Genomic DNA, 47,548 nt, shown 5'->3' on the forward strand with positions numbered 1-47,548 from the left:
CGGCGGGTCACTTTGGAAAAGCCCCAAAGTAACCAAAGGGCTCTTGCCCCACCACTCGGCACCTCGCCTAGGCTCGGTGTGCCCTCTCTCCGGCCAGCGTGGTTTAACGGGGCGCCTAGGATCAAAAGCAGATCAAGATCAAGAGCGGCTCGCTTCGCATCGTGGAGTGGTGTGGGTACCTATGCCAGTCAGTTAAGCGTACACCGCCCTCTGTAGGAGCGAGGGGGGCGCCTAGCTCTTGCTCGCGAAAAACGTCAACGATAACGCGTGCTTCCTGAATAAACGCGGTGCCTGTGAGTTTTTCGCGAGCAAGCTCGCTCCTACAATGGGTATTAGGGCAAGCCTCTCTGCCAACCTTGGGTTCTCAGTGCCCGGCCTCCAGCATGTTTTCCGGGCGTACCCACTGGTCGAACTCTGCGTCGGTGAGGTAGCCCAGTTCCAGCGCCGCTTCCCGCAGGGTCAGCCCTTCGGCATAGGCTTTCTTGGCGATCTGTGCGGATTTGTCATAGCCGATATGCGGGTTGAGGGCGGTCACCAGCATCAGCCCACGTTCCAGGTGTTCGGCCATCTGTTCGGCGTCAGGCTCCAGGCCGGCGATGCAGTGTTCCTGGAAGTTATTGCAGCCATCAGCCAGCAGGCGGATCGATTCCAGCAGGTTGTGGATGATCACCGGCTTGTACACGTTCAACTGCAAATGCCCTTGGCTTGCGGCGATGCCGATGGTCACGTCATTGCCGAGTACCTGGCAGGCCAGCATCGACAGGGCTTCGCACTGGGTCGGGTTGACCTTGCCGGGCATGATCGAACTGCCCGGCTCGTTGGCTGGCAATTTGACTTCTGCCAACCCCGCGCGCGGGCCGGAGCCGAGCAGGCGCAGGTCGTTGGCGAGCTTCATCAGGGCCACGGCGAGGGTTTTCAGTGCGCCGTGCAAGGTCACCAACGGCTCATGGCCGGAGAGGGCGGCGAATTTGTTCGGCGCGGTGACGAACGGCAGTCCCGACAGCGCGGCCAGTTCGGCGGCAATCGCTTCGCCAAAGCCATGGGGGGAGTTGAGCCCGGTGCCCACGGCGGTGCCGCCCTGGGCCAGCTCGCACACGGCGGGCAGGGCGCTGCGGATGGCGCGTTCGGCGTAGTCGAGTTGGGCGATGAACGCCGAGAGCTCCTGGCCGAAGGTGATCGGCGTGGCGTCCATCATGTGGGTGCGGCCGGTCTTGACCAGCTTCATGTGCCGCGCCGCCAGCTCCGCCAGGCCGCCGGACAGCACGGTGATGGCCGGCAACAGCTGCTCGTGCACGGCCTTGACGGTGGCAATGCTCATGGCGGTGGGGAAGCAGTCGTTGGAACTCTGGGAACGGTTGACGTGGTCGTTGGGGTGCACCGGGCTCTTGCCGCCGCGGTTGCCGCCGGCCAGTTCATTGGCGCGGCCGGCAATCACTTCGTTGGCGTTCATGTTGCTCTGGGTGCCGCTGCCGGTCTGCCAGACCACCAGGGGGAACTGGTCGTCGTGCTGGCCGTCGAGAATTTCGTCGGCGGCCTGTTCGATCAGACGGGCAATATCGGCCGGCAGGTCGCCGTTGCGGTCGTTGACCCGGGCGGCAGCCTTCTTGATCAACGCCAGGGCATGCAGCACCGCCAGCGGCATGCGCTGTTCGCCGATGGCAAAATTCACCAGCGAACGTTGGGTCTGGGCGCCCCAGTAAGCGTCATCCGGGACGTGGACTTCTCCCAGGCTGTCGGTTTCGATACGGCTCATCGGGCACACTCCTTCAGGTTCGTTTGCGCAGTTTAGGCTGTGATTGGCCAAGGGGGTTCCCTAAAAGACGTTTCATCGATCAAACCACACCCGACGCGGCCCGGGGTTGAGCCGCGAGGTTTTTTAGGCGCAGAATGGGCGCCCTTGGGGTCTTACCTCGCCAGCTAGAAAAGGAAACTCGATGACTCGTCTTCGTGCCATCTGTACCGCGGTTGCTCTGGTTTGCGCCAGCGGCCAGGTTTTTGCCGATACCGCCAGCCACAACGCCAGTGCCGAAGCCTTCCTTACCCTGGCCCACGCTGACAAGCTGGGTACCCCGGTGTACATGCAAGTGCAACAAATGTTCGCCCAGCGTTTCGAGCAGACCAAGGCGCCTGCCGCCAAACAGTCCGTACTCGACAGCTACCAGGCCAAGGCCAACGCTGCTCTGGACCAGGCCATCGGCTGGCCGAAGCTGAAACCGGACATGGTCAAGCTCTACACCACCAACTTCAGCGAATCGGAGCTCAAGGACCTGGTGGCGTTCTACCAGTCGCCTCTGGGCAAGAAAGTCCTGGAAAAAATGCCGCAGCTGACCCAGCAATCGGCCCAGATGACCCAGGCCAAGCTGGAAAGCGCAGTACCGGTGGTGAACAAGCTGTTGGAAGACATGACCAACGAGCTGGCGCCAAAAGCCGCCGCACCGGCCAAGAAGAAGTAAGCAGCAATGACTATGCAACAGCGTATCGAAACGGCGCTTGCCGCCCTGGCCCCGGATCACTTGAGTGTGCTGGACGAGAGCCACATGCACAGCCGTGGGTTGCAGACCCACTTCAAGGCCGTGCTGGTCAGCCAGCAGTTCGAGGGGCTTAATCGCGTCAAGCGCCACCAGAAGGTCTATGCCACCCTGGGTGACCTGATGAGCGAGTTTCATGCGCTGGCGCTGCATACCTACACGCCTGAGGAATGGGCGAAGGTCGACGCGGCACCGGCTTCGCCGACCTGCGCCGGCGGGCATTGAGCGCAGCCTCGACCCGCGCGAGCGGGTCGGGGCGATGCCAGTACCCGGACACACAAAACATCCTCCAGCACCACCTTGCTTCCCCCCGCATCCCTAGGCTTTCAGGACTACTTATTCAGCAATAAGGTCTTGAGGTCATGTCTTATTCCATCCATCGACACACACCGTCCCTGGCGGCCATCGACCCGCGCGGGTTGATCGTGCGCAACATTGATTACCACCGCGCCAGCGCGGAGGATCAAGCGCAGGTGCGCATTCATCGTCAGGTCTTTGGCAGTACGGGCCTGATGATTGAACAATGGGACCCCCGCCTGTTGCAGTTGTCGCGCTCAAAACCTGGCACTGCGCCCAATCAACGCACGGTTTACAGCCTTGGCGGGCACGCGTTGCGCACCGACAGCGTGGATGCCGGCCGGCGGCTGACGCTTATAGGGCAGGCCGGGCAGGTACTGGACGAATGGGATGGACGGGGCGCTCACCAGGCTCATCACTACGATCGATATCTGCGACCGGTTGCCGTCTTCGAGCAGGCGGCCAGTGACGGGCAAGCGCTGTGCGTCGAGCGTCTTGCCTATGCTTCATCGTCCAGTGAAGAGGCCTCACGCAACCGCTGTGGCCGGGTGGTTCGCCACGATGACGGCGGCGGTTCGCTGTTCCACGAGGCCTATGGGCTGCACGCGGAGGTCACGCAGCAGGCCCGACGTTTTCGACAGGCGGGCGCTGCGTTGGATTGGCCGCAGCCCGATGCACAGCGCGAGGCGCGCCTGGAGGCCGACAGGTTCCAGACCACCATTGGGTTCAATGCGCTGGGTGAGCGCCTGCATCACACGGACGCCAAGGGCAATCGCTTCGACTACACCTACGGCCTTGACGGCCAACCGGCGAGTATCTTTGTAACGCCCAGGGCCGGTGTGCGTACCCAGGTACTGGGCCAGCGCCGTTACAATGCGGCGGGTCAAGTGCTCAGCGAACGCGCCGGCAATGGCGTGGTGCGCGCCATGCAATACCGTGAGTTCGATGGTCGCCTGCGGCAAATGACGGCCCGTTTGCACGCAGGCGCAGTGCTGCAAGACCTGCACTATGAGTATGACAACGTGGGCAACGTCGTGGGCATCGACGACCTTGCCCAGCCGACGCAATGGTCCAGCAACACGCGCATCAGTTCGGCCAGCCTCTACGCGTACGACACGTTATCGCAACTGATCACGGCCACCGGCCGCGAAACCGCCGGCAACACGGGCGGCCCGGCGTTACCGGCAACGGTGGCGTTTGGCTCGACTGACGACAGCGTATGGCGTCGCTACACCCAGCGGTTGCGCTATGACGCTGCCGGCAATCTGCTCGAGTTGCAGCACGTGCCCAGCAGCGGCACAGGCTTCACGCGGCAGATGAGCGTGGCCGCGGGCAGCAATCATTTTCTGCCGCAGGCCGATGGCAAGACCGCACCGGGGTTGGGGCAAGGCTTTGACCGTAATGGCAACCTGCAAGTGTTGGCAGGCGAGCAGAAGATGGACTGGGATGTGCGCAATCAACTGGTGCGCCTGACGCAGGTGCGGCGCGAGGGGGGTAATGACGATCAAGAGCACTACGCCTACGATGCCGCGGGCCAGCGCATTCTCAAGCGTCGGGTCTCCCAGGCCCGTGGCGTGATGCATACCGCCGAGGTGCGCTACCTGCCGGGACTGGAAATCCGCCATGACAGCGCAACGGGTGAGCAACTGAATGTTCTCAACCTCGATGCCGGTACGACCACCGTCCGCGTTCTGCTGTGGGATCGCCACCCTTCGGGAGTGGGTCAGGCCACGCAGATCCGTTATGGCTTGTCGGACCACTTGGGCAGCAATTGCCTGGAACTGGGCGAGCAGGCGCAATTGCTCAGTCAGGAAAGTTATTACCCCTACGGCGGGACCGCGTGGCGGGCGGCGAGAAATGCCAGCGAGGCGAGCTACAGCTTCATCCGTTATTCGGGTAAGGAACGCGATGCCAGCGGGCTGTCCTACTACGGCTTCAGGTATTACGCAGCGTGGTTAGGCCGTTGGATCAGCCCTGACCCGATCGGCGATGCCGATGGCTTGAATCTGTACGCGATGGTCGGCGGTAACCCGGTCACCCACGTCGACGCGCAAGGGCTGGTCGGCGCATCGGCGTTGGACGCGCCCCAGGATAAACAAATACGCAGGCTCTCCTTCAGCCGCAGGCTCGCGACGATGGGGCGGATTATCCGCCCGAGGATACAGGCAGCGTCGTCGGCCGCGATTCGCGATGGTTTATCCACCTATATCGCCAATGTCATCGCGACGGGCGTTGATCTGGCGGTATTCGGCAACCTTGAGCCCACGCCGCAGCGCAATCAGATTGTGCGCTATACCGTCGCGTCGCTGGATGCCCTGACCACGATGCATATGAGCACCGGTGTCGTCGGTAACTGGACACGTCTTGCACCACAGATCGGGGTTATTTCGGCAGCTGTGGCGGGTGTTGGTTACGCCTATCACGCTGACACGCCGAGCGCTCAAGCCGGGGAACGCTGGGACCCCGTGGCGGTGCAGCGATTGAGCGGGCATATCCGCTCGCTCTCCAGGGAACTGGTGCAGCAGATCATGCGTGGGCATGGTACCGGCGCCTCCTGGGGCAGCACACCGCTGCGGGCCAGGGTCGGCCGTACCGCCGGCGCGACGGCGGCATACGCCGTTGCAACGATCGCCAACGCCGTCTACGGCGGGGAAGTGCCTGCGCTGATGCAACCCAATGTGTCACCCGCGATTGAAGCCTACGATGCAGCGATGGGAACGCTTACGCGCAGTGGTCATCCCACGACGGTCCACGATCACCATGGGCTGACCGTGCAGACACCGGACCCTGTTGGGTTGATGCACGGCGGGCTGAGCAGAATGTTCAATCAGGTATGGACGTATTGGGCCGCAACCGGGGTCGAGGCATTGGCCGTGGCGCTGACGGGCCTGCCCCAGGCCGCGCAAAGCCGCACCACGCGAACGATTGTGATGGTGGCGCGCGGCGTGATTGCATCATTGACCGAATGGCGCGGCTTCGTCGTGGCGTTTGCCCGGCGCGGGTACACACACCTGGCGTCGAACTGGCGCGCCGCCCCGCGATCCTGACGGGCGCGCCATCAGGCAGACGATCGTTCCCACGCTCCGCGTGGGAATGCCGCCCTGGACGCTCTGCGTCCGCTCTTGAAGTCGTGACGCAGAGCGTCACAGGCTGCGTTCCCACGCAGAGCGTAGGAACGATCAGCGATCAGTCAGTTCAGCTCTTCATAGGTGTCGTTTTCGTCCTCATTGACGGTGTACCAGGCCCAATAGGTGGTACGCCGCATGAACCCTCCTGCCGTCAGTGTCCGGGTCGGGCGTCCCAGGGGGTCGTACCATTGCCGGTCGCTGTGGCCCAGTTCGCGCATGGCATGGTCATTGACATAGGCGTGGCTGTTGGTGAAGTAGGCGCGGTAGACCCGTATGACCAAGCCCTTGTTGTTGTATTCGACACGTTCGCTGACGCGCCAGCGGGGGGCGGCCTGCACGTGGCGCAGCTGTTTCTTCACGGTGCCGGCGGCATCCGGCACGTCGTCGACCCACAGATCGCCCTTGGCGTCGACCGCGTGGGCCGGGCCCGGTTCGGTCTTTTGCCGGGTCTGCAACGAACGACCGAAGCCATCCCAGCAGGTCAGGGTCATGCGAATCTGGCGTTCGGCATCGCCGGGGTAACGGTCGGCTTGCAACATGAGCCCATGGACCGGCGTGCGGCTGGCCTTGTCGATCAACGCCTTGAGTTGTTTTTCGCTGTCGCCGAGGGTGTGACGAGCAGCACTCAAGCGCGCCCGTGCGCCCATGCGGATATGCCCGCCGGGGAGCAGGTAGGCCTTGCTGATCCACTCGGGCTTGACCAGGGCCAGGTCGATACTGCCCATCCAACTGAACGGGGCGTAGCAGTGCGCGCTGGCCATGTCTTGCAACACGCTGTGCGCCTGTTCGATGGCCGACCCGGGCGTGACATCATGGCGCGGGCGGTCGCTTTGCAGGTCGGCGAAGCCCACCCTGAGGTTCTGTTCATGGCCGTGGAAACTGCTGGCGAGCAACTGCCCGAAACCGTCATAACGCGCTTCTTGAACAGTGCCATTGGGGTCGACGATTTTTGTCGGCAGCAGCAATTGATAGTCGTATTCGGCGGTGGTCACACAGCCGTCGGGTGTTTTTACCAGCAGGGTCTGCAGTGAGTAGGGGTCATACTGGAGTGTCGTTTCGCCGTGAGCCTCGGTGGCCCGCAGCGCCCTCAACCGACAAAACCGGCTGGGCTTGTCATAGCGGGGAAAGTGGCGGCGTATCGACCACAGGCGATTTTGCGCGGGCGCCACCTCGCCGTCGAACAGGAAAAACATCGCCATGGTGTGATAGCCACTGTCGGTGAGCTTTTGCACCAGGTCCACCCTGGGTTGGTTGGGCATGCTCGGAATGTCGTTGTAGACGCTCAGGGCCTGGTCATCCAGCTCGGCGGTTTCCAGGTAGTCAGGCAATGCCTGGGCCGTGGCGACGCCGGGTTCCAGGGTTTTGCCGAAACCACCGGCCTGCCGGTAGTGCTGGCGCGACAAGCCGCTCAGCGTGCGCCCGGCTCCTGCCGCCAACGGCCCGTCGCGGGTGTCGATGAACACCTCATAGGCGATACGCGCTGGGTCCAGCCCACCAGGTGCCGGCGCCTTGCCGAGCACCAGGGCGTTATGTCGTTGGCGGTAGGGCAAGGCCAGACGCCACTGCTGTGTGTGGTCCAGATGAATCGGCTCTGCCAGGGTTTCGCTCAGGTAATAGGACTGTTGCGCGTCGTCATGGGTATCGCGCCACCAGCGCTGCTGGTGCTCATCCACCAGCACGGCGGGCGGCGGACTGGCGGCGGTGGTGCGGCGGGCGTAATGCAGGGTCACGCCATGCACCAGGCAACCATAGGCGTCCCAGCGCAGGTTGATCTGGTGCTGGCAGACCGGATCGTCCGCCACGCCTTCATATTGGTAGCTGATCGACTCCAGGGCCAATGGCAGCAATCGCGCGTAAGGCGTATGGGGGCTGGGCGGCGCCAGTTCACGCACCAGGTAGCGCTGGTGTTTGATGGAATAGGGCACCGCATCGTGCGCCCCGCCCGCCGCCATCACCTCGACCCGCAGCACCACGCCACTGAGTGCGCGGGCCGCCTCGCGTGCCAGCGTCGGCGCAGGATCGCCGACCACGTCGTCATGATGATCCAGCGGCCGTGCCTGGGCCGCGCCCCTGTAGCGGCTGACCAGCGTGCGGCCGAGGGGCTTGGCGTGCGGGTCGTGCGTGCTGCGGCCGAGGCAGGGCATGTCAAGGGATCGTCCGGTATGGAACCAGGTCTTGCTGAGCAAGGGTGCGCTGGAGCCCGGCGTGAGGGGGGCGTCCTTGGGGTTGTCGGTGTCGGTTTGCAGCAACAGCCCGAAGCCACGGAACTCGCGGTCCACACGGTCGTAATACGCCTGGCGGTAGCTCATGCGGCGGGTCAACTGGTTGCCGGTAATTTCATCGCGCTGGGTGTGTTGGCTGGCCAGCAGCAGCGCAAAGGGTAACTGGCTGATCGCGGGCTGACCCTGGGCCTGCAGCTCGCGTTTTTCGTCCAGCCACTCCTGGGCACTGCTGCGATATTTGATCGACGCCTGGGCGCCCATGTTGTTGTCGGTGCGTGTGAGCAGCCAGGGCTTGTGGTTGAAAAAGTCGTAGCGCCAATGAACCGGGGTCTGATGGACAGCCGTCAGGATCAGGCTCGGACAGCCCAGGCCGAGCACATCGACGACGCTGACCTGGCAGTGATCGTCGTACTGCACGCCCTTAGGCCACGGGACTTTGATCGCCTGTGTCTCGAAACCGTTGCCGCCTTTGTTGAGGAAGATGTTCAGGTGCGTGGCGCTCAGGTACAGCAAGTCTGCCGCGCCGCCGCCGTTGAGGTCGACGAGCAGTACATGCGCCGCGTTGAACGTCTGATACCGCAACGGCAATGTGGCCAATACAAACCCCTGGCCAAAACGGCCGCGCCCCAGGTTCGGCCAGCATTTGACTTCGTTGTGGCGGATTCGCACCAGATGCTGTTGACCCGTGGCGAGTACATCGCTGAACGCCACCACTTCGTTGGGCGAAGTGGAAATGACCGGCAAGCTATCGTCAGGCCTGTGCGCCACTTCGGTGGGAGGGGCGAAGCCGGCGGGTCGGCGATTTTCATACAGGCGCACGCTGCGCGGGCCGATCATCGCAAAGTCATGACGGCCTGCCCCCATCAGGTCGGCGAGCAGGCCCTGGGCGTGGAAGAACTCCGAGGGGAAGGCATCGAACGGCGTATAGGCTGACCAGTTGCGCTGTTCGTCCAGGCTGAAAAAACCATGCATTCCGGGACCCGCCACCAACCAGTCCAGACGCCCATCGCCATCCACATCGGCCAGCGCCTGGTGCACGGGCCGGGTGCTGTCGGCGACCGGCACGCGGGTCAACTCCAGCGCCGCGCCGTAGCTCACCTCGTCGCCGGTGCGTGGCTGCTGCGGTCTCAGCGGCTCATGGTAATACCAGCTTTTGTCTACGTGGTACAACACACCGGGCAGGCCTTCGCCATACAGGTCCACCAGTTGATAACGCACGCCGTCATGCAGCCTGGGCAATGCACTGAATGCCTGGTAGCGGCTCGGATCGACCTTGAGCTGGCTCGTCTGGTAAAAGCACTCCAGCGGCGGGCGGCTCACGCAATTGCCCGCGCTGTCGTAGGCCTGCTCATGGACCGCGCTCAGCAGGCTGACATGGCTGGAGGTGCGGTATTCCAGGAGCAGGCGCTTGACCAGCACCGGGTCGGCGCCCATTCGCGCTTCTTTGGGGAAGTGGTGAAACATCAGGATCTGGCTGCAACGGCGCAGGGTGCGTAACTCGAAGCCGTAGGCAAAATCCGAGCAAGGGTCTTGCCGTGCCGGCCAGTCGCGGATTTTGCGATACGTCGGCCGTTGATCCAGTTCAAGGGCACGTTCGCCGTAATCGAACAGCAATTGAAAGTGCCAGCCCCTGTCCGGTTTATCGTCGGTCTGCCAGAGGTAAAGCTGCTCCTGCTCCCTGGCGCTGAAGTTGGCATAGCAGACACTGTCCAGGTAATGCCGGGCGCGGCAGTCCCTGGGGTAGCGCGTGGTGTCGGTTTCTTTGGTGTAGTGATAATAAATGTGCTCGCCGTGGGCATTCAGGCTTTCCTGCAACAACCATTGCGCCACATGCTGCGCCTGGTCCGGATCGGCAATCCGGGCCAGCGGGGTTTTTCCGTAGAAGTGCTGACTGCCATCGGCAGCGCGCAGCAACCAGAAGCCCGCCGTGTCGATTGCCGATTGCCAGTGTTCGATACGGTCGAAGCGGGTTTCGACCCTGGGGAAGTGGCGAGTAACCGTATACTCGCGCGGCAGTGGCAAGCCATTGAAGGATGTAAGGGGGCTGCTGATGATCGCTCCCTCGGCGTCGCGCTCCGGCAGCCAGATTTGCCCGTCGGGGCCCACCAATGCATCGTCCACCGTGTACCCCGGCACGCCATGGGAGGTGCGTCGGCTGACGGCGCCCAGGTGCACGCCCCAGCCCAGGCCGAAGGGACCGTTACCGGCGCCGCTCTGGTAGGTCAGCGACAGGGCTGGCGTATAGCCGCGCGCGGGCGAAATCGGCAACGCAATCTCAAGGCTTGCCGTACCACTGGAACCGATATCGCCCCAGCCCTTGCCGGTGCCCTGGATAGCGGCACCGCCCTTGGGCATTGCCGGGGTATTGACCTGCAGGTTGTGAGTGGCGTCGCTCATGCCTGGCCCCCGCCGGCAGCGGCCGCCCTGGCGGTGTAGCGCAGGTGAATGACAATATCGTTGATGGATTCCAGCACGGCTTTCTGCCGGTCCGGGTTGGGAAACTCCAGGGTCCAGTCGGAAATGGCCCCGGTGTATTCGAACGGCAAGTAACGCTCGTTGCTGTCGAACGTGAGCGTGAACAGGCCGTTGTCGTCCAGCCCGGTGGAAAGGGCGATTTGCTGATGGGCACGCATGTCCGTGCGCAGCTCGCCCGTGGGCAGTTCGATGTCGTTGCGGGTCTGGGTCAGTATCGCCTTGATGTCTTCATAGGGGCCCAGCGTCGCGGGCAACGATACGCTGATGCCTTTGATCCGGCGCAGGATGTGCCGGGGGTAATCCTCCTCAAACAGGGCGGCGGGCAATTTGAAACAGAGCCTGCCTTTGCTGACCAGTTGCAGTTTGAGGCGTGTCCATTTGTCTTCAGGGCCGGAGGGCGGCGACTGGGAGGTGCCGGGCGAGGCGACCTCGCACTCGTTCAGGCGGTGACGCAGTGAAATGGTTTTGACGATCTCCAGGTCCCGCACGTTATGGTTCAAATAGGCCGTGTTCATGTTCAACAACGACAGCTTCAGCGCTTCGCCCGCCAGATAGCCACGGTAGTTGTTGTTCCAGGCGCCGGGCTGGATAAACGTGCGCTCATGGTCGGCTATCTCGTACTGCCAGCACGCCTGGGCGGTGCGGCACAGGGAGAGGCCAAGGTCATAGAGCTGATAGTAGAACTTGCTCAACTGGGCATTGAGCCAGTCATACAGCTGCGCCTTGGAAAAGCGCTTGGCCAGCAATTGATAGGTCGACCAGGCCTGGGCCAGGGAGGTCTCGGCCAGGCGCAATTGCAGGCGCGTGGCTTTTTCCTGCTCGGCATAGGCTTGTAGTTGGGCATCGACCTGGGCCAGTTCGAGTCGGGCCTGATCCTGGGCATGGGCCCACTCCTGCGCCCGGCGGTTGAATTGCTCGGAGCGATCCAGGTCGGCGGCGTCGCCACGCAGCGCGGTGGCAGCGCCCTGGGCCAAGGCTTGGGCGGCATAGAACGGCCCTTCCCAGCGCGAGCCGCCGACACTGGTGCCGAAGATATTCGGCGCCACCATCGCGATGCCGGCCCCTACGGCGGCGGCCGAAGCAGCGGTGTCGAACCCGCTGCTGAGCAGGTAGAGCCAGCCGGCGTGGGACTCCCCGGCGCTGATGCCTTCGGTGAGCTGGTGTGCGTAGTAGTGCATCCGCGACTCGATCATGCGGCGACTGGCGTCGAGTGCCTCCCGGTTCTTCCCGTCGATCTGCAACGCCTGGGTCTGCTGGGTCACGACGATGTTGGCCAGGTCCCACGCTTGTTGTTGCTGTAACTCCAGATATTCCGCCTGTTCCTTGCGTTCAATCAGGCTCAGCAGCGTATTGCCGAGTTGGATCACCGCTTCGGTGGCCGTGAGCGCGTGGCCCAGCATGACCTGGAAGCGATAATGGCCGACCTGCGCATCCATGAACGGCGCTGCCGCGCTTTCGCTGAAAGCCCCTTTGCCCTGGCTGGCCAATAACTTCAGCGGCGACAGCGGGGCCGCGTAGAGCGCCAGGCGCAAGGGGCTGCCGGTGATGTCAAGATTGTGCCGCAGGTTATGCAGACGGCTTTCGAGCTTGTCCCAGCGCGCCACCAGCTCGGTGTTGAAAGGCAGGCACAGGTTGTCGGTGTCCGTCAGCGAAGCCGGTGCATCGCCTTCGACCGACAGGTTGATGTCCACGGTGGGGTGGGTTTGCTCAAGTCTTTTCAGCGCTTGAGAACCCTGCGTTGCCAACGTGGCAAGGGTGATTTGCGCCCAGGGTTCAGCGGTGGTGACCTTGGGGCGTGGGCCAAGGAAATGGTGGGCTCGGGTGTACCAGAGCTTGGCTTGGGTCAGGCTGTCCGGGGTGAGCTGGCGATAGTCCGCATCGCCGCGATTGATCAGGATGTCCAGGTAAAACAGGTAGATCGCCTTGCGAAAATACACGGGGGCGCGTGTCGCCAGTTCATGGGGATCGTGGCTGGTGTGACCAGGCAGGCGTTCTTCACGGGCGAGTTCGCGCAATCCCCAAAAGGCGGGCCGGTCGTTGGCGGCATCGGCTGCTCGCCCCGGGTCGAACAGGTAGCTGATCCAGACCTGAGCTTCGACATACTGCTGCTCCTGATTCAGGCGATGGGCGATCAGCCAGGGCACGTACAGGAACAGCTCCCAGAAGTACTTGCCGTTGGCTCCCCGGAAGTCAATGCCTTGCGCTTTACCCTCGGGGGTGAGTGGAGGTTCTTGCCAGGTCTCTGGCGTTAACGAGAACAGGTGTTCAAGGCTGACATTTGCCGCCTGCACCAGCTTTGCGGCAAAGCAGGTATTCATGCGCAGGGTGGCGGGCAGGCCGGCAGGCAGGCTTGCCCCGCTATTGGAGAAGTCGATGAATTCAGCGGTGCCGATTCTGTCCGACTCAAGCCTTCTGATCGTCGGCGCCAGTTGAGGGTTGAGCATGGGCTCAGAAGCCGATGTTGTCAGTTTCAGGACCGCCGCATTCAACGCATAGCCGAGGATTTTCGTGCCGTCTTTCTCGGGCTCAAGGGTGACCACGCCATGGATCAGGGTGAGGCCGGAGGTCATCTGCTCCTGTGTCACCGGAATGCGCGTCGTGACCCGATGCCCGGCCGGTAATTCGGCACTCGATCCGGTGAGGCTTTCGTGGGCCGTGTCCTGGAAGTTGATGATGCGATGAGAGTTGGCGTTAATGGTCTCGGTAAAGGGGTAGTCTTTGAAGTTCGCACTCATGATGACGTGTTTAAAGGCGCGCAAGTGGGGCGTGGTCACTTTTGCCTTTTTGGTCAGCAACACATTCTGTGAATGCAGCTTGTTGATTTTATTCTCGGGCTCGGAAAAAGCGCCGTAACGGTTAAGGGTGAAATCGAAGAGTTTGTTTGTGTATAAATTGACGAAGGCGTCTTTTTCGATGAAATGACCTTCCAACAATAGGGTGTCTGGCTCTGTTGCGGTTGTTATATGAGTAAACAATGCGCCGTCAGCATGATGTACAGCATTGGGGAACTCTTCCTGCGTGATCGAATTTCTAAAATACAGTGCGTAAAAGTTGGTTTTCAACGCTGTCGATACACCGGTAATTTTTGACCCCTTGCTCAGTTTAAGCTGAGTCGTTGTCGGGTCATCCAGCGCATCATGGGTGATCAGCGTAATGGTCGCACCCTGCAGTTTGTTTATTGTGACGGTGTACGGCTGCTGGAAGCGGTCACTGAGTGTCGAAGAGAACACGAGTTCATGGGTGTTTGAATCAAAAAAAACCTGAGTGCGGTCGGTGTCCTTTATTTTTGTCTGGTTGTTTTCATGGTTCCAATGCGCTTTGTCCTGGAAAATCTTCTGCGATGCTATGGAAATAGTGTAGTCGGGCGTGGGCGTTATTTTGAACTGCAAGTTGCCCTGGTTCTTGTGCGCAAAGAGCGCGAGAAAGTGCCGCGCGCTGTCAGGCAGCAATTCGCTGTAATACCCGTTGGGACTGTGCGTCTGGCCCTTGAGTATGGCCTGCACTTTGGTCTTCTGGGACGGATCGAAGGGTTCCAGCAGCCGGTTTATTTCTTCGTCCACGTCTGAGTCGGGCAGCACGCTGTAGCGCTCGGGGCTACCGCCATCGGCGACGGTGGTGATGTTGAAAGACTGGTCGATATGCACGGCCTGGAAGAATTTGCCGATGAAATTATCCTGCTGTTTGGGATCTTTGCGGCTGGTGGCGAGGACACTTAAAAAAAGCGCAGGGGTGCTGTTGTCATCAACGATCGCCACCGTTTGCGTAATGCTTTTGAGGAGCTCGGAGGTCGAGGCGTTGACGTCTTCGGTCGCGCAGTATTTCTCAATGCACGCTTGGGGTGCGCTCCAACTGCCATCGTGTTTTTCATACGAAAAGTTGAGCCGGAATTGGACGTAGTGGGTATTGATCCAGTCGGCCAGGAGTTCCTTTTTCTCTGAATCCCATCGCGCCGGCTTGAACGAACTGCTTGGGGTGGGTTTGATGCACTCGGCCCAGATGAAAAATAGTCGGCTATTGAAATACACCGGTCGGATGCTTTGCTCGGCGGTAGCGTCGGAGACCGACAGGTTGATTTTTTTCCAGTCCGACCAGGCGTCCTGCAACAGCACCGCGCCGGCGCGCCTGGACAGGTCCAGGGAGCGCCAGTAATAGGTGTTCCCGGAGCTCGATTTGCCGATGAAGTAATAAGTGCCGCGATGCAGGTTGCTCAAGTCTGCGTCGATATAGCCGTTGATCGTGCGTATGTTGGCGGTTTCCTCGAACCGGGCCAGGTAACTCTGAACCGCCGTGACGACGGCGTCGGCTTGAATTCGGTATTGGCTGAGATCGTTTTCCAACTGTTGAAAACTGTCGGTCTTGTCACGCCGTAACGTCGGGTCCAGATAGTTGGCCGGGTGGTAGCGCAATTGCTGGCTGGCATTCCAGAGCGGGTAGCTGTGCAATTGTTCGCGCCAGACCTTGCTCTGTTGCGCGGTCATGCCCTGATGTTCATAGCCCGGCTCAAGGCCCAGTTGAATACGGGTGATGTATTGCTGCAGGCTGGAAACGGCACAGGCGACCGGGCTGGTCGGCACGGCCTGGCTGACTTGCACGTCGAGTAACCAATACGCGTAAAGGTCATCGGCCGTGCTGAGTCTGGCTTTGAGGGCGCGAGGTACCTTATGGGTGAGGTAGTACGCGAGCATGGCGTCGCGCAGGCTTTCATTAAGCTGGTGGTCAAGCGAATGCGACATGATCAGTCCTTGAGCAGGTCAAAAGGGGACAGGGTGTCAATGGCAGAGGCATGCGCACTGGTCAGCGCCTCGCCGACGGCCTTCCATTGAGCGAACGTCGAGTCGGTTTTAAGTTGGCTGGCGGCAATCAGCTGCGTGGCGGACAGTCCGGTGGCGCTGCTGGCGTGGCGGCAGCGCAGCAGCCAGTCCAGGCGATCCATTGAGGTAATGCGGGGCGGGCTCAGCTGGCCGCTGAAAACGCCTATTTCGCTGGCACTCCAGCCACAGAGTCGGGCCAGATGCTCGTTGGTTTCGTCACTGGTGTTTTGTGCCGCGCTACTGGGCGGTGTATTGGCCAGCCTGAAGTAATCGAGAATCTGTCCTTCGGTCAGGCCGAAGCGGTCGATGCAATGGTTGAACTGCTGCATGAGGTAGAGGGTGTGCGGCGTCAGTTCCAGTAACGAGGACGGTTGATGATCGCTGTCCAGCCAGTGCGGGTTTACCAGAAATTGATCAAGCGCCTGGCGGCTGATCGGCCATTGCAGAACATCGACGGCGTGAGGGAGCAGCAAGATCAGATAGCCGAGGGTTTGCAGCGGTGGGGCACCGGGCGCGTACAAACGCAGGAAATGCCCATGATGGTCATATTTCTGATGCCCGTTGGCGTTGCCTGGCAGTTGGGGGACGGCGTGGATGATGTCTTTGAGGCGCCCGTACAGTGCCCAGAGCTCATCACGTAGCGTGCCCACCAGGGTAAGAAGCATGGATTTGGTTTGTTCGATGAGGAGGACTCTGCGTCTGGGGGCCGTGGTGATTACAACGCCAGCCAGCACTTGATCGAGCGCCACCTCGATGGTCGTGTTCGAGCGCATCCGTTGCAGTACCTGATGGATCAGGGATCGCCAGTCAACGGCGGGCAGGCGAGGTGTTTCGTCAGAGGGTTGTCGAGGCAGTTCAAGCAGGTTCAACTTTGTGGAGACGGACGCCTGATCATAGGCCGTGAACTCTTTCAACAGCAGGTTGATGGCGGGGTCCAGGACCTGCTGGTCAAGCAGTAGCTGATGCCTGAACAGTGACAGGCTGTTGCCGTTTTCCTTGAGCCAGCGGCTGGCCCACTCCAGGTGCATGAGCACATCGAGAAAGTCGGTAGCGCCTATGGCATTGCGACGCAGTGTCGGGTTGCGCAGTTGCGTGAGGACGTTGGCTTTGCCGAGCAACTGCGCCAGTTGCTGGCATTCCATGACCGACAAGCCGAACAGGCGGGCGATTCGCGCTTGTCGATACAGTGCGCTGACGGTCTCGATCGTACGCGTTGCAGGCCCATCGGCGATCAGCAGTTGCAGCGAATCCTGGGTGTCTTGCAGGCCCAGTCCGGCGCAGAGTTGTTGTGCAGTGGTGGCGTCGAACGCCTTGCCGTCGAGGTAAAGGGGCGGCAAGGCGGAACCTGCGCGGTTGAACACCTGATCGAACAATGACACGCGCTCACCCGAGGCGTGAACCGGCAACTGATGGAGCCAGGCGGCAAACTCTTCGGCTTGCAAGTTGTAGCGCTTGCTCAGATGGCAAAACACCCCCAGCGCCCGAAGGGTGTTATGGGTGATCAGCAGCGCGCGGTTGTCGGCGTTTTCGCAGCGCATGGCGCTGACCAGCAAGGTGTCCAATTGTGCGAACGGCAGGCCCAGCCAGCGCTGCAGCCTAATCATCCGTTGCAGCCTGTCGAAGCGCTCGAGGCTCACGTTGACCAGCCTGGCGGGGGCCTTGTTGTCCAGGCTGATCGCGGGTGTGGAGGCCGTCGCGCCATTGATGTAACAGGCACCGTAAGTGAGCCCGGTGTCCTGCTTGCAGTAAGGCGATTTGCGCGGTGTTTGTGTCTGTAGCGCCAACAGCGCTTGAAGTTGTTCGGCGTCCAGTTGCGTAGGGTGCAGAAAGTCAGTGACGTTTTCCGGGCCCTGTGCGGCCGTCCAGTTGAAGTACCTCAGATAGAACGTCGGCGCATCCTGCGCCGAGGCCAAGTCACTTTTGAGCATCGCCTGTTGTTCAGGGCTCAGCCCCGATAACAGACATTGAACCTCGTGATTGTGGGTAACGACTTGCCCGTAAGTACTGGTTTCTGCGGCCAGGGGCAACTGGCGACTGATGCGATAGTTCAACTCACCCAACATGGGCCTGTCGCCCGACAAGCCCAGCCGGCATTGCTGGTGGTGAAAATGATACGGCAGTGAAAAGGGGTACCAGGTTTTGCTCAGTCGTGTGTAGGTGTCGTTGTCGTTGGCACCGGCGATATTGCGCAGCAAGGTGTGATTGATGATCGACAGCATGGGCACCTGGCCCGCGACGCTGTGTGGGTCGATCATCAGATCCTGCAGGTCTGCGCGGCGCTCGGCCAGCTTGACCGCGTCCGCCCCCTTGGCATTCTGTTCCAGTTGCAGGGCGAACAGATAAAGCGCGCGCAGGTAGGCGGCCGGCGAATCGATGGCTGCAATGGACGAACTGGCGCAGAACTGTTCGCGGTTTTCCTTGAACAACGCCTGGTAGGTGGCACCGTCTTGAGCGGCGACATCGCGTTTATCGCGCCGGGAAGGGCGGTCCGACGAGACTTGCTGTTCGCGAAACACGCTTTCCAGTTGCGCAGCAGCGCTGCGAGCCTTGAGGTACACCGCGTGGGCATCGTCGTCGTTGCAGGTGGCCAGTTGCTCTGCAAAGGCCTTTTCGCCGAGTCGCACAATGTCGAATACCGAGTGGATGGCGAGGCGCTGCAGCGCGCTGTTGAAATCGTCCCGACCGGGGGCGGGAGGGCGTGAGTGATCAATCAATTGAGCGAGCAAGGAGCTGCTGTCGGCTTGCATATTCGTACGTTCCTTCACGCCCGCCGATGGGTCCGGCGGGCAATGAAAAACGCTATCACGCAGATTGACGGGGCCAGGTATAGGTATTTACAGGCATCGCCGGCACCCATACGCCGATACCACCTTTATCCACCGCATCAAGCCCAGGCTTTGCCGACCTTTGTGCCATTGAGGTCATGTGATCATGTCTGCTTCGCTTCATCGAAATACGCCCTCGCTCGCGGCATTCGACCCCCGTGGGTTGACCGTGCGCAACGTCGCTTACCTGCGCGCAACCCCCCAGGCGGCGCCAACGGCCCGTGTCATGCGCCAGGTGTTTGGGGCCAGCGGCCTGCTGCTGCAGCAGTGGGACGCGCGCCTGCATGCGCTTAAATTGAGCGAGCCCGCCACCGAGGCCAACCAGGTGTCGGTGTACAGCCTGTCCGGTGCGCTGGTGCGCCGCAACGATGTGGACGCCGGTATGCGGCTGTTGCTGGCAGCGCCATCCGGGCAACTGTTGCATGCCTGGGATGGGCGGGGGGCCTACCAGCGCCACGACTACGACGCCTTGCAGCGTCCGGTGGCAGTGTTCGAACAAGCGGCCAACGAAGCGCGGCCCCGCTGTGTCGAAAGCCTGGCGTATGCCCCGCCAACCCCCGAGCACCGCGCGCTCAACCGCAGCGGCCAACTGGTACGGCATGCCGACCCGGCGGGCACGCAGGTGTACGACGCGTACGGGATTACCGGGCAAGTGCTGCGGCAAACGCGGCGGTTTCGCGACGCGCCCGGTGAGGTCGACTGGCCGCTTGCCCAGACCGAGCAGAACCAGCAGCTGGAAAGCGCGGGTTACACCACGCGCTGGACGTTTGATGCCCTTGGCAGCACCTTGGAACAGGTCGATGCCAAGGGAAACGGTCGGCACTTTGCCTATGGTCTGGACGGACAGGCCACACTTATTCACCTCACTTTGAAAAGTGGCGTGCGCAAGACCGTCATCGAACGCTACGACTACAATGCCGCAGGCGAAGTGGAGACGGCCCTGTTGGGCAATGGCGTGAGCAGCCTGGCCACCTATCGGCCGGAGGACGGCCGTATGCGCCGGTTGATGGCGTACCGCAAAAACGCACCGGCGGCCGCCTTGCAGGACCTGAGCTACGCCTATGATCCCGTGGGCAATGTTTCAAACCTGCTCGATCAGGCGCAACCGACCCAATGGAGCCACAACACGCAAGTGCAGGCTGCCTGCCGCTATGAATACGACTCGCTGTACCAACTGACCCAGGCGACGGGCCGGGAAAGTGCCGGCGCCGCCATTGGCCCGGCGCTGCCCGCGCGTATTTCGTTCGGTTCGACCGATGCCGCTTTATGGCGCAACTACACCCAGCACTATGCCTATGACGAGGGGGGCAACCTGACCCGGCTGCGCCATGTGCCGTCCAGTGGTGTCGGCTACACCCGCGTCATGCAGGTGGCGACGGGCAGTAACCGTGCGTTGTCGAGCGAGCTTGCGCCAACCGAAGGGGCGCAAGGCTTTGACGCCAATGGCAATCAGAAACAGCTGGGGCGCGGCCAGCCCATGGTGTGGAACGTGCGTAATCAGCTGGCCAGGGTCACCTCCATTGAGCGTGAGGGGGAGGATGCCGACGAAGAGACCTATGTGTATGCCGGTGACGGTCAGCGTGCGCTCAAACTCACTCATCAGCAGGTCGCCGGTAGCCGGCAAACGGCGCGGGTGTATTACCTGCCAGGCCTGGAACTGCGCCACCGGCCGATGCGTCGGCTGAATATCGTGCGCCTTGAGGTGGCGCGTTGCACGGTTGAGGTCCTGCAATGGGAGCTGGGACCCGATGACGGCGCTGCGCAGGAGACCCTGCGTTATTGCCTGAAGGATCAGCAATCGAGTCATGGACTGGAGCTGGGCGAAGAGGCCGAGTTATTGAGCCAGGAGAGCTATTTTCCGTACGGGGGCACCGCGTGGTGGGCGTCGCGCAACGCGGTGCAGGGTCGCGACAAAACCCGCCGATATTCTGGCAAGGAGCGTGACGTCAGCGGTTTGTATTACTACGGCTTTCGCTATTACGCCCCGTGGTTGCAGCGCTGGATAAGCCCGGACCCCGCAGGCGGCGGGGCGCAGTTGAATGCTTATCTGATGGCGTCCAACAACCCGCTCACGTTCGTCGACTCAATGGGGTTGCAGCCTGCCGCCGTGGAAAATACTCAAATACAGGGTGGCGTCGTCATCCTGCTGCTGCTGGTCTTGCTGGGCCTGGGAGCGGGGGCACTGCTGGGCAATGCGCGGCTGGGGGCGGCCGTGGGCGCTCTGGTGGGAGGCGTATTGTTTGGTGCCAGCCGCCTCAGTGCCTATCGATATATGCAACCCCAGGCGGTGGCCAGGGCCGCGGAAGGAATCGAAGCACAGTTCGCCAGGAATATCTCGGAATTGGCGATCAATTTGGCGCAGCAGGCGCAACTGAGCCACGAAGAAACGGAGCGGCTGGTGAATTTCGCCTATGGGCGCCGTCCTGCTGAAGGCGGCATGTCGCTTTATGTTTATACAACTCAGGGGTCCAGCTACGGCTATGCGGGGCCGGTGGACCAACCGGGGGAAGTCGAAAGCGTGCTCGCGGGGCAGCGTAACCCGATACCAGAGCTCAGACGCATGGGCTACGGCGCGATTTTGCTGCGAAGTCCGAGCCGTGATCCGGCGGGCGCGAGCGGCCAGCAGGCAGGGGCGAGCGTGTTCGAGGTGGGGGAGACAACACCGGTTGTCGGCACAAGCCGCGCACGCCGTGCTCGGCAAGCCCAGGCGCAGATGCCGTTGGTGGCGTCGGCGGCGGCGAGAGCGGCTGCCCCGCAGGTGGAGTTAGATACCACAGCGCTTGCAGACACCCAACTCTCGGGCCGGGAACGCCGCAGCATTGCCCTTACCCTCAGCCACTTGCGTCAAGGGCGTTTCGGCGCGGTTCATTGGCATGTTCATCGCGACCAACTGTGGTCCGCTGATTTGCACGGCTACGCTGCTGCGCGTGGACGCGGTGCCTATCGCTTGATGTTCAGCCATCTCGGCGGCCAGCGGTACCGAGTGGAGGGCGTACGCAACCCGCACCGCTGAGACCTGTCAGCGGCTGCGTGTCGATGCGGTGGCGGCGTGGTTTTGCTAGAATGCCCGCCGCGTCGCCTGGTCGGCGTCATTTTGCATCCGGTTCACCCCTTACGAGGGTAGCCACCTGGAGAGATTAACCATGACTCAACCTATCGTCGTGGCGGCACTGTACAAGTTCGTCACCCTTGAAGATTACGTCGCCCTGCGCGAGCCACTGTTGCAGGCGATGGTCGACAACGGCATCAAAGGCACCCTGCTGATCGCCGAAGAAGGCATCAATGGCACCGTTTCCGGCAGCCGCGAAGGCATCGACGGCCTGATGGCGTGGCTCAAGCAAGACCCGCGCATGGTCGACATTGACCACAAGGAGTCCTACTGCGACGACCAGCCGTTCTATCGCACCAAGGTCAAGCTCAAGAAAGAGATCGTGACCCTGGGCGTGGAAGGCGTGGACCCGAACAAAAAGGTCGGCACCTACGTCGACCCCAAGGATTGGAACGCGCTGATCAGTGACCCCGAAGTGCTGCTGATCGACACCCGCAACGACTACGAAGTGTCGATCGGCACCTTTGAAGGTGCGATCGACCCGAAGACCACCAGTTTTCGCGAATTCCCCGACTACATCAAAGCCAACTTCGACCCGGCCAAACACAAGAAGGTCGCCATGTTCTGCACCGGCGGCATTCGTTGCGAGAAAGCCTCGAGCTATATGCTCAGCGAAGGCTTCGGCGAGGTCTATCATCTCAAGGGCGGTATCCTTAAATACCTCGAAGAGGTGCCGCAGGAGGAGACCAAGTGGCAGGGCGACTGCTTCGTGTTCGACAATCGCGTCACCGTGCGCCACGATTTGAGCGAAGGCGACTACGATCAATGCCATGCCTGCCGCACACCGGTCAGCGTAGAAGACCGCGCGTCCGAGCACTACGTGGCCGGCATCAGTTGTCCGCATTGCTGGGATAAGCTGCCGGAGAAAACCCGTCGCAGCGCCATCGACCGGCAGAAGCAGATCGAACTGGCGAAGGCCCGTAACATGCCGCACCCGATTGGTTTCAACTACAAGCAAACCCCTTCCGAGGCTTGAACCATGTCCGCGCGCCTGCTCTATGTAATGGACCCGATGTGTTCCTGGTGCTGGGGCTTTGCCCCGGTAGCGCAGGCGCTGGTTGAGCAGGCCCGGGCGGCCGGCGTGGAGTTGCACCTGGTGGTGGGCGGATTGCGCACCGGCAGTGGCGCGGCGCTGGAACCGACTACGCGGCGCTATATCCTGGAGCACTGGCAGGCGGTGACCGACGCCACCGGCCAGCCGTTCAAGCGCGAGGGTGCGTTACCCGAGGGGTTTGTCTATGACACCGAGCCTGCGTGCCGCGCCCTTGTCACTGCGCGCAGCCTGGCGCCGGATTGCGCCTGGACGCTGCTGGGGCTGATCCAGCATGCATTTTATGTAGAAGGCCGCGACGTCACCTCCGCCCACGTGCTGGTGGAACTGGCCGAACAGGCCGGTATTCCGCGTATCGAGTTTGCCGGCGAGTTCGACCGTGCCGAGCAGCACGCGGCCACGGCAGCGGATTTCACCTGGGTGCAGGATTTGGGCATTGCCGGTTTCCCAACCTTGCTGGCCGAGCGCAACGGCCAATTGGCGCTGCTCACCAATGGCTACCAGCCGCTGGACGAGCTGTCACCGTTGCTCGCCCGATGGCTGGAGCGCGCTACCTGTGCGGGATGAGTCAACCATCAGCGACCGCCTGACCTGGGCGGAAATCCGCCGCCTGGCCCTGCGTCACCGCAAATCCCTGTGGATCGCCAACAGCGTCGCCGTGCTGGCGACCTTGTGCAGCGTACCTATCCCGTTGCTGTTGCCGCTGCTGGTCGACGAAGTGCTGCTGGGCCATGGCGACGCCGCACTCAAGGTGATGAACCACGCGTTGCCCCTGGGCTGGCAGAAAGCCGCCGGTTATATCGGCCTGATGCTCTTGATGACCCTGGCCCTGCGCTGCGGCGCACTGGTGTTCAACGTGGTGCAGGCGCGGCTGTTTGCGCGGCTGGCCAAGGACATTGTCTACCGCATCCGCGTGCGCCTGATCGAGCGGCTCAAGCGCATCTCCCTGGGCGAATATGAAAGCCTGGGCAGCGGCACGGTAACCACCCACCTGGTCACCGACCTGGACACCCTGGACAAATTCGTCGGCGAAACCCTCAGCCGCTTCCTGGTGGCGATGCTCACCCTGGTCGGCACGTCGGCGATTCTGGTGTGGATGCACTGGCAACTGGCGCTGCTGATCCTGCTGTTCAACCCGTTGGTGATCTACGCCACGGTGCAGTTGGGCAAGCGCGTCAAACACCTGAAAAAACTCGAAAACGACAGCACCTCGCGGTTCACCCAGGCGCTCACCGAAACCCTGGACGCCATCCAGGAAGTGCGCGCCGGCAACCGCCAGGGCTTTTTCCTCGGGCGTCTGGGCCAGCGGGCCCGGGAAGTGCGGGACTACGCCATTCACTCGCAATGGAAAACCGACGCGTCCAGCCGCGCCAGTGGTTTGCTGTTCCAGTTCGGTATCGACATCTTCCGTGCCGCCGCCATGTTGACCGTGCTGTTTTCCGACTTGTCCATCGGCCAGATGCTCGCGGTGTTCAGTTACCTGTGGTTCATGATCGGCCCGGTGGAGCAGTTGCTCAACCTGCAATACGCCTACTACGCGGCAGGCGGCGCGTTGACGCGCATCAACGAGCTGCTGGCCCGCGCCGACGAGCCGCAATACGCCGGAGGTGCGGACCCCTTCAGCGGGCGTGCGACCGTCGGTATCGAAGTGCGCGGCCTGGACTTCGGCTACGGTGACGACCTGGTGCTCGACCAATTGAACCTGGCCATCGCACCGGGGGAGAAAGTCGCGATTGTCGGCGCCAGCGGCGGCGGCAAAAGTACCCTGGTGCAACTGTTGCTGGGCCTCTATACACCGCAGGCCGGCAGCATTCGTTTTGGCGGCGCGAGCCAGCAGGAAATCGGCCTGGCGACCATCCGTGAAAACGTCGCGGTGGTGCTGCAGCACCCGGCGCTGTTCAACGATACCGTGCGCGCCAACCTGACGATGGGCCGCGAGCGCACGGACCAGGCCTGCTGGCAGGCACTGGAAATCGCCCAGCTGGATGCTACCGTCAAGGCATTGCCGTTGGGCCTGGACAGCGTAGTGGGGCGTTCCGGCGTGCGTTTTTCCGGTGGTCAACGGCAACGCCTGGCCATTGCGCGCATGGTCCTGGCCGAGCCCAAGGTGGTGATTCTGGATGAAGCCACCTCGGCGCTGGACGCGGCCACCGAATACAACCTGCACCAGGCGCTGGCGCGGTTTCTCAGTGGGCGTACTACACTGATTATCGCCCACCGGCTCTCGGCAGTGAAACAGGCTGACCGTGTATTGGTGTTCGATGGCGGGCATATCGCCGAGGATGGCGACCATCAGCAGTTGATTGCCGATGGCGGGTTGTACGCCAAATTGTATGGACACCTGCAACAAGTGCGTTGATTTAGCTTAGGCTGTGCTATCGGGAGCGGATTTTCGCGTGCGTATTGAGCTGTGCATGTGCAAGGGACTTCATGAAGCAAAAGCGGACTCTCGGAACGCCACGGCTGCTGGGCATTGTCTGGCCCTTTATTGCCGTTGTGCTGTTCCAGGCATTGTTAGGCTGCGTCAGTCTCTACGTGCTTTCGGCGGTGCGTGGCTATGTGGCAGGTGAAAGTCTGTGGTCCAAGGGCCAGAAAGACGCCATCTACTACCTGACCCTCTACGCCGATAATCGCGAAGCCGCCACCTACCTCAAGTATCAGCAAGCCATTGCGGTGCCCCAGGGCGGGCACGAATTGCGCATCGCCCTGGACAGCCCCACCCCTGATATTCCGGCTGCGCGCCTGGGAATCATCAAGGGCGGCAACCACCCGGACGACGTCTCCAGCCTGATCTGGCTGTACCTCAACTTTCGTCATTTCAGCTACCTGGAAAAGGCCATCGAACTCTGGACGGTGGGCGACGGCTACCTGTTGCAACTGGATGACCTTGCTCGCCAGATGCATGACGCCATTGCTGCAGGCCGGGTCGGTGCCGACGATGTGCGACTGTGGAAGGCGCGTATCACGGCGATCAACGAAGGTGTGACTCCGGCGGCCAAGGCGTTCAGCGATGCCTTGGGCGAAGGTTCGCGGATGATCCTGCGCCTGCTGTTGATCACTAACCTGGCCACGGCCCTGGGCCTGATCGTCCTGGCGCTGCTGCGCACGCACAAGTTGCTGGCCCAGCGCCACGCGTTTGCCGACGCCCTGCAGGCGGAGAAAGAGCGGGCGCAGATCACCCTGGAGTCGATTGGTGACGGGGTCATCACCACCGACGTGGACGGTGCGATTGCCTATATGAACCCCGCCGCCGAAGCGCTGACCCACTGGAATTCGGCCCAGGCCCAGGGCCTGCCGCTGGCGGCGTTGTTCAAATTGCTGGATGAGAACGCCGAGCCGGACGGCTTCACCCTGATCGAGCACATCATCAAAGGCGAACTCAGTGGCGGCAGTGACCATTCCAAGCTGATCCAGCGCCTGGACGGCAGCACCGTTTCGGTGACCCTGGTGGGCGCGCCGATTCGCAGCGCAGGCAAGGTCAGTGGCGCGGTGCTGGTGCTGCATGACATGACCCAGGAGCGCCAGTACATCGCTAATCTTTCCTGGCAGGCGACCCACGATGCCTTGACCGGCCTGGCCAACCGGCGTGAATTCGAATACCGCCTGGAGCAAGTGCTGCAGCAGGTGTCACGCCAGCCAAACGGCCGGCATGCCTTGATGTTCCTCGACCTGGACCAGTTCAAGCTGGTCAATGACACCTGCGGCCACGCTGCGGGCGACGAGTTGCTGCGGCACATTTGCGCGCTGCTGCAATCGGACTTGCGCGAAGGCGATACCCTGGCGCGCCTGGGCGGCGATGAATTTGGCATCCTCCTGGAAAACTGCCCGGCAGCGGTAGCCGAAAAGATCGCCGAGAGCCTGCGCCACACCGTGCAAAGCCTGCACTTTGTGTGGAAGGGCCGGCCGTTCATGACCACCGTCAGCATCGGCCTGGTGCATATCTCGCAAACGCCCACCACCCTGGAAACGTCGCTGCGCGCCGCCGATATGGCGTGCTACATGGCCAAGGAGAAGGGGCGTAATCGGGTGCAGGTGTATCACGCCGATGACTCGGAGCTGTCCATACGCTTTGGCGAGATGGCGTGGGTGCAACGCCTGCACATGGCCCTTGAGGAGGACCGCTTTTGCCTTTACTCCCAGGAGATTTCACCTCTGGGCCATACCGAAGCGGGCACCGGTCACATCGAAATACTCTTGCGCCTGCACGACGAAGCGGGCCGAACCATTCTGCCCGACAGTTTTATTCCGGCGGCCGAACGTTACGGCTTGATGACGTCGCTGGACCGCTGGGTGGTGGAGAACGTATTCAAGATCATCGCCCGTTGCATGCATGAGCATCCGGGCCGACCCATGGCCATGTGTGCGATTAATCTGTCAGGCATAACCATTGGCGATGATGATTTTCTCGGGTTTTTGCGTGAGAAATTCGACACTTACAGCATTCCTCCGGAAATGATTTGTTTTGAAATAACTGAGACCAGCGCTATCGCCAATTTAGGCAGCGCAATTCGTTTTATTAATGAACTCAAGGCGTTAGGTTGCCACTTTTCCCTTGATGATTTTTGCGCCGGAATGTCCTCATTCGCCTATCTCAAACATTTACCTGTAGACTTCTTGAAGATCGATGGAAGTTTCGTAAAGGATATGCTGGACGACCCGATTAACCGCGCCATGGTCGAAGTGATCAATCACATCGGCCATGTCATGGGTAAACGCACAATTGCCGAGTTTGTTGAAACGTCGCAGATAGAACAGGCGTTACTTGAGATAGGTGTGGACTACGCTCAAGGCTATCTGATCGAACGCCCGCAATTGTTTACCTGTGACCGCCTGCAATGCCGACCCGTGCGGCCGCAGCCCCTGTTATTCAAGGCGCCCGGCACCTTCCGCTGAAACTTGCCGGTCTGTACATCACACTTAAAAAGGAGCCCTACAGTGATCGACACATTCAACAGAACCGGCCCGCTTATGGAAGCCTCAAGTTACCCCGCCTGGGCCCAGCAATTGATCCAGGACTGTAGCGAGAGCAAGCGTCGGGTTGTCGAACACGAACTGTACCACCGCATGCGTGATAACACGCTCAGCGCCAGGACCATGCGCCACTACCTGATCGGCGGTTGGCCTGTGGTGGAGCAGTTTGCCTTGTACATGGCACAGAACCTCACCAAGACCAAATTCGCCCGTCATCCTGGCGAGGACATGGCGCGACGCTGGCTGATGCGCAATATTCGCGTGGAATTGAACCATGCTGATTATTGGGTGAATTGGGCGCGTGCCCATGGCGTCAGTCTTGAAGACCTGCAGGCCCAGGACGTGCCACCGGAGTTGCACGCACTGAGCCATTGGTGCTGGCATACCAGCTCGGCTGACTCGTTGATCGTCGCGATTGCCGCCACCAACTACGCCATCGAGGGCGCGACGGGGGAGTGGTCCGCCGTGGTCTGTTCCACCGGCGTGTATGCCGCTGCCTTCCCCGAGGAAGAGCGCAAGCGTGCGATGAAGTGGCTGAAGATGCACGCCCAGTATGATGACGCGCACCCTTGGGAAGCCCTGGAAATCATCTGCACCCTCGCCGGAACGAACCCGAGCAAAGCCCTGCAGGTGGAGTTGCGACAGGCCGTGTGCAAGAGCTACGACTACATGTATCTGTTCCTGGAAAGTTGCATGCACCTGGAACAAGAGAAGGAAAAGGCGCCGGCGCTCGTGCGTGAGCGCCATGCCCGAGTCGCCAGCGAGGCGTGATGCACAGGCAATGGCGGGGGTTACCCCGCCATTGCCAGGCGATTACGGCCTGCGCGCTTGGCCACGTACAAGGCATTGTCGGCTCGGCGCAGCAGGCTTTCAGCCGACTCAGCCGCCAGTAACGTCGAGCAGCCGAGGCTTACCGTCAATTCGATTCGCGTCCCTTCTACCCAGTAGTCCTGGGCTTGCGCCGCCTGGCGCAGGCGTTCGCCGACCATCCGCGCCGCATCACGGCCGGTGTTGGACAGCAGGATCAGAAACTCTTCCCCGCCAAACCGAAACACCATGTCCACGTTGCGCAGCTGGCCCTTGATCGCCGCAGCCACGGCGCGCAATACGCTGTCGCCGGCGGTATGGCCATGGGTGTCATTGATGCGCTTGAAGTGGTCGATGTCCAGCATCAACAGAGACAGCGGGTGCATGTGCCGCCGCGCCATGTCGATTTCCCGTTGCAGCGTCTGGTCCATGGCGATGCGGTTGCCGGTTTCGGTCAACGGATCGCGCAAGGCGCTGCGGGTGGCGGCGCGGTAGAGCAGGGCATTGCGCATCGGATACAGCAGGGCCGCCAACAGGGATTCGAGTTGGCCCAGTTCCTCTTCCATAAAGCGCTGATTGCGGCGGAACACCAACTCGCCCAGATGCTCGCCATCATGGCTCAAGGTGTAGCTCATCGAATGATGGCCGCGTTGGCCGAACTCCAGGCGCAGGTCAGTGGTGACGTGGCGGTATTGCAAGGCATCCAGCGGCACCAGGCGCTGGATTTCGCGAAAGAACAGGCCAAGGATGCGTTCCGGCTCGAGGCTGGTTTGCAATTGCTGGTTAAGTTGCTGGCGGAGCTGGCCAAGGGTGGCGGGGCGAGCTGAACGCAGGGATGGCTGACCAAATCCCAGGCGTTGCAATTTGGCACTGTCAAAGTCAATTGCGTTGGTCTGGGTGGGTGTTTTCATAGGTGCGCGGCCTCTAAGCACATGACTGTCTTACAGGCGGATGAGAGTGGCAAGTGCCAGGCGTCTTACTGGTCCTTCAGTTCCGTAAAACATTGGGGATCAGTCTAAACCGCTTTACGCCGGGTTATAAGCCCGGGGCACTGCCACACGTCTTGTCATCGTTTGACCTGCTTGAAAGGTGTTAGAGCCAGATTCGTGCCAAATCGTTTTATTTAATAAATAGCTATATGAATCAATTGACTGCCCTGGCTCGAAAAACAGTCGGCAGCGCGTGGCGTCATTTATCTGGCTGGGCAGTCGAAGAATTATCGGGCTACCAGCGTGGAACTGTCGATTTGTTCGATCGACGTGACACCGGTCAGCGTCATCGCCACGCGCATTTCCCTGGCGAAGATATCCAGCAGGTTTTCCACACCGTTCTGCCCGTCGGCAGCCAACGCGTACACGCTGGCGCGCCCGAGCAGGCAGGCCTTGGCCCCCAGGGCGAGCATGCGTACCACGTCTAGCCCGGAACGAATGCCGGAATCCACCAGCACGGTGAGGTCATCGCCGACGGCCTCGGCAATCGGTGGCAACGCCTTGGCGGTAGACAACACGCCATCCAGCTGGCGGCCGCCATGGTTGGAGACCACGATGCCGTCGGCTCCGAAGCTCACGGCATCCTTGGCATCCTGTGGGTCGAGGATGCCCTTGATGATCATCGGCCCCTTCCAGAAGTCGCGAATCCACTCCAAATCTTTCCAACTGATCGAGGGATCGAAGTTGTTGGCCAGCCAGCCTATGTAGTCCTCCAGGTGCGTGGGTTTGCCCAGGTACCGGGAAATATTGCCCAGGTCATGGGGACGGCCCATCAACCCCACATCGAACGCCCATTGCGGCTTGGTCATGGCTTGCAGCATTCGCCGCTGCGCGGCATAGGGGCCGGACATGCCGGAGTGGGCATCGCGATAACGCGCGCCCGGGGTCGGCATATCGACGGTAAACACCAGTGTCGTCACCCCCGTGGCCTGCGCGCGCTCCAGCGCATTGCGCATGAAGCCGCGATCCTTGAGCACGTACAACTGGAACCATATCGACTGCGGGCTTTGCGATGCCACCTCTTCAATCGAGCACACCGACACCGTCGACAAACAGAAGGGCACGCCCTTGTTCGCCGCCGCCTTGGCCGCTTGTACTTCACCGCGCCGGGCATACATGCCCGTCAAACCGACCGGGCTGAGGATGACCGGCATGGCCTGCTCCTGGCCGAACAACGAGGTTTTCAGGCTCAGGTTGTCGACATTGCGCAAGATGCGCTGGCGCAGGCTTATCTCGGCCAGGTCCGAACTGTTGGCCCGCAGCGTGTGCTCGGCGTAGGCGCCGCCATCGATATAGTCGAATAGAAAGCGCGGCAACTTGCGCTTGGCGGCAGCGCGGTAATCGGATGCGGACGAAATGATCATGTAGAGGGGCTCCACTCGGCGAAGCGCTCCACCATAAGCAAAATTCTGGCATGATAAAAACAACTTTTATCGCTGTAATCGAGTCGCAAAGGGAATACTGATGAATCTGCGAACCCTGCGAGCGTTTGTCGAAGTGGTGCGCCAGGGCGGGTTTTCCCAGGCGGCTGACGTGGTATCCCTGACCCAGTCCACGGTCAGCAAAGCGGTCAAGACGCTGGAGGAGGAACTGGGCACCCCGTTGCTTAATCGTCTCGGCCACCGGAACGAACTCACCGCCGCTGGCGAAATTGCCTACCGTCGGGCCTTGGTGATGCTGGCTGAACGCAACGACCTGATAGCCGAGATCAACGACCTGCGCGGCCTCAAGCGCGGCGTGCTGCGCATCGGCCTGCCGCCGGTGGGTTGCGGCGTACTGTTTGCTGCAATGTTTGCCACCTACCGCACGCGTTACCCCGACATCGACATCGAACTCACCGAGTACGGCAGCAAAAAACTGCGCGAATGCCTGGAGGCGGGGGAGGTCGACCTGGCGGCATTGCTGCTACCGGTGGATGAGTGTTTCGACTACCAGCCGGTGCGCAACGAACCGCTGATCGCCGTGCTGCCCATCCACCACCCGCTGGCGCGCCGCGAACGCATCGACTTCACCGACCTGGCGGACTCTGCGTTCATCCTGTTCGAAGCCGGTTTCGCCCTCAACGCGAAAATCCTCGCCGCCTGCGAACGCAAGGGCGTCGTGCCAAAGGTAACGGCCCGCAGTGGGCAGATCGACTTTATCGTCGACCTGGTCGCCGCCGGCCTGGGCGTGGCGTTCCTGCCGCGGATGCTGGCGCACAAACACCAGCACGCCGGCATTGCCCTGATCCCCCTGGACGAACCCCACACCGACTGGCACATCGCCCTGGCCTGGCGCGCCAGCGCCCACTTGCCACCGGCAGCCAGGGCGTGGCTGGAACTGGCCAGGGAGCAGGCGGCTTCGACCGGTCAGCCTTTGCAGTCGTGAAAAATGTTAGAGGAGGCTTGACTTCTTCTTTTTAATCAGTAACATACGGCGCATTCCGCGATAGCTCAGTTGGTAGAGCAAATGACTGTTAATCATTGGGTCCCTGGTTCGAGTCCAGGTCGTGGAGCCAGATAGAGAAAAGCCTGCAGAGATGCAGGCTTTTTTTTGCGTGGGATTTGACGAATTAACCGGCTTTAAAGCAGGGCGATGATGGTTATGGGACAGATTTGCTTTTTGGCTTGGTTGGCTTTGGGGTAGCAAGCATTCGATTCAATTCACCGGCGAGCGCTATCAGCTGTTGCTCCAGTGCTTCGACCTCTGAGACGCTGATGCCGTTGCTGATGACTTGCAGGGTTTTGGCTTGTTTGTTCGAAACAGGCGCGAGGTCATGTGCGTCCGGGCAAACCAACGCCTGTCGCAGCAGGTTGTTGATGACAGTCTGATAGCCGGTGCCGGCATTTTCCGCACGCGCACGGGCGGCTTCGATCACCGCATCGTCCAGCATGATCGTGATGCGGGTTTTTCCTTTGTTGCTGGCGATGGCGCCGCGTTTGGCGCTGCTGAAGTCGTATTCGTCTTTCATGGTTCAAACTTCCAGGTACTGGCGCCGTTCATTTTTGGATGCAAGCCGTGCACTGATAATGCGTACGCAGTTGGGGTCGCGATAGGTGTAGGCCACCACCAATACGCGCCCCTTTGCATCTGTGCCCATAATCACCCAGCGTTCTTCTGCGTGATCGCGGTCTTGCATGGTCAGGGCTGCCTCGTCATAAAACACCGGCTCTGCATCAGCAAGGCTTATGCCTCTGTGCTTGCGCTCGTTGGAGAGGCTTTTTGCATTGTCGAATTGAACCATGAATGTTTTCATTATGCATATTTTATATGTATAAAAAGCGGATAAATGGATCGGCCATCAAGGAACGGCACAGCCCGGATGGGTCGTGTTTGGAGGCGCTATTTCCCACTCGATCAGTTGAAGTTTGATCTTGCAGAAATCGTTCAGGTATTTCCGTAAGTCGCGGGCGACCCCTTACGTAGCCACATTCAGTTCCGATTGTCGGAAGGCATGATTGGATTGACCCGCAGGCTCAGGCAGAGGGTTTTTAAAGGCGGTTTGGGGGGAGGGGTGTAACGTTTTGCCTTGGTGGCGTTGGCAAATAACTGGTAATCATTGGGTCCCTGGTTCGAGTCCAGGTCGTGGAGCCAGATAGAGAAAAGCCTGCAGAGATGCAGGCTTTTTTTTGCGTGGGATTTGCCGCGGCAAGCAAGTGCACGGCGACGATCATCAATTTGATCCAGTGCTAATGCACCCTCACTTAACCCCAGCCATCAGCCTCGACGATTGCCTCTTTGGGAGCACCCTATCGCCATGAAGACACAACCGGGTATCCAAAAGGCAGGGTTTGCGGTGCCCAGGCCTACGGCGATCATTGACACGCCTACTGCAAACATGATGCGTTCTCCATAACCGAAATATCCATTAACCACTGGGCTGAATTTAACATAGGCCCTTAACGACTCAATAACAACTCGCGCTCGGCCGGTAATTTCGGTTCTGCGTCCAGGCTGGGCTTTCCTGTGCACCGCGTCGCCACGCCTATATCCCAGGTCAGCGCATCCGCCACGCGGGCGTTCTCGGGGCTTATCGCCCGACCGCTATCCCGTCGGGTTTATACTGGCCACCTTCAAATACGTCGAGATTCCCATGAGCACCTCTGTTTCCCTGACGCCGGCACGCAAGCCGGTCGCGCCCCTGGTGGCCTTTCTCATCCTGGTGGCAGGCGCCCTGTTTCTGCAAAGCGCGGTGGGCATGCGCCAGGTTGTGTTGCTGATCGTCGGCGCCGCCTTGGGCCTGACGCTGTATCACGCAGCCTTCGGTTTCACCTCGGCCTGGCGTGTGTTTATCAAGGACCGGCGTGGCGCCGGGTTGCGCGCGCAGATGGTGATGCTGGCGGTGGCGGTGGTGCTGTTTTTCCCGGCGTTGGGCGCGGGGACCTTGTTCGGTCAGCCGGTGGTCGGGCTGGTGGCGCCGGCCGGGGTGTCGGTGGTCTTTGGCGCGTTTATCTTCGGCATCGGCATGCAGCTGGGCGGCGGTTGCGCGTCGGGCACCCTGTTCACCGTAGGTGGCGGCAATGCGCGGATGCTGGTGACCCTGTTGTTCTTTATCTGCGGATCGTTGATCGCCACCCATCATGTCGATTGGTGGTTTGCCTTGCCGTCGTTTGCGCCGGTTTCAATCGTCAAAAGTTTCGGCGTACTGCCGGCGTTGCTCCTGAGCCTGGCGGTGTTCGCGGTCATCGCGCTGGTCAGCGTGCGCCTGGAGAAGGGCCGTCATGGCCAACTTGAAACCGGCGTCACGAGTGAGCATCAAGGGCTGCGCCGCTTCCTGCGTGGGCCTTGGCCGTTGGTGTGGGGGGCGATAGGCCTCGCCTTGCTCAACTATGCCACGCTGGCGCTGGCCGGGCGGCCGTGGGGGATTACTTCAGCGTTTGCGCTGTGGGGCGCCAAGGTGGCGAGTGGGCTGGGGGTAGACGTGGCCAGTTGGGCTTTCTGGCAGATGCCGGCCAACGCCAAGGCCCTGGCCGCACCGGTCTGGGAAGACATCACCAGCGTCATGGACATCGGCATCGTGCTTGGCGCGCTGTTGGCCGCGGGTCTTGCCGGACGGTTTGCGCCGAGCTTGAAGATACCGGCGCGCTCGTTGATCGCGGCGGTCATCGGTGGCCTGTTGCTCGGTTATGGTTCGCGCCTGGCGTATGGCTGCAACATCGGCGCCTACTTCAGCGGCATCGCCTCGGGCAGCCTGCATGGCTGGCTGTGGCTGGTGGCTGCGTTTATCGGCAATAGCGTGGGCGTGCGGCTGCGACCGTTCTTTTTCGCTGGCGAACGGCCTCAAGTGGCCTTGAGCGGTTGCTGAGCGAGCGGCTCCAGGTTTGCCTGGCATGTCCGAATCCGTCCTGAGGCGGTCCGCCTTGCGCCTGTTGCGATCCTGGAGAGGGCTTTACCATGATTTGCAGCATCAGCCCCTACCCCAAGCCTGAAGGACCTACCATGAGCCGCACAGCCCTGATCGTAATCGACGCCCAGCATTCATTCCGGCATGCACCCTACTGGTCCGAAAACGACCTGTCGAGCTACCTGGAAAACCAGCAGGCGCTTATTGATGGCTGCGTTCAACAAGGCATCCCGGTGGTGCAGGTGTTTCATGTGGAGGACCAGGGCGCCTTTTCGCTGGCATCGGGTAACGTCAGGGTATTGAGCGAGCTTTCGATCGATCCGCAGCTGGTCATTCATAAGCACTACCACAGCGCCTTCGCCGGTACGCCGCTGGGCGCGCGTCTCATCGAGATGGGCGTCACCCGTTTGATCATCAGTGGTATTCGTACCGAACAGTGCTGCGAGACCACCACGCGGCAGGCCTCGGACAGCGGGTTCAACGTCGACTTCGTCAGTGAGGCCACGCTGACGTTCGCGATGACCCACGCCCGCAGCGGCCGGGTGTACACCCCGGCTGAGATTCGCGAGCGTACAGAGCTGGTGCTGGAAGGCCGGTTTGCGCGCATCGTCACCGTCGCCCAGGCATTGGCGGGGTGAATCAATGAGCGTGCCGGTGCTGTTCGTGTTGTTGCCCAATGTGCTGATGCTGGATCTGGCCGGGCCTGCCGAAGTATTGCGCCTGGCCGCGCAGATGGATGACCCGGCGGCGGTGGATTTCGAGCTGCACTACGTCAGCCCGGTGCCGTCCCTGCACACCTCCATCGGCTTGCCGTTGACGGGCCTGGCACCTTTGCCGGCCAGCCTGGCGCCCGGCACCCTGGTGGTGTTGGTGGGCTCGAGCATGAAGGTAGACGAAGCCGGCCTGCGCGTTTTCGAATCCGCCAGCGACAGCCTGGTGCAGTGGCTGCAAACGGTGTTTGCGCCCTCTGCCGAGCATTTGATATGCGTGTGCGCCGGCGCACTGACGGCCGCCCGCGCCGGGCTGCTTGACGGGCGCCAATGCACCACCCACCACGCGCTGTGCGCTACCCTCCAGGCCCTGGCGCCCAAGGCCCGGGTCCTGGAAAACCGCCTGTACGTCACCGATGGCCCGGTCAGCTGCAGCGCCGGGATCACCGCCGGTATCGATATGATGCTGCACCTGGTCGCCGAGCGTGCCGGGCCCAGACTGGCATGCGCCGTCGCGCGGGATATGGTGGTGTACCTGCGCCGCAGCGGCACTGACCCGCAGCTATCGCCGTGGATCACCGGGCGCAATCACCTGCACCCGGCCGTCCATCGCGTACAGGACGCGATTGCCGCCGCCCCGTGTGACGCCTGGACCGTGACCCGCATGGCGAGCCTGGCCTGCACCGGCAGTCGCCATCTGGCGCGCCTGTTCCACGAGCATGTCGGCATCAGCCCGCTGGATTACCTGCACCGTCTGCGCCTGGCCGTGGCCCGCGAGCTGCTGGTGGCCTCGAGCCTGGACATCGAAACGGTCGCCGAGCGCGCAGGCTTTGGTTCGGCGCGTCATCTGCGGCGTATCTGGGGCAAATATGAAGCGGGCACGCCGTCGGCAATGCGCCTTATTGAGCAGGCGTCTCGGCGGGCGTGATTGGGGCTTGAGCCGCCTCGGCTTCGAGCTTCAAGCGGTCCGCCTTGCTGATGTATTTATCTTTGCTTTTCGGCGCCAGTTTGGCATTGGCCTTTTTGGCTTTCGCCTTGAAAAGCTGCTGGAGTTTTTTCTGGCGGTTCATGTGCGTGGGCCTGGCAGGTAAAGGCGCGAATGATACCAGCTAAAAAACCGTGGATTGAAAGGTTTACCTGCCGAGGAGGCCACCGATCAATGCGCGAGGAACGCGCTGATCAGCGTGATCACCTGTTGCTGAATCTGCGCCCTGGTCCGCCCGGCCTCGCCGTCTCGGCAAATCATGCTGTCACCGGGCATATCCTCGTCGAGTATCGCCGCCGCGCCGGGTTTGCACTGCGCCATAAAGCTGAAGTGGCTCGCGTCGCTGATCTCTACGTACTGCGTGGAGGCTTTCGGCAGCCGTCTGGCCAAGTCGGCAGACTCCAGTCCCACAGCCATGTCCTCCGAGGGCACGCCTCCAGCAATCACCAGCGCCGGCACGGGCAGCGCGGCCAGGCTGGCATCGGTCATGCCCCGCGACAGGCCCAGGTCCAAAGACACCACGGCGGCGACGCGCTTGTCGCTCAAGTCAGCGGCCAGTTGGGCTTTGCCATCGGCAACGCCGGTAGGGTTCATCTGCGCGTAGCCGATGCAACCGCCCAACTTGGGATGGGCCAGGCAGTCCCGGGCGAACAGATCCGCATCGAAACGCGCGCCGGCGATTTCCAGCACCGTCCAGCCACCGAGAGAATGGCCCACCGCCGCAATCCGGTGTTGCGCCACCGCGCCAAATTGCGTTGGCTGCGCAAGCACCGCATCGATGGCGCGGCTCAGGTCTTTGGGCCGTTGCCATAACTGCGCCGCTGCGTCTGCACTGCGATCCTTGGTGGTGGTGCCCGGATGATTCACCGCCGCCACAATATAACCCTGCCGCGCCAGCGCACTCGCCAGCCACATCTGATTGCCCCAATTGCCGCGATAGCCGTGGGAAAGTACCACCAACGGGTGCTCACCACCGGTCGGCGGCGCATCGGGCACGGCGAGGGCGCCGAAGAACACCGCGTCGTCTCGGATCAACCGGGGAGCGGTCCTGATTGCCGTGGGGTACCAGACGGCCATTTCCAGCGCGCGCTGGTTGCGTGCGTCGGGCAGGGTGGTGGTTTTGAAACCGATGGGGTTGTCGTTGGCGAATGCGGGAGTGATCAGACCAATCAGGAGCAAGGCGGCGAGGGTGATTTTCACTGGTTTTTATCGTCCTTGAAGTGAGAGGCGCAGCATGATCTGAAACGGGCGGTTTGGGTAGCGCGCAAGTGGCGTGATCACTGTTCCGCGCTGCCGCTGCTTAGTCGTAGGCGAACTGATCAATCAACCCCAAGCGCGGAATACGGCTGTTGGGCTGCAAGAGTGCGCCGGGAGCTATCACTGCGTTTGCGCCAATCTTGCAGCCATCGCCTACCAGGGCGCCGAATTTGTTCACGCCCGTCTCAATGACGGCATCGGCATAGCGGATTCTGATATGCGCGCCATCCAGTTCGTTACGGTAGTTGGCGATGATTGCACCGGCTTCAATATTGACGCCTTCGCCGATCACCGAATCGCCGACAAAGTTGAAATGCGCCAGCTTGCTTGCATCAAGCATGAAGCTGCTTTTCAGTTCGCAGCTTGGGCCCACGATGCAGTGTTTGCCCAGATAAACGCCGCCACGCAGGTAGGCGCCTGCGGCGACGAATGAGCCTTCACCGATGATGATCGGCCCCTTCAGCACGGCGCCTTCTTCGACGGTGGCGCTTTCATGGATGGCGCAGTTTGCGTGACGGCGGTAGCCTGCGCCGAGGCGTGAGAGCAACGTCAGGACGTGGTTTTCGCAGTCCTGAGTCACCCGCCAGGCGGCGATAGGGCCCAGGTCAAGCGAGGGCCATTGCGCAATGAATGTGCTGATCTCAGGGAGCTTCATGGAGAGTTTTTCCGGTGCGTGAGAAGGCGGGCTCAGGCCATATCTTATAATGGTCTGCCCCGGATTTGGCTAATGGCGCGCGATGTGGGAGGGGGCTTGCCCCCGATGGCGGCCTTTGGGCTGGCCGGGATGTTGGATTGGGCCGAGTACATATCCATTATTCAGGTAACGGCCACTTAGGGTTCCGCCCTGACGGCGGCTCACTTTTGAAAAGCGCAAAAGTAAGCAAAACTCTCTTGCCCCACCACTCGGCACCTCGCTTAGGCTCGGTGTGCCCTCTCTCCGGCTTGAATCCGTGGGCCGCCGCAATGGGCCATCCATGGCCCAGTGCGGCTAACCCGGCGTCCTGCCGGGTTACCCACGGATTCAAGCCTGCGTTCGGCCAGCGTGGTTTAACGGGGCGCCTGAGATCAAGATCAAAAGCAGATCAAGATCAAGAGCGACTCGTTGCGCATCGTGGTTAGCGGGTTAGCGGGTTAGCGTTGGGCGCTACTACGTTGTGTAGATACCCATGCCCCGATCGCGATGCGCCGCCTGATTGGGCTTCAGGTCGAGATTGTTTGGGGGGAGCGCAGCGAAACAAGCGCTAATAGTATCGTCCGGCTGCCTGCGCGGATGCTGGTCTAGGATTTTTTCTTGCGGCTCTAAACGGAATAAAAATTCACTGGCATCTACAAGGAGTAGCCAGTAGGCTACATGTGAATCTGTGACCAATACGATCGGCGGAACGCCTGAGTTCGATGCATGGCTCGACGGCATGAAGGATATTTGCGGAAAAACGGCGGTGCTGGCGCGTCTGGATCGAGCCGAAGAGAACAATTTTGGCGATTGCGCCCCTGTCGGCGACGGCCTGAGCGAAATGCTTGTTTTTGTCGGGCCAGGCTACAGGATCTATTTTGTACGCACGGGCATCGCCGCTTACCTGATGTTATGGGGCGGCGATAAAACCGATCAAAAAAGAGCAATCAGACGGGCAAAAGAAATCCTCGATGCCCTGAGAGGTAGATGAAATGAGCGAATCGACATTCAAACCCGAGGACATGCCAATCCTCGACCTTGATACATCCGGTACCCGCGTTTACGAAGCTTCGCGCTTTCTCGACAGCCCGGAGACCATCAGTGCCTATCTTGCGCAGAGCATGAAGGCCCAAGACCCGCAGATCCTTATGAAAGCACTGGCTGAAGTCGCCAAGGCCCAGGGTGTGAACAAAGTGGCCGAAGCGGCGGGGGTTAATCGGGAAAGTCTTTATAAAACCCTTAAGGGCGGGTCCAAGACGCGCTATGAGACGATCCAGAAGTTGATGGTGGCGTTGGGGGTGGAGCTGACGGTGCAGCCGATTGTAAGCAAAAAGGCCCACAGACCTTAATGCCGGGCACGCCATTGGCAGCAATGAGCAAGCTCGCTCCTGCATAAAGCCGTTTCACCGCACCAGGCAGGCTGCCTCAGGTCAGGCCCCACTCATGGCACATTTGCGCCATGCGCACCGGGCCTTGCATGGAACCGGCGCCTTCTCTGTCGTTGTGGCAGGTTCGGATAAGGTGCAGTTTCGATCGTTCCCACGCTCTGCGTGGGAATGCCGCCCTGGACGCTCTGCGTCCGCTGTTAGGTCGTGACGCAGAGCGTCACAGGCTGCATTACCACGCGGAGCGTGGGAACGATCGATGCCGGGCACGCCATTGGCAGGAACGAGCCAGCTCGCTCCTGCATAAACGGGTCTCACCGCACCAGGCAAGGCTGCTTGTTGTTGAAGCACCATCCCGGCATCAGGAACTGCATCGCCACGCTGTCATCCCGCGCGCCCAGGCCCATGCCCTTGTACAGCTCGTGGGCCTTGGCCACGGCATCCGTGTCGATATCCACCCCGAGGCCAGGCTTGGCCGGCACTTTCACGTAGCCGCCCTCGATCTTCAGCGGCTCCCGGGTCAGGCGTTGGCCGTCCTGCCAGATCCAGTGGGTGTCGATCGCGGTGATTTCGCCCGGCGCCGCTGCCGCCACTTGGGTGAACATGGCCAGGGAAATATCGAAGTGGTTGTTGGAGTGCGAGCCCCAGGTCAGGCCCCACTCATGGCACATCTGCGCCACGCGCACCGAGCCTTGCATGGTCCAGAAGTGCGGGTCGGCGAGGGGAATGTCCACCGATTGCAACTGAATGGCGTGACCCATTTCGCGCCAGTCGGTGGCGATCATGTTGGTGGCGGTTTTCAGGCCGGTGGCGCGGCGGAATTCGGCCATGACTTCGCGGCCCGAATAGCCGTTTTCCGCGCCGCAGGGGTCTTCGGCGTAGGCCAGGACGTGATGCTGGTCGCGGCACAAACGGATGGCTTCCTTGAGTGACCAGGCGCCGTTCGGGTCAAGGGTGATGCGCGCCTCCGGGAAGCGCTCGGCCAGGGCGGTGACGGCTTCGATCTCGGCATCGCCACTCAATACGCCGCCTTTGAGCTTGAAGTCGTTGAAGCCGTATCGGGCCTTGGCGGCTTCGGCCAGGCGTACCACGGCGTCGGCCGTCAGGGCTTTCTCATGGCGCAGGCGCAACCAGTCGTCGTCGGATTCCGCTTCGTTGCGGTAGGCCAGGTCCGTGGCGGTGCGGTCACCGACGTAGAACAGGTAACCGAGCATCTTCACCGCATCGCGTTGCTGCCCCTCACCCAGCAGAGCGGCCACCGGCACCTCGAGGAACTGACCGAGCAAGTCGAGCAGCGCCGCCTCCATCGCGGTTACGGCGTGAATGGTGATGCGCAGGTCGAAGGTTTGCAGCCCACGGCCGGCCGCGTCGCGAGAGGCAAAGGTGCTGCGCATCCGGTTGAGGATGCGCTGGTACTGACCGATCGGCTGGCCGATCACCAGGCTGCGCGCGTCCTCCAGGGTTTCGCGGATGCGCTCGCCGCCGGGCACTTCACCTACGCCGGTGTTGCCGCTGCTGTCCTTGAGGATCACGATATTGCGCGTGAAGTAAGGGCCGTGGGCGCCGCTGAGATTCAGCAGCATGCTGTCGTGACCGGCGACCGGGATGACGTGCAAGTGGGTGATGACGGGAGTATTCATGGCAAGGTCCTTAATACGCTTAAAGAGGTTTGCTGATGGCGTTGGCGGTGGGCGCAATGCCGGGCGACATGAGCCCCGTGGAAGGTGAGGTCCTGGCGAAAAACACCAGGATGGCCGCGAGCACCGAGGTGCCGGCCAGGCCGTAAAGCCCGCCCTGGATCGAGCCGGTGGTTTGCTCCAGAAAGCCAAAGGTGGTGGGTGCGACGAAGCCGCCCAGGTTGCCGATGGAATTGATCAACGCGATCACTGCAGCGGCGATGCGCACGTCCAGGTAGCCCTGGGGAATCGGCCAGAACAACGAAGACGCAGATTTGAAACCGATGGCCGCAAAGCAGATCGCCACGAACGCGAAGATCGGCCCGCCCGTGGTGGACATGAACATCCCGGCCGCTGCGATCAACAAGGCTGCCGCGACCCACGCCTGCTGGAACTTGAACTTGCCGGACAGCGTTGCGAAGGCGTACATGGCGATGATCGAGATCAGCCACGGAATCGAGTTGAAGAAGCCGACTTGTATATCACTCAGGTCACCCATCTTTTTGATGATGCTCGGCAGCCAGAACGTCGCTGCGTAAATCGTCAGTTGGATGCAGAAATACAACACGCAGAACAGCAGGATCTGCCGGTCCTTGAGCAGCTTGCCGAGGGTCGGCTTGACCGTGGTCAGGGCTTCGCGGTCACGCTGTTCCTGATCGATGGCCGCAACCAGTGCGTCCTGTTCTTCGCGGCTCAGCCACTGGGCGTCATGGGGCTTGGAGTCCAGCCAGAACCACACAAAGAAGCCCAGCGCCACCGAGGCCAGGCCTTCAATGGCGAACATCCATTGCCAGCCGTGCAAGCCGAAACCTTCGATCTGTAACAACGCACCCGACAGCGGGCCCGAGATCAATGACGCCACCGCTGAACCGCTGAGGAAGATCGCAATGGCCTTGCCACGCTCAACCCCGGGCAACCAGCGCGTGAAGTAGTAGATCACCCCGGGAAAGAAACCCGCTTCAGCCACGCCGAGCAAAAAACGCAGGATGTAGAAGTGGGTTTCGTTCTGGATGAACGCCATCAGCGTGGCGACGATGCCCCAGGTGAACATGATGCGGGTCAGCCAGATGCGTGCGCCGACCTTTTGCAGCAGCATGTTGGACGGCACTTCAAACAGCGCGTAGCCGATGAAGAACAGCCCGGCGCCGAAGCCATAGGCCGCCGCGCCGATGCCCAGGTCGTGCTCCATGTGCGTACGCACGAAGCCGATATTGACCCGGTCGATGTAGTTGAGGATGAACATGACCACGAACAGCGGGAGCACATGGCCCTTCACTTTGCTCACGGCGCGCGTGAGCACCGAGTCGGTTTCGGGTGCAGCGGATGCATGGCTGGAATGGTTCACGATGGAAAACGCCCCCTGATTTGTTTTTATGCGGGTTGTGGTTTTGTTGCCAGACATCATACAAGTTGTTTTTTGAAAATCGCAATGCGCCGCAATGAGTATTTGTTCTCATAAAGGTGCTTATGGAATGATATTTTGGTTATTTGCCCGTGCTATAAGGGCTTTTCTACCAGCGGAACTCGGTTCGGTCCGCAGGATGGTTCGGGGTGACATACAGGTTTATCAGATTGGTTGTCATACAAGTTGACTGTCTTTTGAATCAACGCGGCGTCGTCGGTGAACGGGATGTTAAGCTCCCTCCAGCCCAACCCCGTGGACCCTTAGCGATGCCCATTGAAAACGCACCTCCCGTGCGCAGACGCTCCACCAACCTGGCCCAGGGCGTGGTCGACGCGCTGACCCAGCGCATCCTGCTTGGCCAGCTCAAGCCGGGCGAAAAACTGCCGTCCGAATCCACCATCGTGCTTGAGCATGGGGTGAGCCGCACGGTGGTACGCGAAGCCATCTCCAAGCTGCAGGCGTCGGGGCTGGTGGAGACGCGGCACGGCATCGGCACGTTCGTGCTGGAGCAACACGCCCGGCAGGGCCTGCGCCTGCACGTCGACACCGTCGCCAGCGTGCGCAACATGCTGGAACTGCGCCTGGGTCTGGAGGTGCAGGCGGTGGCGTTAGCCGCGTTGCGCCGTACCGACGCGCAACTGGCGCACATGCGCCAGGCGCTGGACGACTATCAGGCCTGCCTGGCCAACAACGACAGCTGCGTGGAAGACGACAAACGCTTCCACCAACTGATCGCCGAAGCCACCGGCAATACGTTTTTCAGTGAAATCATGCAGCACCTGGGCGCCGCGATGATCCCCCGCACCCAGGTCAAGGCTGACGAGCGCGGCGGGGCGGATTTTGCCAAGCTGGGTCAACTGGCGAGCCTGGAGCATGAGGCGATCTTCAATGCAATCAAGCGCCAGGACCCGGATGCGGCGCGGGCGGCAATGGTGCTGCATCTGACCAATAGCCGCGACCGTTTTTCCGGCGAATGAAAAGGAACCCGCGTTGAACCCACACACATTGTCCCTGCGCCTGGAGCGCGTGGCGGCGCACGTGCCGGCCGGCGCGCGCCTGGCCGATATCGGCTCGGACCATGGCTACTTGCCGGTGGCGCTGATGCGGCGTGGCGTGATTGCCGGCGCGGTGGCGGGGGAGGCTGCAACCACGCCCTTTCATGCGGCCCGGCGCACCGTGCGCGACAACGGCCTTGAAGCGCACATCAGCGTGCGCCTGGCCGATGGTCTGGCGGCCATCGAGTCGGGCGACGCCATCACGGCCGTCAGTCTGTGCGGCATGGGCGGCGAGACCATTCGTGACATTCTCGACAACGGCAAGGCGCGGTTGAATGGCCAGGAGCGCCTGGTCCTGCAACCCAATGGCGGCGAGTATCCGTTGCGCCACTGGTTGATGCACAACGGCTACCGCATCGTGGGCGAAGAGCTGCTGCACGAGAACCGCTTCTACTACGAAATTATCGTCGCCGAACCGACCGGGCCTGTGTCCTACACCGAACAACAGCTGTATTTCGGACCGCTGCAGTTGCTGGCGCGCAGTCCCGCGTTCGTGGCGAAGTGGCAGCGCTTGCTGCAGCAGAAACAAAAGACCCTGGCCAGTTTCGAGAAAGCCAGGCAGTCGGTGCCGGAAGAGAAAGTCCACGGGATCGCACGGGAAATTCAGTGGATCACTCAACTGCTGACCTGAGGAACGTTCGTGATTGTCAGCGCTCGACCTCTCCCGCGTCGCGCCGTGTCCCCGGCGGTTACAGGCGCGCGCCCGATAATGAGTGCTTTCGCCCCATTTTCGCGCACCGATCAAAGGTTTCTTAGCGCCATCGCACGTGTCGTCACGCTTGTATCCCACGGCCCAGATCTTGCTTGAGCCAGAAGAATCAATGACATGGCATTTTGCCGTTAGTCATTCCCGGCTGTGAAGTATGGGGTTGTTCAGGGGAGTGTGTAGGGCATGCAAAGATTTTTATCACCCGGTATCCGTCTGCTCGGGCGGTTCGGCTTCGCGCGTAAGTTCCAGGTGCTGTTCCTGCTGTTCATGCTGCCGCTCGCCGGCAGCCTGTGGATGATCGGCCAGGACTACCACGACAAACTCGCGGTGATTTCCAGCGAACAGTCCGGCGTGCGCCAGCTGTTGGCGCTGGACCTGCTCGATGGGCAACTGAGCGCCCAGCGCAACCTGGCCGCCCGTTGGAAAGCCCTGGATATCCTGCATACGCCGACCCCTGCCGCCCAGGCCGCGATGGCCAGGGTGGATGCGGGCAGCCCGCTGATTCAGCAAGGCCTGCAAACCCTGGGGGACGCCCTCAAGACCCATCATGCCAGCGCCGCTACCCAGGCGCGCTTCGACACGCTGCAGGCCGCGGTCAAGGGCATGGACACCCAGTCCCTGCGCACCGTCGGCTGGTGGCCGGATGGCTACGACCGTTTCACCGCCGCCCTGACCGCGATGCAATCGCTACGCGAACAGATCACCCTGGACGCCGGGCTGATCCTCGATCCCTGGCTGGAAACCTATCTGCTGATGCAGATTTCCAGCCAGCACACACCGGACCTGATCGAGCGTATCGGCCGTACGGCCAGCGTTGGCCAATCCTCCATTGCCTCGGGCCAGTTCACCTTGCAAAGCCGCTTGCAGATGCGTGACCTGCGCGGCCGCATCGGTGATGCGCGGGACCAGTTGGTCAAGGCCGCCACGGCGCTGAAGGCCAAGCAATACCCCGGCCTTGAACCCTGGACCGAACAATACGACGCCAGCCTGCAACGCCTGGACAGCGAACTCAAAACCCTCGACGACGGCGTATTCGGCGGCACCATCAAGCTCGACACCGCCGCATTCGATCAAAGTGTCGACGCCATGCTCGCGGCGTTGGGTGCGCTGCGCAGCCAGTCGCTGCATTCGCTCGATGCACGCTTGGGGTACTACCGTGAGCGATCGTTGCAGCACTTCATTCCCGTGGCGGCCACGTTCAGCCTGTTGGCGTTGGCGGCGCTGTACCTGTTCATCTGCCTGCAAGCCTCGATCCGTCGCAGCGCCAGTGGCATCACCACGCTCGCCGAGTCCCTGCGTGACGGTAACCTGCACGTCGAAGTGGCGGTGCAGGGGCGCGACGAACTCGCCGCCATCAGCACCGCGCTCAATGTGGCCGTGGTGCAACTGCGCACCAGCCTGCTCGGGGTCAATCACGAGACCGAGCAACTGGGCGCCACCGTGCTGACCCTCAGCGCGCAATCGGGCAGCACCCTCACCGACGTCGAAGATCAGCGCCACCAGATCAGCCAGATCGCCGCGGCCGCCACCCAATTGGCCGCCACCTCCCTGGGCGTTGCCAAAAGCTGCGAGCAGGCGGCCGACAGCGCCCGGCACACCCGCCGTATCGCCGAAGACAGCAGTCGCGACAGCCAGCGCACCACCGCCAGTATCCAGCAACTCAACCAGCGCCTGAGCGACACCGCCAATGCCCTGGAACAGGTCAGCCAGCAGGGCCAGCAGATTCAATCGGTGGTCGACACCATTCGCGGCATTGCCGAGCAGACCAACCTGCTGGCCCTTAACGCCGCCATCGAAGCCGCCCGCGCCGGCGAGCAAGGCCGAGGGTTTGCAGTGGTTGCCGATGAGGTACGCAGCCTGTCGCAACGCACCCAGGCGTCCACTGCGCAGATCGCCGGCACGGTGGACAGCCTGCGCGCCACGGTCAGCCAGGCCGTCAGCCTGATGGGCGCCGCGTGCGAGCAGGCGCTCACCGATGCCGAATCCGTCACCGGCCTGGGCACGCGCCTGGGGGAAATTGCCGGTGCGGTGCAGCACGTCACCGACACCTTGGCGCACATCGCCGCCGCCGTGGAAGAACAGGCTGCGACGGCGGACGAAGTGAGCGGCAATATCCAGCAGGTCGACCAGGCGGCCGGGCGTCTGCTCGACGGCGCGCGGGCGGTCAATCAGGCTGCCGACAGCCTGAGCCAGGGCAGCCGGGCGTTGAGCGACAACACGGCGCGGTTTCGATTGGGATGACGTCCATTCAGGGCACTCCATCGCTGTGTTGTAGTCTTCTCCTTAACCCCAATGGAGCTGCTTCCCTATGATTACCGTCCATCACCTCAACAATTCCCGCTCCCAGCGCATCCTCTGGCTGCTGGAGGAGCTGGGCCTGCCTTACCAAATCAAGCGCTACCAACGCGACCCGAAAACCAACCTCGCGCCACCCGAGCTCAAGGCGATTCATCCCTTGGGAAAATCGCCGGTGATCGAGGACGGAGGCCGTGTATTGATTGAGTCGGCGGCCATTATCGATTACCTGATTCGTCGTCACGGCAAGGGACGGCTGCAACCCGATCCGGCCAGCGCCACCTACGACGATTACGTGCAATGGCTGCATTTTGCCGAAGGCTCGGCCATGCTGCCGCTGATGCTCAACCTCTACGTCGGGCGCCTGGGTGAAGCCGGCGCGCCGCTGCACCCGCGCATTGAATCGGAGTTGGCCAACTACCTCGGCTACCTTAATGACGTGCTTGGGCAAACGCCGTATCTGGTGGGTGACGAACTGACGGGTGCGGACATTCAGATGAGTTTTATCGGCGAAATCGCCAGGGCCCAGGGCAAGTTGCAGGCGTATCCGAACCTTGCGGCGTGGGTGGACAGGCTTCAGCAGCGGCCGGCTTATCGCAAGGCGGTGGAGCAGGGCGGTGAGTACGCGTTTGCTAAATGAATTCAGTGTGGGAGGGGGCTTGCTCCCGATGGCGCCTGTCAGCCAACGGTTATCCAGCTGATACACCTCGGTCCAAATGTGGGAGGGGGCTTGCCCCCGATGGCGGCCTCTGGGCCGACCGGGATGCCGGATCAGACCGAGTACATATCCGTTTCTGCGGTCACGGCTGCTAATGGTTCCGCTTTTACAGCGGCTCACTTTTGAAAAGCGCAAAAGTAAGCA

The 47,548-nt window shown here is 61.4% G+C and carries 32 protein-coding genes and 1 tRNA gene; 20 read left to right on the plus strand and 13 right to left on the minus strand.

Going from position 1 to position 47,548, the window contains the following annotated elements; all coding sequences use genetic code 11:
• Nucleotides 1–364: 364 nt before the first annotated feature.
• Nucleotides 365–1,753 carry a class II fumarate hydratase gene (locus BFP93_RS26020; RefSeq protein ID WP_065895472.1) on the minus strand — a complete coding sequence of 463 codons (1,389 nt, stop codon included), beginning with the start codon at nt 1,751–1,753 and terminating at the stop codon, nt 365–367.
• Nucleotides 1,754–1,934: 181 nt separating this feature from the next.
• Between BFP93_RS26020 and BFP93_RS26025 the strand changes: the two genes are divergently transcribed.
• The 3 genes from BFP93_RS26025 to BFP93_RS26035 all read left to right on the plus strand — a co-directional run bounded on the left by BFP93_RS26025 (nt 1,935) and on the right by BFP93_RS26035 (nt 5,872).
• Entirely contained in the window at nt 1,935–2,453 is a 519-nt protein-coding gene (locus tag BFP93_RS26025; RefSeq protein WP_003175221.1) for a DUF2059 domain-containing protein, read from the plus strand.
• 6 nt (nt 2,454–2,459) lie between these two features.
• On the plus strand, nt 2,460–2,753 hold the full coding sequence (locus BFP93_RS26030) for a BolA family protein (RefSeq protein ID WP_065895473.1): 294 nt from the start codon (nt 2,460–2,462) through the stop codon (nt 2,751–2,753).
• Between the two features lie 137 nt (nt 2,754–2,890).
• Entirely contained in the window at nt 2,891–5,872 is a 2,982-nt protein-coding gene (locus tag BFP93_RS26035; protein WP_065895474.1) for an RHS repeat-associated core domain-containing protein, read from the plus strand.
• A gap of 143 nt (nt 5,873–6,015) precedes the next feature.
• Here the strand turns inward: BFP93_RS26035 and BFP93_RS26040 are convergent, their stop codons facing one another.
• Genes BFP93_RS26040 through BFP93_RS26050 form a run of 3 tightly spaced genes read right to left on the minus strand, consistent with a single transcriptional unit; the run spans nt 6,016 to nt 18,208 of the window.
• Nucleotides 6,016–10,572 (minus strand): SpvB/TcaC N-terminal domain-containing protein, encoded by a 4,557-nt coding sequence (locus tag BFP93_RS26040; RefSeq protein WP_065895475.1) that lies wholly within the window; start codon nt 10,570–10,572, stop codon nt 6,016–6,018.
• Complete coding sequence (locus BFP93_RS26045; RefSeq protein ID WP_065895476.1) at nt 10,569–15,383, minus strand: Tc toxin subunit A-related protein; 4,815 nt, start codon at nt 15,381–15,383, stop codon at nt 10,569–10,571. Before BFP93_RS26045 ends, BFP93_RS26040 begins: the two co-directional genes overlap by 4 nt.
• Before the next feature lie 2 nt (nt 15,384–15,385).
• Complete coding sequence (locus BFP93_RS26050; protein ID WP_065895477.1) at nt 15,386–18,208, minus strand: Tc toxin subunit A; 2,823 nt, start codon at nt 18,206–18,208, stop codon at nt 15,386–15,388.
• A gap of 184 nt (nt 18,209–18,392) precedes the next feature.
• On the opposite strand from BFP93_RS26050, the gene BFP93_RS26055 reads away from it, so the two are divergent.
• The 6 genes from BFP93_RS26055 to BFP93_RS26080 all read left to right on the plus strand — a co-directional run bounded on the left by BFP93_RS26055 (nt 18,393) and on the right by BFP93_RS26080 (nt 28,188).
• On the plus strand, nt 18,393–21,299 hold the full coding sequence (locus BFP93_RS26055; protein ID WP_065895511.1) for an RHS repeat-associated core domain-containing protein: 2,907 nt from the start codon (nt 18,393–18,395) through the stop codon (nt 21,297–21,299).
• Between the two features lie 130 nt (nt 21,300–21,429).
• Nucleotides 21,430–22,371 carry an oxygen-dependent tRNA uridine(34) hydroxylase TrhO gene (locus BFP93_RS26060; RefSeq protein WP_065895478.1) on the plus strand — a complete coding sequence of 314 codons (942 nt, stop codon included), beginning with the start codon at nt 21,430–21,432 and terminating at the stop codon, nt 22,369–22,371.
• Nucleotides 22,372–22,374: 3 nt separating this feature from the next.
• Nucleotides 22,375–23,013, plus strand: coding sequence for a DsbA family protein (locus tag BFP93_RS26065; RefSeq protein ID WP_065895479.1), 639 nt, complete (start codon nt 22,375–22,377; stop codon nt 23,011–23,013).
• Nucleotides 23,014–23,020: 7 nt separating this feature from the next.
• Nucleotides 23,021–24,805 carry an ABC transporter ATP-binding protein gene (locus BFP93_RS26070; RefSeq protein WP_163001570.1) on the plus strand — a complete coding sequence of 595 codons (1,785 nt, stop codon included), beginning with the start codon at nt 23,021–23,023 and terminating at the stop codon, nt 24,803–24,805.
• 71 nt (nt 24,806–24,876) lie between these two features.
• Nucleotides 24,877–27,339 carry an EAL domain-containing protein gene (locus tag BFP93_RS26075; protein ID WP_065895480.1) on the plus strand — a complete coding sequence of 821 codons (2,463 nt, stop codon included), beginning with the start codon at nt 24,877–24,879 and terminating at the stop codon, nt 27,337–27,339.
• Between the two features lie 75 nt (nt 27,340–27,414).
• Entirely contained in the window at nt 27,415–28,188 is a 774-nt protein-coding gene (locus BFP93_RS26080; RefSeq protein ID WP_262411909.1) for a TenA family transcriptional regulator, read from the plus strand.
• 20 nt (nt 28,189–28,208) lie between these two features.
• Here BFP93_RS26080 and BFP93_RS26085 read toward each other — a convergent pair whose 3' ends face one another.
• Both BFP93_RS26085 and lldD read right to left on the minus strand, forming a co-directional pair.
• Nucleotides 28,209–29,135: a GGDEF domain-containing protein gene (locus BFP93_RS26085; protein WP_065895481.1), complete on the minus strand. Its 927-nt coding sequence runs from the start codon at nt 29,133–29,135 to the stop codon at nt 28,209–28,211.
• Nucleotides 29,136–29,440: 305 nt separating this feature from the next.
• Nucleotides 29,441–30,577: an FMN-dependent L-lactate dehydrogenase LldD gene (gene lldD / locus BFP93_RS26090; protein WP_065895482.1), complete on the minus strand. Its 1,137-nt coding sequence runs from the start codon at nt 30,575–30,577 to the stop codon at nt 29,441–29,443.
• A gap of 100 nt (nt 30,578–30,677) precedes the next feature.
• Here lldD and BFP93_RS26095 point away from each other — a divergent pair, with 100 nt between their 5' ends.
• Together BFP93_RS26095 and BFP93_RS26100 are read left to right on the plus strand one after the other, a co-directional pair.
• A complete protein-coding gene (locus BFP93_RS26095; RefSeq protein ID WP_065895483.1) occupies nt 30,678–31,580 on the plus strand; it encodes a LysR family transcriptional regulator in 903 nt (300 codons plus the stop codon).
• A 54-nt stretch (nt 31,581–31,634) separates the two neighbouring features.
• Nucleotides 31,635–31,710 (plus strand) — tRNA-Asn (locus BFP93_RS26100).
• Nucleotides 31,711–31,794: 84 nt separating this feature from the next.
• Here the strand turns inward: BFP93_RS26100 and BFP93_RS26105 are convergent.
• Complete coding sequence (locus tag BFP93_RS26105; protein ID WP_065895484.1) at nt 31,795–32,163, minus strand: BrnA antitoxin family protein; 369 nt, start codon at nt 32,161–32,163, stop codon at nt 31,795–31,797.
• Between the two features lie 3 nt (nt 32,164–32,166).
• On the minus strand, nt 32,167–32,448 hold the full coding sequence (locus BFP93_RS26110) for a BrnT family toxin (RefSeq protein WP_065883251.1): 282 nt from the start codon (nt 32,446–32,448) through the stop codon (nt 32,167–32,169).
• Nucleotides 32,449–33,285: 837 nt separating this feature from the next.
• Here BFP93_RS26110 and BFP93_RS26120 point away from each other — a divergent pair.
• The 3 genes from BFP93_RS26120 (at nt 33,286) to BFP93_RS26130 (ending at nt 36,174) form a co-directional block, all read left to right on the plus strand.
• Nucleotides 33,286–34,497 (plus strand): YeeE/YedE family protein, encoded by a 1,212-nt coding sequence (locus BFP93_RS26120; protein ID WP_065895485.1) that lies wholly within the window; start codon nt 33,286–33,288, stop codon nt 34,495–34,497.
• A 134-nt stretch (nt 34,498–34,631) separates the two neighbouring features.
• Nucleotides 34,632–35,174, plus strand: coding sequence for a cysteine hydrolase family protein (locus BFP93_RS26125; protein ID WP_065895486.1), 543 nt, complete (start codon nt 34,632–34,634; stop codon nt 35,172–35,174).
• A gap of 4 nt (nt 35,175–35,178) precedes the next feature.
• Nucleotides 35,179–36,174 carry a GlxA family transcriptional regulator gene (locus BFP93_RS26130; RefSeq protein ID WP_065895487.1) on the plus strand — a complete coding sequence of 332 codons (996 nt, stop codon included), beginning with the start codon at nt 35,179–35,181 and terminating at the stop codon, nt 36,172–36,174.
• Here BFP93_RS26130 and BFP93_RS26135 read toward each other — a convergent pair.
• From BFP93_RS26135 to BFP93_RS26145, 3 genes are all read right to left on the minus strand, one after another.
• The gene (locus BFP93_RS26135; RefSeq protein WP_065895488.1) at nt 36,146–36,316 is read right to left on the minus strand and encodes a DUF2986 domain-containing protein; all 171 of its coding nucleotides are present in this window, start codon (nt 36,314–36,316) and stop codon (nt 36,146–36,148) included. The two genes, BFP93_RS26130 and BFP93_RS26135, sit on opposite strands and share 29 nt — an antisense overlap.
• Nucleotides 36,317–36,402: 86 nt before the next feature.
• Nucleotides 36,403–37,431, minus strand: coding sequence for an alpha/beta hydrolase family protein (locus tag BFP93_RS26140; RefSeq protein WP_065895489.1), 1,029 nt, complete (start codon nt 37,429–37,431; stop codon nt 36,403–36,405).
• A gap of 100 nt (nt 37,432–37,531) precedes the next feature.
• On the minus strand, nt 37,532–38,143 hold the full coding sequence (locus tag BFP93_RS26145) for a transferase (RefSeq protein ID WP_065895490.1): 612 nt from the start codon (nt 38,141–38,143) through the stop codon (nt 37,532–37,534).
• 706 nt (nt 38,144–38,849) lie between these two features.
• On the opposite strand from BFP93_RS26145, the gene BFP93_RS26150 reads away from it, so the two are divergent.
• Nucleotides 38,850–39,152 (plus strand): type II toxin-antitoxin system RelE/ParE family toxin, encoded by a 303-nt coding sequence (locus BFP93_RS26150; protein ID WP_065895491.1) that lies wholly within the window; start codon nt 38,850–38,852, stop codon nt 39,150–39,152.
• A gap of 1 nt (nt 39,153) precedes the next feature.
• Entirely contained in the window at nt 39,154–39,510 is a 357-nt protein-coding gene (locus tag BFP93_RS26155) for an addiction module antidote protein (protein WP_065883237.1), read from the plus strand.
• A gap of 350 nt (nt 39,511–39,860) precedes the next feature.
• Here the strand turns inward: BFP93_RS26155 and gudD are convergent, their stop codons facing one another.
• Nucleotides 39,861–41,186: a glucarate dehydratase gene (gene gudD / locus BFP93_RS26160; protein WP_065895492.1), complete on the minus strand. Its 1,326-nt coding sequence runs from the start codon at nt 41,184–41,186 to the stop codon at nt 39,861–39,863.
• Nucleotides 41,187–41,205: 19 nt separating this feature from the next.
• Entirely contained in the window at nt 41,206–42,567 is a 1,362-nt protein-coding gene (locus BFP93_RS26165) for an MFS transporter (protein ID WP_065895512.1), read from the minus strand.
• A gap of 326 nt (nt 42,568–42,893) precedes the next feature.
• On the opposite strand from BFP93_RS26165, the gene BFP93_RS26170 reads away from it, so the two are divergent.
• The 4 genes from BFP93_RS26170 to BFP93_RS26185 all read left to right on the plus strand — a co-directional run bounded on the left by BFP93_RS26170 (nt 42,894) and on the right by BFP93_RS26185 (nt 47,326).
• Complete coding sequence (locus BFP93_RS26170) at nt 42,894–43,604, plus strand: FadR/GntR family transcriptional regulator (protein WP_065895493.1); 711 nt, start codon at nt 42,894–42,896, stop codon at nt 43,602–43,604.
• A 13-nt stretch (nt 43,605–43,617) separates the two neighbouring features.
• On the plus strand, nt 43,618–44,313 hold the full coding sequence (locus BFP93_RS26175; protein WP_065895494.1) for a tRNA (adenine(22)-N(1))-methyltransferase: 696 nt from the start codon (nt 43,618–43,620) through the stop codon (nt 44,311–44,313).
• A gap of 261 nt (nt 44,314–44,574) precedes the next feature.
• On the plus strand, nt 44,575–46,632 hold the full coding sequence (locus BFP93_RS26180) for a methyl-accepting chemotaxis protein (RefSeq protein WP_065895495.1): 2,058 nt from the start codon (nt 44,575–44,577) through the stop codon (nt 46,630–46,632).
• Nucleotides 46,633–46,699: 67 nt separating this feature from the next.
• Nucleotides 46,700–47,326 (plus strand): glutathione S-transferase family protein, encoded by a 627-nt coding sequence (locus BFP93_RS26185; RefSeq protein ID WP_065895496.1) that lies wholly within the window; start codon nt 46,700–46,702, stop codon nt 47,324–47,326.
• Nucleotides 47,327–47,548: the final 222 nt, after the last annotated feature.

It is taken from the genome of Pseudomonas sp. 44 R 15 (genome assembly GCF_900004965.1).
Taxonomy (GTDB): Bacteria; Pseudomonadota; Gammaproteobacteria; order Pseudomonadales; family Pseudomonadaceae; genus Aquipseudomonas; species Aquipseudomonas orientalis_A.

Coding starts and splice junctions, on each gene's coding strand:
- BFP93_RS26020 (WP_065895472.1), bottom strand. CDS start 1,753: ATGAGCCGTATCGAAACCGACAGCCTGGGAGAAGTCCACGTCCCGGAT.
- BFP93_RS26025 (WP_003175221.1), top strand. CDS start 1,935: ATGACTCGTCTTCGTGCCATCTGTACCGCGGTTGCTCTGGTTTGCGCC.
- BFP93_RS26030 (WP_065895473.1), top strand. CDS start 2,460: ATGACTATGCAACAGCGTATCGAAACGGCGCTTGCCGCCCTGGCCCCG.
- BFP93_RS26035 (WP_065895474.1), top strand. CDS start 2,891: ATGTCTTATTCCATCCATCGACACACACCGTCCCTGGCGGCCATCGAC.
- BFP93_RS26040 (WP_065895475.1), bottom strand. CDS start 10,572: ATGAGCGACGCCACTCACAACCTGCAGGTCAATACCCCGGCAATGCCC.
- BFP93_RS26045 (WP_065895476.1), bottom strand. CDS start 15,383: ATGTCGCATTCGCTTGACCACCAGCTTAATGAAAGCCTGCGCGACGCC.
- BFP93_RS26050 (WP_065895477.1), bottom strand. CDS start 18,208: ATGCAAGCCGACAGCAGCTCCTTGCTCGCTCAATTGATTGATCACTCA.
- BFP93_RS26055 (WP_065895511.1), top strand. CDS start 18,393: ATGTCTGCTTCGCTTCATCGAAATACGCCCTCGCTCGCGGCATTCGAC.
- BFP93_RS26060 (WP_065895478.1), top strand. CDS start 21,430: ATGACTCAACCTATCGTCGTGGCGGCACTGTACAAGTTCGTCACCCTT.
- BFP93_RS26065 (WP_065895479.1), top strand. CDS start 22,375: ATGTCCGCGCGCCTGCTCTATGTAATGGACCCGATGTGTTCCTGGTGC.
- BFP93_RS26075 (WP_065895480.1), top strand. CDS start 24,877: ATGAAGCAAAAGCGGACTCTCGGAACGCCACGGCTGCTGGGCATTGTC.
- BFP93_RS26080 (WP_262411909.1), top strand. CDS start 27,415: ATGGAAGCCTCAAGTTACCCCGCCTGGGCCCAGCAATTGATCCAGGAC.
- BFP93_RS26085 (WP_065895481.1), bottom strand. CDS start 29,135: ATGAAAACACCCACCCAGACCAACGCAATTGACTTTGACAGTGCCAAA.
- lldD (WP_065895482.1), bottom strand. CDS start 30,577: ATGATCATTTCGTCCGCATCCGATTACCGCGCTGCCGCCAAGCGCAAG.
- BFP93_RS26095 (WP_065895483.1), top strand. CDS start 30,678: ATGAATCTGCGAACCCTGCGAGCGTTTGTCGAAGTGGTGCGCCAGGGC.
- BFP93_RS26105 (WP_065895484.1), bottom strand. CDS start 32,163: ATGAAAGACGAATACGACTTCAGCAGCGCCAAACGCGGCGCCATCGCC.
- BFP93_RS26110 (WP_065883251.1), bottom strand. CDS start 32,448: ATGAAAACATTCATGGTTCAATTCGACAATGCAAAAAGCCTCTCCAAC.
- BFP93_RS26120 (WP_065895485.1), top strand. CDS start 33,286: ATGAGCACCTCTGTTTCCCTGACGCCGGCACGCAAGCCGGTCGCGCCC.
- BFP93_RS26125 (WP_065895486.1), top strand. CDS start 34,632: ATGAGCCGCACAGCCCTGATCGTAATCGACGCCCAGCATTCATTCCGG.
- BFP93_RS26130 (WP_065895487.1), top strand. CDS start 35,179: ATGAGCGTGCCGGTGCTGTTCGTGTTGTTGCCCAATGTGCTGATGCTG.
- BFP93_RS26135 (WP_065895488.1), bottom strand. CDS start 36,316: ATGAACCGCCAGAAAAAACTCCAGCAGCTTTTCAAGGCGAAAGCCAAA.
- BFP93_RS26145 (WP_065895490.1), bottom strand. CDS start 38,143: ATGAAGCTCCCTGAGATCAGCACATTCATTGCGCAATGGCCCTCGCTT.
- BFP93_RS26155 (WP_065883237.1), top strand. CDS start 39,154: ATGAGCGAATCGACATTCAAACCCGAGGACATGCCAATCCTCGACCTT.
- gudD (WP_065895492.1), bottom strand. CDS start 41,186: ATGAATACTCCCGTCATCACCCACTTGCACGTCATCCCGGTCGCCGGT.
- BFP93_RS26170 (WP_065895493.1), top strand. CDS start 42,894: ATGCCCATTGAAAACGCACCTCCCGTGCGCAGACGCTCCACCAACCTG.
- BFP93_RS26180 (WP_065895495.1), top strand. CDS start 44,575: ATGCAAAGATTTTTATCACCCGGTATCCGTCTGCTCGGGCGGTTCGGC.
- BFP93_RS26185 (WP_065895496.1), top strand. CDS start 46,700: ATGATTACCGTCCATCACCTCAACAATTCCCGCTCCCAGCGCATCCTC.